The organism is Streptomyces sp. NPDC048297, assembly GCF_043201585.1.
Lineage (GTDB): Bacteria > Actinomycetota > Actinomycetes > Streptomycetales > Streptomycetaceae > Streptomyces.
Map to the genome: position 1 here is coordinate 84,212 of NZ_JBICZA010000017.1, position 56,244 is coordinate 140,455.

Consider the following 56,244-nt stretch of genomic DNA (forward strand, 5'->3'; position numbering starts at 1 on the left):
AACAATAACAACAACAACGGTGGAGGCGGGAACAACAACAACAATAACAACAACAACGGTGGAGGCGGGAACAACAACAACAATAACAACAACAACGGTGGAGGCGGGAACAACAACAACAATAACAACAACAACGGCTGACTTTCTGGTCCGGCGACCGGGTGACTCAAAGTCCCCTGGTCACCGGACTTCCACGTGCGCGCCCGGCAGGGTAGGTGCATCCTGGCCTTCGGGGTGATTGAGAATGAAGAAAGTAGCCTTGCGGGGCGTCGGTCTTGTGGCTGCGGCTACCTGCTGTGTTGCCCTTGGTGTCGGGGGCGCATCAGCCAGTGAAGCGGGCCATTTGTGGACGAAATCACAGTCCGAACCGGTGAAGTCGGCAACTCGATGCTATGCGACACGCGGTGACCCGCAGAGGACCGTGTGCTACAGGAATTCATGGAAGGCCGAGTACAGGCACGGCGACATTTTCTATGTCCCCATTCTTATTCAGGTGCCTGCGCCTTCGCATCAGCCGTCAGTGACCATCGTCGACAGCCTGGACGACATTCGCCCGTAGCGGCAGATGACGGCTCAACCCGCCGAGGTCACTGCCGAGTTCACCGCCGAGGTCACCGTGGACATCGCAACCGCCGTCCCCCCAGACCTCGTCGCAGCCACGGTTGGAGCGCTGGGAGTACGAAGGGACGGGAACCGGGGTGGCCGCCGAAGCAGTCCCCGCCGCGCCGAGCGCGGAGCCGCCGGCCATCAGAGCGCCGACCACAGATACCGCGAAGAGGCGCTTGGCGTGCTGTGCACTCATGGGCCCTACCTTTCGTTCCACCGCCACGCCCCCGAAGGGCGGGTGGTGTCCCGCGGGACCGCCACACGCTCAAGTCTCCTCCACGGCAGAGCCTTCACCAAGTGGGCGACCGGCAACTCCGAGGTGTACCGCGGGTGCTTGCCGAGGAAGCCGGAGGACTTGGCGCAGTTCCTCGACGGAGGGTGCCCCGCCGGCCCAGCCGTCCACTCCCCGGTAGAGCCGGCAGGACAGGCCGGCCGGGGTGCCCGGAGCGGCGAACGGGTCGTGCCCGTCGACCAGCAGCGTCGGCGAGCCGTGCATGCCCCTGCGCTCGGCATCGGCATGGTCGTCGACCACGTACTCGGTCAGCTCCACGTCCGCACGGCCGGCGAGGGCGAGCATCAGCCGCTCCCTGAACACCGGGCCGTTCGGGCAGTCCGGGACGGTCAGCATCTCCACGCGCATCAGCGGCACCTCCAGGTTACGAGCCCACGCTAGACCTTGCGGCGCAAGACAATTCCGCGAGGGTCCGGCACTCCTCGACGCTCAACTGCGAGGTGACGAAGGCCTCTTCCTCGTTGAACGCGGGAAGGACCCGGCTCATGAAGTCCTCGCCCTCGCTGGACGGCGTGCCCGCTGGACGGCGTACCCGCTGGACGGCGTACCCGCTGGACGGCGTACCCGCCGAGCTCGGCCGGCGCGGGCTTCTCCGCCTCGGCGATGGATCGCCGGCCGGAGCGCTTCTCGCCGCGCCGGAGCACGGGCTCTCCCTCGCCGGTGTCACCGGGATCGGCCGACCAGGTGCCGGCGCATGTCGGTCGGCCTCACATCGTGCGGGGCCGGGTGCGGTGGGCCGGCCGGTGCTCATCGCCGGCTCCTCCGCCTTCCCGGCTCCCGCCGCCTTCCCAGCCCCGCCGCCTTCCCGGCCCACGCCGCGACCCGGCGCAGCGTTCAGCTCAGTACTGCTCGTTCTCCATGAAACCCGCGCTCCCGTTGTCGTCGGCGCCGTAGGCGTCGGCAGCGGCGGTCGGGTCGAATCCGGGCGGGCTGTCCTTGAGGGCCAGGCCCAGGCCGGCCAGCTTCGCCTTGACCTCGTCGATGGACTTCGCACCGAAGTTGCGGATGTCCAGGAGGTCCGCCTCGGAGCGCGCCAGGAGTTCGCCCACCGAGTGGACACCCTCACGCTTGAGGCAGTTGTAGGAGCGGACCGTGAGTTCCAGCTCCTCGATCGGCAGCGCCAGGTCGGCGGCCAGGGCGGCGTCCGTGGGGGACGGGCCCATGTCGATGCCCTCGGCGTCGATGTTCAGCTCGCGGGCGAGACCGAACAGCTCGACCAGGGTCTTGCCGGCGGACGCCATGGCGTCGCGCGGCCGCATGGCCTGCTTCGTCTCGACGTCGACGATCAGCTTGTCGAAGTCGGTCCGCTGCTCGACACGCGTGGCCTCGACCTTGTACGTGACCTTCAGCACGGGGCTGTAGATGGAGTCGACCGGGATACGGCCGATCTCCTGGCCCACCTGCTTGTTCTGCACGGCGGAGACGTAGCCGCGACCGCGCTCGACGGTCAGCTCGATCTCCAGCTTGCCCTTGCCGTTGAGCGTGGCGAGGACCAGGTCGGGGTTGTGCACCTCGACACCGGCCGGGGGCGCGATGTCGGCGGCGGTGACCAGACCCGGGCCCTGCTTGCGCAGGTACATCACGACAGGCTCGTCGTGCTCCGAGGAGACGACCAGCTGCTTGATGTTGAGGATCAGGTCGGTGACGTCCTCCTTGACGCCCGGCACGGTGGTGAACTCGTGCAGGACACCGTCGACGCGGATGCTGGTGACAGCAGCGCCGGGGATGGACGACAGAAGGGTGCGGCGCAGGGAGTTGCCGAGGGTGTAGCCGAAGCCCGGCTCCAGCGGCTCGATCACGAACCGGGAGCGGAACTCGTCGACGACCTCTTCGGTCAACGAAGGACGCTGAGCGATCAGCACGAAGGTTTGCCTCCAGTTTTTGGCGTCCGCTATCTGACGCCGTGGTCCCCGAAGGGTACGGGGCGTAGCGGCCTTCGACGAAGTCGAACCGCCCGGCGCCGCCCGTCCGCCGGCTCAGCTCTTGCCGAAGTGGAGTCCGAAGGCCGCGCCGCAGGGGGTGCGGTGCGCGGACCGCGCGCCACTTCGCGGTCACCGCCGTGGTCACAAATCCTCGAAGAAGCCCCGGAGTTGGTTGCGGCTGCTGACACCCAGCTTCGGATACACGTTGTAGAGGTGTGAACTGACCGTACGAGGAGAGAGCATCAGTTGCTCGGCGATCTCCCGGTTGCGCAGGCCCTGTGCCGCCAGCCGGACGATCTCGCGCTGCTGGGCGGTCAGCTCCACCAGCGGGTCGGCCTGGCGGGGCGTGGTGGCCACGCCGCTGGCCCGCAGCTCCACGCGTGCCTCCTCGGCGAAGCCCGACGCGCCGAGCCGGGTGAACGACTCCAGCGCCGTGGTCAGGATCGGGCGGGCGTCCAGGGGGCGCCGTCGCCGGCGCAGCCATCGCGCGTAGTGGAGTCTTGCCTGCGCCCGCGCCAGCGGCCACTGATCGCCCGCCGGGTTCACCGTGGCGAGCCGGAAGTGGTGCTCGGCGTCCTTGGGATCACCGGTCAGCGCGGCGGCGTAGTGCAGCAGCAGGGTCATCCGGGTCGTCGGCCGCGGCCCGATGGCGGAGCGAACCGCCGCGACGACTCGCTCCGCCTCCTCCTCCCGGCCCGTCCGCTGCGCGGCCGCGGCGAGATCGCCGACCGACCGGGGTGACAGGAAGAAGTGCAGGGGCGAGCCGTCCTCACCGAACATCAGCCGAAAGTGCCGGAACGCGCTGTCGAAGTCGCCGGCCGCCGCGGCGGCGGTGCCTGCCGCCCGCAGAAGACGTGCGTGGGTGGCACGGTTCTCCTCCAGATCGACTGCCGTCCACACGCGATCGTCGGGCATGACGGCCGACTCGCCACGCAGGGCCCGCAGCGTCACGCGCATCGCCTCGACGTCGGCCGGGTGATGCCTCCATTTGTGCACCGCGGCCAGTGCCGCGGTCTCCTCAAGATGCTCGTCGGCCTCCGCCCAGCGTCCCGTGTCGATCAGCGCCGTGCCCATCGCAGCGAGCGTGCTCGAACTGGTGCCCATGGCTGCGTACGACCTGATCAAGGTGTATGCCTGCCGAAGTGACTCCACGCAGAGGTCGGACTCGTCGGCCAGCCAGGCGAGCCCGCCGAGCGCGTGGATCCCGGCCATCTGCGCCGTGGGGGGCTGTGGCTCAGGCGTACTCGGCTGGGAGCGGATCCGCCGCAGCAGGTCCGGGGCACTGGTCGGATCGGCCCCGGCCAGGGCCACCGCCTGCACCGCGGCGAAGATTCCGGTCGCGGTCAACTCGATGAAGGGCGAGTCGTGGTTCGCGGCCTCGACCCCGTTGAGCAGGGCGGCCATCGGGCGCCTGATCTCGGGCAGGCCCGACTGGGAGGCGATCACGTTGAGCGCGGCTCCCAGAACGAGCACGGTCATGACGTCCTTGGGCGGCTCCGGCTCCAGCGCGCTCATGACGACCTGGAAGGCCTGCCGCTGGTGGCCGTACAGTGACAGGGCGAGGCCGACTCCATAGGCCGCGATGCCCAGCAGCTCCCGGTCGTCGGTCAGTGCGGTGACCTTGTCGTACAGCTCACGCACCCACGAGGGGTCGCCGGCGTTCTGGGCGGCCCTGACGGCCTTGGTGTAGCGGCGCGCCCGGTCCTCTGCCGTAGGGCTGCATTCGGCGGACCGCTCCAGCGCCTGGGCCGCCGCGAAGAAGCCTCCTCGGCGCTCGACGAGTTCGGCGGTGTCCTCCAGGGCCGCCGCCACGGACTCGTCGTAGCCGACGCACGCCGCGGCCAGGTGCCAGGCCCGGCGGGCCGGATCGGCCGTGAGGACAGCCGCCAGGTCCCGGTGGGCCTGCTGCCGCAGATGGGCCGGCACTCCGTGATAGGAACCCGCCCGCGCCAGCGGATGCCGGAAAACCAGCTGCCCGTCCGCGATGGTCACCAGACCGGCCTCCTCGGCCGGGCCCCACGCCGCGAGGTTCTCTCCGGCGCCGGCGGCGGCCGTGATCGTCGCGAGGTCCTCGTATTCCGACGCCGCGGCGTACAGGATCAGCCGTCGGGTCATCTCCGGCAGGCCGCGCAGGCGGGCCGCGTAGAGGGCCTGGATGCGCTCCGTCTGCGGCAGCCCGCGGCCAGGCAGTGCTCCCGTGCCGCCCGTCGTGGCCGCGCGGCACAGTTCGATGATGGCCAGCGGATTGCCGTCGGCCTGCCGCAGCAGATCGAGCCGGGTGCGGCCCGTGGGCGCACGCGGCTGGGCGTCCACGAGTTCGGCCGCGGCGTCTTCGGTCAGCGGTGCCAGGACCAGGGTCGGCAGGTCCGCGGCGACACCGTCCGGGGGCGTCTGTCCGCGGGCCGCCAGCAGTACGGGAACGGCTTCCGCGGTGATACGACGCATGACGAAGCCCAGTACGTCGAGGGAGTCGCGGTCGAAGTGCTGGATGTCGTCGGCGGCCAGCAGGACGCCCTGCCGGCGGGAGACCTCCGTCAGGAGGGTCAGCACCGCCACGCGCAGCAGCATCGGGTCGGGCGGTCCTTCGGAGGGAGCGACACCGAACGCGATCTCCAGGGCCCCGCGCAGATGGCCGGGCAAGGAGCCGATGTCGGGCAGGAGCGGCAGAAGCAACTGGTGCAGGGACGCGAAGGACTGCCGTGACTCCGCCTCATGGCCCTGGGAGGTCAGCACGAGTGTCGCGTTGTCCCGCGCGCGGTCGGTGGCGAGCGCCATCAGCCTCGACTTGCCCGTTCCGGCCTCACCGAGCAGGAGCAGGATGCGCGGTTTGCCGCTCCCCTCCTCGATGGTGTCCAGGACCGCGGCGATCTCGGCCTTCCGGCCCACCAGTTGCGTGTCCGTCAGGGAGCGGTGCGCGGTACTGCCCCTAGTTCTCATGGCGGGCCTCGGCGTTCTCGTGGCAGGCCCCGGTCGCGGCGGAGAGTATTCGCGTGATGTCATCAAGTGGTCCGGCCATGGTGTTCCCCCGTTTTTTGCAGGTGCACCACCCTGACCGGCGGAGCGTCGGCACGAGAAACGCTTTTGCAGTTTACGGGATCGCCGAGCGGCTGATCCTGTCTCCTCGTACGCTCGGTTACCGTGATCTCGTCAGAAGATCTGTGAACGCTATGGTGAGTCATGTGGTGTCGCTTTGGCGGCGCGGCCTCATGCCCGGCGGCTGGCGCAGGAGCCCAGAGGCCGACTATTCGTTATGTTGCCGTAAGCGGCAGGGGGGCGTGTGAATTCTGATTCCGCCACGGACACCGGCGGACACGACCGTCCCGCGGTGGTCCTCGACCCCCTCGTCCAGCGGCTTGTGGAGGCCTCCGCCGCACCGCCCTATCTGCACCAGTTGGGTCCTGTCGACGGACGGCAGGCACTGCTCGAGATGCAGGACGACACGTTCGACGACTTCGACGTGGACGCCGAGTTCCGGGTGGCACCGGTGGGCCCTTCCGGGCTCGTCGGCTTCTGGATGTTCCGGCCGAGGCGGGTGGCCGGCCCCCTTCCTGCGGTCGTATACCTGCACGGCGGCCGGTGGATGCTCGGCGACGCCCGGACCCACGCGCGATTGATCAGCCAGCTGGCGGCCATCAGCGGCTCCGCGTTCGTGGTGCCCGAGTACACCCGCACTCCGGAGGCCCGCTATCCGGTGGCGCTGGAGGAGTCGTACTCGCTGCTGACCTGGGTGGTCGAGCAGGCGGCCGAACTCGCCCTGGACGACCGCAAACTCGCGGTGGCCGGGGACTGCGCGGGCGCGACCATGGCCACGGCGCTCACCATGATGGCCAAGCAGCGTGGCGGCCCCCGCATCCGCGCGCAGTTGCTCTACTACCCGATGACCGATCCGCATGTCGACACTCCGTCGCGGGACCAGTTCGAGTCCGGCTACTTCCTGACGCGTGAGGCCGTGGAGTGGTACTGGCAGCAATACGCCGACGACGAGTGCGAACTCGCCGAGCCCACGGCCGCGCCCCTGCGGGCCACGGCCGCGGATCTCGCGGGACTGCCCTCCGCCCTGATCGTGTCGGCGGAGGCCGACGTCGTACGGGACGAAGGTGAGGCCTACGCCCGTCTGCTGAGGCTGGCGGGTGTGCCGGTGACGGCCGTTCGCTATCTGGGAACGGTGCACGACTTCGTCTCCCTGACCCTGTTGCGGAACAGCCCGCCCACGCGTGCCGCGATCCGGCAGGGTGGCCGCTTTCTGGAGAAAGCCCTGGCCGACCGGCGCTGACGGCCCGGCTTCAGCGATCGACAGTCAACTTACGGGTGCCTGCGGAACAGGCTCTTGCCAGAGTGAAGGGCGTGAGGCCGCCCGGGGCGGCACGTACCGCGGAGCAGGGCCGTGCGCCGGCAGGGCATCGGCCATGCATTCGAGAACCTTTGGTCGCTGATTCACTTTCATCCCGGAGAAATTCTCATGGCCGATTCGGTGATGCCCCATGCCCTGAAAAGGGAGGAACCGGAAAGGGAGGAACCGGAAAGGGAGGAACCGAAAAGAACCTCCTCCGTCCGGCTGCCTGTCGAACACGGGTGCATACGGATCCTGCCCGCGCTGCCCAGCGACGGAGACAGGCAATTCCTGTACCTGGGACTGATCGTCCAGGGGTCAGCCGTGATCGACGGGGCCGGGGGCGAGACCGTCCTTGAGCCCGGCGACATCGTCCTGTGCGATCCGCGCCGGCACTACTCGTTCGGCGACGGCTGCCGGATGACGGTGTTTCGCACGAACCGGTGCTACTTGGGGGTTTCGGAGCCGGAACTCGACTGATCGGGCCGGGGCGTCCCGGGGGGACGGCGAACTCGCCTACGCGGTAGGTGGGTTCGATCACGCGGACCGCAAGGAAGAGCACCTTGGACGTGGCCTGTACGGACAGGACACGGACAAGGTGCTCTTCGGCGGTGGGACGCCCGGCCGAGGCGTCAACGGGGCATCCCCGCAAGGGCGTTCACGGACGCGGGATGTTCCGGAGGTTGGCGCGAGCCAGCTGGATCATCCGCCCGACCCCTCCGGTCAGGACCGTGCGACTGGCCGACAGGGCGAAGCCGCTGACCTGTTCGGAGGTGATCTTGGGCGGAAGGGCCAGCGCGTTCGGGTCGGTGACCACATCGACCAGTGCCGGCCCCTTGTGGGAGAAGGCTTCACGCAGGGCGTCGCGTACGTCCGCGGGCCTCTCGACCCGGATGCCGCGCGCACCGGCCGCGGTGGCGATGGCCGCGTAGTCGGTGTGGGAGTAGGTGGTCCCGTACGGGGGGAGCCCGTCCACCATCATCTCCAGGTCGACCATGCCGAGGGACGAGTTGTTGAAGACGACCACCTTGACGGGGAGGTCGTACTGCACGAGCGTGAGGAAGTCGCCCATCAGCATGGAGAACCCGCCGTCACCCGACAGGGACACCACCTGGCGCTCGCGGTCGAGGAACTGCGCACCGATGGCCTGGGGCAGCGCGTTGGCCATCGACCCGTGGACGAAGGAGCCGAGGATGCGGCGACGGCCGTTCGGCGTCAGGTAGCGGGCCGCCCAGACACAGCACATTCCCGTGTCCGCGGTGAAGACGGCGTCGTCGGCGGCCACCTCGTCGAGGACGGACGCGACGTACTCGGGGTGGATCGGCGTGTGCTTGTCCACCTGGCGGGTGTAGGCGCTCACGGCCCCTTCGAGCGCGTGCACGTGCCGGTCCAGCATCCGGTCGAGGAAGCGGCGGGACGACTTCGCGCGTACGGCAGGGGTCAGGCACTTCAGCGTCTCGCGGACGTCTCCCCACACCGCGAAGTCCAACTGCGTGCGCCGGCCGAGCCGTTCAGGCTGCAGGTCGATCTGCACGGTTCTGACGTCACGCGGCAGGAAGTCCGTGTAGGGGAAATCGGTGCCCAGGAGCAGCAGCAGATCGCATTCGTGCATCGCCTCGTACGCGGCGCCGTATCCGAGCAGTCCGGACATGCCGACGTCGTACGGGTTGTCGTACTGGATGTGCTCCTTGCCGCGAAGCGCGTGTCCGACGGGAGCGTTGACCTTCCCGGCGAAGGCCATCACCTCGGCGTGGGCGCCTTCGACGCCACGGCCGCAGAACACGGTCACCTTCTCGGCGGCATCCACGAGTTGTACCAGCCGGGCGAGTTCCTGGTCGCCGGGACGCACGGTAGGCCGGTCGAGAGGTATCGCGAGCTCGGCGCCGCCGTCGGGGGAGTCCTGGGCGGCGATGTCGCCGGACAGGGCCACCACCGACACCCCACGGCGACCGACCGCGTGCTGGATGGCCGTCTGAACCACTCGGGGCATCTGCCGTGGTGAGGAGATGAGTTCCGAGTAGTGGCTGCATTCCTCGAACAACCGGTCGGGATGCGTCTCCTGGAAGTATCCCGTGCCGATCTCGCTGCTGGGAATCTGCGCCGCCAGCGCGATGACCGGTGCCATGGAGCGATGGGCATCGAACAGGCCGTTGATCAGGTGCAGATTGCCCGGACCGCACGAGCCCGCGCAGGCGGCCAGCCTGCCGGTGAGTTGTGCTTCGGCGCCGGCGGCGAAGGCCGCGACCTCCTCGTGCCGGACCTGGATCCACTCCATGGCGTGGTGCCGTCTCACCGCGTCGACAACGGGGTTGAGACTGTCGCCGACCACACCGTACATCCGGCGAACACCGGCGCGCGCCAAGAGGTCGACGTACTGCTCGGCAACGGTCTGTTTCGGCATGGCACTCCTCAGGGCGATCCGTGGTGACGGCAGCCACGCTAGTCAGGCGCGAATGGCGACATTGTTCTTCAGCGCACCATTTGCTGCCCGGCAGCGCACCGGTCGGTGCTGTCTCCTCGAATGGGGAAGTGCGCGGTAACGCCAGGCATTTAGCGTGCGTAAGCGCGTCGAGGACGCTGTCGCTCAGCGCACGCCGCTCCCGCATCGAGCCGGCCTCCCGCATCGCACGCCGCTCCCGCATCGAGGCGGCCTCCCGCATCAGTACTCAAGAAGGTGCTCACGTCTGCCATGTCACGAAGTCACCGCCCTCGTCCGCCCGTTGCCGAATCCCCGGCCCCGGGCGTACCCGGGTGGCTGGTCGCCCTGCTGGCCGTCGCCTCCGGCATGACCGTGGCGAATCTGTACTACGCCCAGCCCTTGCTGTCCACGCTGAGCGGCGACTTCGACATCAGTACGGCCACGGCCGGCGTGCTGATCACGCTCGGCCAGGCCGGCTATGTGATCGGCATGCTTTTCCTGGTCCCACTCGGCGATCGCCTGGAGAAGCGCAACCTGATCACCGTCCTGCTGACGGTCACCGCCCTCGCCCTGGTGGGGGCGGGCCTGGCCAGTGACTTTCCCTTGCTGCTGGCCGCCTCTCTGGTCATCGGCGCCACCTCGGTCGTCGCCCAGATCGTGGTGCCCTTCGCCGCGAGTCTCGCCCCCGACCACGCACGCGGCCGGATCGTCGGCCGGGTGATGAGCGGTCTTCTCACCGGAATCCTGCTCTCCCGCACCCTCAGCAGCCTGGTCTCCGACCTCGCCGGCTGGCGTGTCGTCTTCCTCTGCTCGGCCGCCCTCATGGCGGCCCTCGCGGTGGCCCTGCGGCTCGCCCTGCCGCAGCGTGCCCCGACCACCATGCTCCCCTACCACCACGTGCTGCGTTCCACCTGGCGGTTGCTGCGCACGCACCCGGCGCTGGTGCGCCGAGGCCTGTACCAGGCCGCGATGTTCGGCGCGTTCAGCGCCTTTTGGACCACCGTCTCCTTCGTGCTGACCGGGCCCTCCTTCCACTACTCGCAGACCGAGGTCGGCGTCTTCGCGCTCGTCGGCGCGGCGGGTGCGGCCATCGCCCCGCTGGCCGGGCATTGGGCCGACCGGGAACTGGTCCGCCCCATGACCGGAGTGGCCTTCGCGGTCGCCGTGCTCGCCTTCGCGCTCGCGGGAATCGGCCGGCACAGCGTCATTCCGTTGGCGTTGGCGGCGGTCCTCATCGACATGGCGGTTCAGGTCACCCTCATCCTCGGCCAGCACATCGTCTACCAGCTCGACCCCGCTGCCCGCGCCCGCCTCAACAGCGTCTTCATCGCCATGTTCTTCGTCGGCGGCGCGGTCGGCTCGCAGCTCGGTTCCGTCGTGTACAACGCCGAAGGCTGGGTAGGGCTTACGGTACTGGGGGGAATCCTCCCCCAGATCGCCCTGCTCTACTGGTGCACCGAGCACCGGCAGCGCAGGTGAAGCGGGCGGGGCGCACTGGAATACCGTAATTGTTCATTCTCGGACAACTCCTCGTACCTCCTTCGGCAAGTCGCGCTGGACGGCGCGTTTTACCTTCGCTCACAGAAAAAACGTTTCTGTGGACAATATGGAGGATGGGATGAGACGGCCGCTCGCCTCGACCATGTGGCCGGTGATGGCGCTCGTCAGCGCCCCGGAGGGGCTTCCGGTGCCGCTGCCCGCGGAGTTGCACTACGACACGACCGACCCCTACGCCGTGCGCCTTTCCCTCGGCGCGCCTCCCGCGAGGCCTGTCACCTGGGTGTTCGCTCGCGCGCTGCTCGACGAGGGAACGCGTCGACCGGCCGGTGTGGGTGACGTGCTCATCTTTCCCCAGCCGCGATGCCACCCGCACTCCATGCGCATCGTCCTGAGGTCCGCCAGGGGCGTTGCGCTGGTCGACATCGCGGTCAAGGAGGTGGCCACATTCCTGCGGCAGGCCTTCATGCTCGTGCCCTCCGGCACGGAGAGTCTTCACGTCGACCTCGACCGTGCCGTGGCCGAACTCACGTGCAGGGGTGATGAGGAACGCCCTGCTCGCTGACGGGAAATGATGTGCCGTCAGTTCTCTGCCGACCGGAGCGTGCGCGGCGGCGCGGGTGGGCCGGAGCCGTCAACTCCTGGCGGAGAAGCCGGCGGACAAGTCGGCGGAGAAGCCGGCAGAGAAGTGGGCACGATTCGTGCCGTCAGCACACCGCGTCTTCGAGTGCGTGGTCGGGCCAGGGCCGGTGCGCTGGTTCGCAATTCCGCTGAGTCTGGTGAGTTTAGCTTGGTCACAGGCGCCATAGCAGGGCTATCGCACCTGCTTTGAGGATCGCCTGTCGGATCGACCAGCACAGTATGAGGAATTGAGAACACGTCATGTCTGAGGTTGTGCAGCCGGTGCTGGAGCCGGCAGCGGCCGCGTTCGCCGAGGCGACCGCGAATCCGCCCTACCTCTTCGATCTCCCGCCGGCCGAAGGCCGCAAGGCGGTCGACGAGGTACAGTCCGGCGACATCGAGAAGCCGACGGTCGACGAGGAGTGGATCACCGTCGAGGGCGGTCCCACGGGCAGCGTCCGCGCGCGCGTCGTCAAGCCCGCCGGCGCCTCGGGCACCCTGCCGGTGATCATCTACATCCATGGCGCCGGCTGGGTCTTCGGCAACGCCCACACCCACGACCGTCTGGTGCGCGAACTCGCCGTCGGCGCGAACGCGGCAGTGGTCTTCCCCGAGTACGACCTCTCCCCGGAGGCCCGCTACCCGATCGCGATCGAGCAGAACTACACGGTCGCGCGGTGGGTCGTCCGGGAAGGCGCCTCCAAGGGCCTGGACTCCTCGCGTATCGCTGTCGCCGGCGACTCCGTCGGCGGCAACATGACCGCCGCGCTGACCCTCATGGCGAAGGAGCGCGGCGACGTACCGCTGGTGCAGCAGGTGCTGTTCTACCCGGTCACCGACGCGAACTTCGACACCGGTTCCTACCACCAGTTCGCGACGGGTTACTTCCTGCGCCGTGACGGCATGCGGTGGTTCTGGGACCAGTACACCACCGACGAGGCCGAACGCGCCCGGATCACCGCCTCCCCGCTGCGCGCGACGACCGAGCAGCTCGCCGGACTGCCGCCGGCCCTGGTCATCACCGGCGAGGCCGACGTCCTGCGTGACGAGGGCGAGGCCTACGCCGGCAAGCTGCGCGAGGCGGGCGTCCCGGTCACCGCGGTGCGCTTCCAGGGCGTCATCCACGACTTCGTCATGCTGAACGCGTTGCGCGAGACGCAGGCGGCCGAGGCCGCCATCACCTTGGCCACCACCACCCTGCGCGGCGTCCTGAACACCTGCTGACTCGCCGACCCGGCAAGGCCACACGCATCAGCGGCAGGGCCACATCCGCCAGTGACAACGCCACACCCAAGTGGCAGGGCCACACCCATCAGCGGCAAGCCCACACCCCGCCAGTGGCAGGGCCACACCCATCAGTGACAAGGAGAGAACAGACATGGCCACCAAGTCCACCCCGACGGTCGTCCTCGTCCACGGCGCCTTCGCCGACGCCGCCAGTTGGTCAGGAGTCATCGCGGAACTGCAGGACAACGGCGTCGCCGTGACCGCGCCGCCCAACCCGCTGCGCGGCCTCGCGTCCGACGCCGCGTACATCGCCTCGGTGGCGTCCCAGATCGACGGTCCGGTCATCCTGGTGGGCCACTCGTACGGCGGTGCGCTCATCACGGTGGCGGGCACGGCGGAGAACGTCGTCGGACTCGTCTACGTCGCGGCGTACGTTCTCGAAGAGGGGGAGAGCCTCGGTGAACTCCAGGGCCGCTTCGCGCTCTCGCCGCTGGTGAGCAACCTCAAGGAGGCGACCTACCCGGTCGAGGGCGCCGAGCCCGCGGTCGAGGTCAGCATCAAGGCCGAGTCGTTCGCGGACATCTTCGCGGCGGACGTCCCGGCTGACGTCACCAAGGTTCTCGCGGCGGCGCAGCGCCCGCTCGCCGCCCTCGCGTTCGAGGAGACGGCCTCGGCGGCCGCGTGGAAGACCAAGCCCTCCTGGGCGCTCGTCGCCGGTGCGGACCAGGCGATCAACCCGGAGGTGGAGCGCTTCGGCGCCGAGCGGGCCGGGGCGACGGTCGTCGAGATCGAGGGTGCCTCGCACGCGGTCGCCGTTTCCCAGCCCAAGGCGGTGGCCCAGGTGATCCTCGACGCGGTGCGCGCGACGAGCTAGGGACTCGGTGCGAGTCCGGCCGAGCCGAGGTCCGCGAACAGCTACGGGGCCGCCCGATTCCTTCGGGCGGCCCCTGTGCTGCGGGCCCGCGTGCTGCGGGCCCGCGTTCCTTCGTCAGGACTTGGCGCGCAGAGCGGAGTTCAGGAAGCTGCCTGCCTGAGCGACCGCGGCCTGGGACGCGTTGGTGCCGGCGAGGGCGTTGAGCATGGCGAAGTCGTGGATGGTTCCCTCGTAGCGGACGGCCGTCACGTCGTTGCCGGCCGCACGGAGCTTGGTCGCGTAGGCCTCGCCCTCGTCGCGCAGGACGTCGGCCTCGTCCGTGATCACCAGCGCCTTGGGGAGGTCCTTGAGCTGGTTCAGGTTCGCACGCAGGGGCGAGGCCAGGATCTGCTTGCGGGAGGCGGCACTGGGCGCGTAGGCGTCCCAGAACCACTGCATGGCCTTGCGCGTCAGCCAGGGGCCGTCGGCGAACTGACGGTAGGAGCCGGTGTTGAAGTTCGCGTCCGTGACCGGGTAGAAGAGCGCCTGGCCGGCGAGGTGCGGTCCGCCGCGTTCCTTGGCCATGAGGGTGACCGCCGCCGACATGTTGCCTCCGACGCTGTCGCCGGCGATGGCGAGGTGGCTGCCGTCGACGTTGATGTCGCTGCCGTGGCGCGCGACCCACTGGGTGGCGGCGTAGATCTCTTCGATCGCGACGGGGAAGCGGGCCTCGGGCGACGGGGTGTAGTCGACGAAGATCACCGCGGCGTGGGCGCTGTTCGCGATCTGCCGGACCAGGCGGTCGTGCGTCTTCTCATTGCCCAGAACCCAGCCGCCGCCGTGGACGTACATCACCGCGGGAAGCTTTTCGGTGGCCCCCTCGGGACGCACGATCCGGACCGTCACCTTTCCGCTGGGACCGACGGGGAGCACCCGGTGGGTGACATCGGCCGGCGGCAGTGTGACGGGCCCGGACTGGGCATCGTCCAGGGCCTTGCGGGCGTCGGCGTAGGAGAGCGTGTAGATGGGAGGGTTCTTGGCCGCCGCGTCGGCGAACGCCTGGGCGTCGCTTTCGAGGACCACCGGTGTGGATCGTGCGGAGGCGTTCTGCGTGCTGGTCCGGCCGGCGGGATTCGTCAGTGCTTCAGCGGTGACGGCCGAACCGACGATGAGGGTGGACGCTGCCGCGAGAGCGGACCATCGCGCTGCTCGCTGAGTACGGCGCGTTGCCATGTGATCTCTCCTGAACCGATGAAGTGCGGGCACACCTGCGGTGGTAGCGGGGTGTTGGTCACCCGGCACGGGCAAGTGGCCTGCGGATTGGGGAGGGTAGGTGGCGAGGGCTACGGGTACTCGGACTGGCCCAGTGCCCTTGACGAGTCCGACGACGAATCCGGTGACGAGTCCGACGACGAATCCGGTGACGAGTCCGACGACGAACCCGGTGGCGCGGTGGCCACTGGTGCCGTTCGGCGTGCCGTCCGTGTGGCAGCCTCGCCGTTTGCCTGGTTCGACGATAAGAGACGTCAGATCTTGCTCGTAGCCCAGCCGTGCAGAGTGCCTGTTCTGCGAGTGCACCGCCGCGGCAGCCCCGGAGAAGTCCCGTCGCGGGGCTTCTGGAGCCCACAGGTCACCGATGCGTGCACACAGTGCACTGGGGGACAGCCGGTGATGCAGGGAACGGCAAGTGCCAAGTGCATTCGTTCCTATGGTGGTGGCGGGCTCCGGAACGGACGCGCTGGTGACACATAGAGCGGAGGCTTGCGTGAAGACCCGGATCAAACCCGTCCTCGACGTGTGGGCGTGGCAGGCCGACGCCGCGTGCCGAGGCATGGACAGTTCCCTCTTCTTCTCACCCACCGGTGAGCGGGGCCGCGCGCGCCGCAGACGCGAAGACGCGGCACGCGCGGTATGTCAGAAATGCCCGGTAGCCTCTGCCTGTGCTCTCTTCGCCGAGGCCTCTCGTCAGCCCTATGGCGTGTGGGGCGGCTACACGGAGACGGAACGCAATCGACGCACGCAGGGCGCTCGTCGCCAGTGACTCCGCCAACCCTTCGACTCGAAAGGGAGCCGATGACAGCACTGACCGGCATCACCCATCACACGGCCGAACTCAACGGAATCAAGCAGCACTGGGTCAGTGCGGGGCAGGGGCCGCCCGTCTACCTGCTGCACGGTTTTCCCGAGACCTGGTACGGCTGGCGGAAGCAGATTCCGGTACTGGCCGAGCAATTCACCGTGATCGCACCGGACCTTCGCGGCTACGGGGACACGGACAAGCCTGCCCACGGCTATGACAAGCGGACCATGGCCAACGATCTGGTGGCGCTGATGGACCATCTGGGCCATGAGCGGATCGCCCTGATCGGCTGGCCTGGTGCTTCGCCTCGTTCGCGGGTGTCAGGTACGGCCCGATCTCGTGCCCGATGCCCAGCGTGCACGACGAGGCGTCGACGATGAGCGGCAGTCGTCCGCCGTCGGTCCACTCCCAGGCCCGTTCGATCTCTTCTCCAGCGACCCGCAGGCGGTCTACGAGCGCTGGACGCAGTTCCGTGCCTGGGCCGAGCAGGCCGACCTCGGCCCCGGGGTCGCCTTCGACCCGGCGGACCTGGGCGCCCCCGCACCGGCGCCCCGGCAACTGCTCGCCATCGGCCTCAACTACCGCGAGCACGCCATCGAGGCGGGCTTCACCACACCCGAGGGCATGCCACCGGTCTTCACCAAATTCGCGACCAGCCTCACCGGGCCGGTCACTGAAGTGGCCTTGCCGAAAGACGGACACACCGACTGGGAGGTGGAGTTGGTCGTGGTCGTCGGCCGCCGGGGGTATCAGGTGCGTGAGGCCGACGCGTGGAGTCACGTCGCGGGTCTGACCGTCGGGCAGGACATCTCCGAGCGGATCATCCAGATGGAGGGCCCCGCCCCGCAGTTCAGCCTCGGCAAGTCGTTCCTCGGCTTCACGCCGACCGGTCCCTGGCTGGTGACCCCGGACGAGTTCGACGATCCCGACGACCTGGAACTCGGCTGCGCCATCAACGGTGAAGAGGTGCAGCACAGCCGCACCCGCAACCTCATCTTCTCGGTCCCGGCCCTCGTCGCGAAGCTGTCCGGGGTCCTTCCCCTGCTTCCGGGCGACGTCATCTTCACCGGTACTCCGTCGGGTGTCGGCCTCGGCCGTTCGCCGCAGCGCTGGCTGACCGACGGTGACGAACTGGTCAGCACCATCGAAGGCATCGGCGAACTGCGGCAACGCTTCGTCGGCTGACCACGCACCGTCCCGACGCCCGGACGGGACGGAGCACAAGAGCCCTTTCCTTGGAGCCCTTTCCGTGGAGCTCTTTTCCTTGATCATTCCGATGGGTTCCTCACCCGCCTGACACCGAAAGTGAAAAAGCACATGACGAGATTCACCATGCGGAAGCGAACTGCTCTTCTGGCCACCGCCGTCGCGGCGACCATCGCCGTGACCGCCGCCGGTCCGGTACCCGCCTTCGCCGCAGGGCCGGCAGCCCACGAGCGCTTCGTGTCGCACCTGGACATGGCCGCCGGACAGCGACCGGAGAACATCACCCTGGAGCCCGGCGGCGGCGCGGACGTGACCTTCGCCTTCAGCCGTCAGGTCGCCCGTATCAGCCCCGGCGGACGGGTCCATGTCCTCGCGACCCTGCCGGAGCCGCCGGCCGGCGCCAGCACCCCGGCGCTGTCCTCGCCGTTCCTCGGCGGCATCGTCCGTGCCCACGACGGGACGCTGTACTTCCTGTACGCCACCGGCAGCAGCGATCTGACCGGCCTGTGGCGGCTGCGTCCGGGCGGCACCCCGCAGCGCATCGCCGCACTGCCGGCCGACGGCCTGCCCAACGGCCTTGCCTTCGACGAGAAGAAGGGGCTGCTGTACGCGTCCGACTCGGTGCTCGGCACCGTCTGGCGCATACCGGCGAGCGGGGGCACGCCCACCGCGTGGGCCTCGGCACCCGAGCTGGCCGCCGCGGGCTTCCTGGGCGCCAACGGCATCAAGATCCACAACGGTGCGGCCTGGGTGTCCAACCTGGACAAGGGCACCGTGCTGCGCATCCCGATCACTCGCAACGGTGCGGCCGGCCGAGTCGAGACGCGCGCCACCGGTCTCGTCAACATCGACGACTTCGCGTTCACAGGTGACGGTGACACTCTGCTCGCCGCCATCAACTCGGACAACGAGATAGCCCTGGTCAGGACGGGCGGCAGCCACACCGTCGTCCTGACGGGCGACGACGGGCTGCAGAACCCGACCTCACTCGCCGTACGAGGCAGGACGGCGTACATCGCCAGCGGCGCCTACTTCACCAACGACGACCCCAACATCCTGGCCGTCAGGATCCCCCACGGCCGCTAGGACCGGTGGCGGGCGGCCGGAGACGGCCGCCCGCCGCACAGGGACAGCCGTCCGCACCCGAAGCCACCGATCGAGAGGACAGTCCTGGTGACCAAGCCGAGTGCAGAGCAGCCGCAGACCGCGGCGGCGGGCGCGTTCGACCCCGACGCGTTCCTGGTCGTCCCCGCCCGGACATTCGAAGACCTGCGTATCGGGGAGGTCTTCCGAGCGCCCAGCCGCACCCTGACCGATGCCCACGCCGCCGCCTTCCAGACGGTGTCCGCGGACAACCACCCCGTGCACTACGACGTCGAGTGGGCGCGTAAGCACGGCCACTCCGCGCCGGTGGTGCACGGTCTGCAGGTGCTCGCGTTCACCGCGCCCGGAGCGACCCTGTTCCCGCACTTCATCGGCGAGGTGTTCATCAGCTTCCTCGAGTTGTCCTGCCGCTTCCTGGCCGAGGTGCACTCCGGGGACACGCTCTACCCGGCTCTGACCATCACGGACCTGCAGCCCCAGGGCGAGAACGGCATCGTGGTCACCGGGGCCACCATCCACAACCAGCGCGGCGAACTGGTGCTCACCGGCCGGCACAAGTACTTGCTGCGACGCCAGTAGGCAGGCGGTACCGAATCGAGTGTGGTACCCGGCCTGTCCGGCCGGGTACCACGCTCCGTCACAGCGGCCGGAGCCGGCCCCTGTGCGAAACGTCCGCTGAAGGGTAGGTTCGTGCCCCAGCAGCCAGGGGGATCCCTGGTCGCGGCGTGGTCGGAACCGAAGGACACGGATGATGCCCAGCAGTCGTAGTGCTCTTGCGTTTGCGGGGGATCTGGCGCGTGCGACGTCGTTCGACGAACTCGCGCGGCGACTCTACGCCGGCGTCGACCAGCTGTTCGGCCCGGTGTGCGTCGGCTTCGACCTGCTGGACCCGGACACGCACGAGGCGCGCCGGACCAGCGCGCGCGGGGTGAGCGACTACTTCATGGCCCGCTACGACCGCTTCGCGCGGCGCAGGGATCCCGTGCTCACCTTCGCGATCGATCACCGGGCCGTCACCTACAACCTGTCGATGATGTCGTCCTCCGAGTGGCGCTCTCTGGGGATCTACCAGGAGGTCTTCGCCCTGCACCGGATGACCAGCCTGGTGTACGCGCCGGTGGTGGCGGAGGGCCGGGTCGTGGCGACGCTCAACCTCGGGCGGGAGGACGGGGCCGACGGGTTCGACGCCGCGCAGCTGGAAGAGGCCGGGGCGCTCGCGGACCTGCTGGGTGCCGTGCTGGGCTCGCAGCAGCGGGCCGACGCCCTCGCCCGGCGCGCGAACCGGTACGCCGCCGCGATCGATCTCTGCGACGAGGCCATGGTGGTGACCGACCTGGACGAGGGGGAGCGCCACATCAACCCCTCGGCCGCGGCGGTCCTGGCCGAGCGCGGCCCCGAGGAAGCCTCCCTCGACGAGGAGCTGGCGCTCCACGGGCGCGCCGGCGAGCTGGTCAGGCGCTCGGTGACCCTGGAGGACAGCGGCGCGCTCGTCACCTTCCTGAACTCCGGCAAGCACGGAGGGCGGCTGCCCGAGTGGCTCCTGCGCCGGCTGACACCCCGCGAGGCCGAGGTCGTGGCCCTGGTCGCGCGCGGCTGCCGGGACGGGGAGATCGCACGGCGGCTGACGCTCAGCCCGCACACCGTCAAGGGCTATCTGCGGGACGTCTACCAGCGGCTGGAGATCCACTCCCGCGTCGAGCTGACCCGCCTGGCCACCGACAAGGAGCGGTGACCCCCCTCGTTCGAGGGGGGTGGCAGGACCACGCGTCCGTGGTCTGATCCGGCCCGCTCCGCCGAACCTAAAGTCCCGGACAACCCGGGCAGCGCGCAGGCGACCGCCGATGAGGATCGCCCCCGTCTCCGCCTCACGCCCCGCTCCGGGAACGACCACCGAGTACGGGAGTGGAGCCATGACAGTCGCCTCCGGCCAGGCCACCGAGGAGCTGACGGCGATCGACGCCGAGTTCCTGATCCATCCGCACGGCGCGCCCGGTCACGGGGAGCGGATGATCGTCACCCGCGGCAAGGGCGCCAGGATCTGGGACTCGACCGGCCGGGAGTACATCGACGGCACCGGTGGCGGACTCTGGGCCAACCTGGTCGGTCACGGCCGTACGGAACTCGCCGACGCCGCCCACCGGGAACTGGCCGAGCTGGGGTTCTTCTGCACGTTCTGGGAGTTCTCCAACCCCGCGCAGATCAGGCTCGCGCAGCGCCTGGTGGAGCTGGCCCCGGAAGGGATCACCAAGGTCAATCTGACCGCGGGCGGCACCGAGGGGATCGAGGCCGCGCTGAAGATGGCCCGGCTGTTCCACTTCGAGTCCGGGCACCCGGAGAAGCAGTGGATCCTCTCCCGGCGCAGCAGCTATCACGGCGTCGGCTACGGGTCCACCGCCGCCACCGACTTCGACTGGCTGCGGCACGGATTCGGGCCTCAGCCGGCCGGCTTCGCGCACCTGACGCCACCGTGGCCGTACCACTCGGAGCTGTACGGCGACCAGGACCCGACCGACTTCCTCGTCGAGGAGCTGCGGCAGACGATCGACCGGATCGGACCGGAGAAGATCGCCGCCTTCGTCGGTGAGCCGATCATGGGCGTGGGAGGCATGCTCGTGCCCCCGGACGACTACTGGCCGCGGGTCGAGGCCGTCCTGCGGGAGCACGACATCCTGCTGATCCTCGACGAGGTGGTCACCGGCTACGGCCGGGCCGGCCACCACTTCGCCGCCGAACGGTTCGGTCTGCGCCCGGACATCATCGTCACCGCCAAGGGCATCACCAGCGGATACTTCCCGGTCGGCGCCGTGCTGACGACCGAACGCGTCGCCCAGGCCATCACCGGCGGCGCCCACGGATTCCCCATCGGGTACACCTACGCGGGACACCCGGCCGGAGCCGCCGTCGCCCTGGCCAACCTGGACATCATCGAACGCGAGGGGCTGGTCGACCGGGCGTCCCGGACGGGCGAGTACCTGGCCACCCAGCTGAAGAGCCTGCTGGACATACCGCTCGTCGGCGAGGTGCGCAACGTCGGCCTGATGGCGGCGGTCGAGGTCGTCGCCGACCGCGGAACCCGGCGCCCCATGGAGTCCGTCGACGCGATCGCGGCCGAGATCCGCCGCGCGCACGGAGCCATCGTCCGGCCTTCGGTCGGGTCCGCGCTGATCCTGTCGCCGCCCCTGACCATCGAGGAGGACGAGTTGGACGTCTGCGTCCAGGCCATCGGCGAGGTGCTGCGGCGGACGAACGCCGACGGCACCGTGGCGAGGAGAGCCTGACCTGCCATGGACACGAACGCGAGTAACGCGAACAACACGAACAACGGGGACGGCGCGTCGGCCGGGTCCGGAGCGCTTCGGGCCAACGCCGTGGGAGCCGCGGGCATCGTCTTCTTCGTCGTCGCGGCGGCGTCACCGCTGTCGGCCGCGCTGGGCGGGAGCCCGGCCGCGATCGGCGCCGGCAACGGAGCCGGTGCGCCGGGCGCCTATCTGGCCGTCGGCGTGGTGCTGCTGCTGTTCGCCGTCGGATACGCGGCGATGAGCCGGTACGTCACCACGGGCGGCGGGTTCGCGGCCTACGTCCACGAGGCCCTCGGCGCCCGGATGGGCCGGGGCGCCGCCTACCTGGCCACCGTGTCGTACGTGGCCATGCAGGTGGGCCTGTACGGCATCTTCGGCTTCTTCGCCGACGTGGTGTTCGGGCAGCAACTCGGGATCGACCTGCCCTGGCCGGTGTGGGCGTTCCTCGCCATGGTGCTCGTCGGAGTGCTGGCCTGGTTCGACATCGACCTGTCCGCCAAGGTGCTGGGCGTGCTGATGATCTGCGAGGTGGTCGTCCTGCTCGTGGTCGACTTCGCGATCGTCGGCAAGGGCGGCGCCCACGGGCTCAGCCTCGCCGGGTTCAGCCCGGACACGGTGACCGGCGGCGCCCTCGGCATCGCGCTGATGTTCGCGTTCGCGTCGTTCATCGGCTTCGAGGCGACCGCGATCTACAGCGAGGAGGCCCGTGACCCGAGCCGCACCATTCCCCGGGCGACCTATGCGGCGGTGCTGCTGATCACGGTGTTCCTGGTGTTCACCGTCTGGTGCTTCGTCGTCGGGCACGGCGTCGACACGGTGCGGGACGAGGCGCGGCACAGCCCGGACGCCTTCGTGTTCACCCTCTCCAGCCGCTACGTCGGGGCCGCGTGGACCGACATCATGCAGTACCTGCTGATCACCAGCTTCTTCGCGGCGCTGCTGGCCTTCCACAACACGATCGCCCGCTATCTGCTCTCCCTGAGCCGCCGGGGCTGGGGCCCGCGCCCGCTGGCCCGTACGCACCCCAGGCACCGGTCCCCGCACATCGCCGGCGCGGTCCAGAGCGTCGTCGGCGCCGTCCTCGTCGCCATCTTCGTGGCGGCCGGGCTCGACCCCTACACCGCGGTGTTCTCCTGGTCCGTCGGCCTCGGCACCCTCGGGGTGATCGTGCTCCAGGCGTGGACCTGCGTCGCGATCATCACCTACTTCCGGCGGCACCGCACCGGACTGGGCGCCTGGCGGACCCTGATCGCGCCAGGACTGGGCGGCGCGGGCCTGGTCACGGCGATCGTGCTGGCCCTGCGGAACTGGGACGTGCTCGTCGGCTCCGACACGGGCGTCTCGAACTACCTTCCGTGGATCGTCCCCGCTGTGATCCTCATCGGCGTCCTGCTCCCGGCGGGCGCCCACCGGACCTCCCCTTCCTCCGCACACTCCCTCGACCGACAGAAGGCGACATGGACACAGCCGCACTGACCCAGCAGTACATCTCCGGACAGTGGCGCGACGGCGCATCCGAGAAGACCCTGCACGACCGGAACCCGTTCGACGGCCGGGCGATCGGCGACTTCCTCATCGCCACCCGCGAGGACATCGACGAGGCCTACCGCGCCGCGCAGACCGCACAGCGCGCGTGGGAGCAGGTCAGCGCCTATGACCGGCGCACCGTGTTCGAACGGGCCGCGAGGATCGTCGAGGAACGCGCCGACGACATCACCCGGATCATCGTCGAAGAGGTCGGCGGCACCGCGCTGAAGGCGGCGTTCGAGATAGGCCTGGTCGTCGACGTGCTCAAGGAGGCGGCCACCCTGCCGCTGCGGGTGCAGGGGAGCATCCTGCCCTCGCCGGTGCCGGACACCGAGAACTACGTCCACCGCAAGCCGGTCGGCGTGGTCGGCGTCATCAGCCCGTTCAACTTCCCGCTGTTCCTCGGCATGAAGTGTGTCGCGCCGGCCCTGGCCACCGGCAACGGCGTGGTGCTCAAGCCGCACGAGGAGACCCCGATCGCCGGCGGTACCCTCATCGCCCGGATCCTTCAGGACGCGGGGCTGCCGGCCGGGCTGCTCAACGTCACGGTCACCGAGATCCCCGCGATCGGCGACTACTTCCTGGAGCACCCGGTCCCGCGGATGTTCGCGTTCACCGGCTCCACGGCCGTCGGCCGGCACGTCGGTGAGGTCGCGGCACGCCACTTCAAGAAGGCCGTTCTCGAACTGGGCGGCAACAGCGCGTTCATCGTCTGCGAGGACGCCGACATCGACTACGCGGTGGACTCCGCCGTGTTCAGCCGGTTCACCCACCAGGGCCAGATCTGCATGTCCGCCAACCGGATCCTGGTGCACTCGGCCGTCGCCGCCGAGTTCAAGGAGAAGTTCGTCGCGAAGGTGGCCGCACTGACCACCGGTGATCCGGCCGATCCGGCGACCGTCGTCGGCCCGCTCATCAACCACCGCGAGGTCGTCAACCTGGAGGAGAAGGTCGACACGGCCGTGGCCGCCGGTGCGCGGGCCCTGGTGCGCGGCGAGACCGTGGGCAACGTCGTGGCGCCCGTCGTGCTCGACAACGTCCGCGTCACCGACGAGATCGCCAGGGCGGAACTCTTCGGCCCGGTGGTGCTGGTGCTGGAGTTCGACACCGAGGACCAGGCGATCGCGATGGCCAACGACACCGACTTCGGACTCAGCGGCGCGGTCCACACCAGGGACCTGGTGCGGGGCATGCGGCTGGCCCGCCGGATCGACACCGGCATGGTGCACGTCAACGACGCCACGATCGCCGACGAACCGATCGTGCCGTTCGGCGGGGAGAAGCAGTCCGGTATCGGGCGACTGGGCGGCCAGTCCACGATCGACGAACTGACCACGCAGCAGTGGATCTCGGTCAACCACGGCCGGCGGATCTACCCGTACCAGTGAACGGACCGGTCCCGGCCACGCGGCGACGCGTGGCCGGGACCGACCCGTTTCCAGCACCCGTTCTCCCTGCCGGTTTTCCGCACCCGTATCCCGCACCGGTCTCCAACTCCCGTTTTCCGCACTCGTTTTCCGCACCCGTGTTCCAACCCCGCCGGGAGCCACCATGACAACCACCAGCCCGAGCCCCCGCCACGCGGAGCGGTTCACCCTGGCGATGCAGTCGGCACTGACACGGAGCGAAGTCGTCGACGCCTACCTCACCCACGCGCGTGCCGTGATCCCGGCCGGCGCCGTCGGCCTGTACCAGCTCGACGAAGGCACCGGACGGGTTCTGGACATGCACGCCGTGACCTCGGACGACTTCCTCGACGCCTACGAGGCGTACGGCCGCGCCGACGATCCGGTCCTCACCCGGGTCATCGGCGCGAGGACCGCGCTCGACTCGTCACGCCTGCCCAGCGGGCAGTGGGACCGCAGCGGCGCCCGGCAGGCGCTCGCCGTCGCCAGGTACGCGCACTCCCTCCTCGCCCCCGTGATGTCGGGCGGCGCGTTCTACGGCACCCTCAACTTCGCGCGCACCGCCGTCCACGCCCCCTTCTCCCAGGTGGACCTGACCGCCGCCCAGTCGATCGCCGACCACGTCGGACGGGCCCTGGAACGCGCACGGCGCTTCGAGGCGACGGCGCAGCGCGCCGCGCTGATCGAGAACACCCTCGATCACCTGGACTACGCCGTCATCATCACCGACCTCGGTGGCCGGGTGCTGTTCTTCAACCGCTTCGCACGACGTGCGTGGCCCGTTCCGCTGGGCCCCGACGGGAGCCTGGCCACGACGGACGGCCTGGCCCGGGCCATCATCGACGCCACCGCCTCGTTCGTCCGGGACGGCAGGAGGGTGCAGGCCGGTACCGCCTGCACGACCGGCGGAAAGGACGTGATCGCCAAGACGTTCCGGCTGGCGGGCGACACCCCCGCCGCGGCGACCATTCTCTTCGAACACTCCGGACGGCAGTCCGCGGACCGGCTGCCGGACTGGCAGGTCCTGACCCGCCGGGAGCGGGACATCGCGCAGCTCGTCAGCGAGGGCCTGACGACCCGGCAGATCGCCGAGCGCGCCTTCGTCTCCGAGAACACGGTCAAACAGCACCTCAAGCGCATCTACGCCAAGACGGACGTGGCCAATCGCGCCGAGCTGATCCATCTGATCTGGGCCTCCGCGCACGGCTCCGCGGGCCGGTAGAGGCGAGGACACACGAAGGGCGGGTGGCGGTCTGCGAAGACCGCCACCCGCCCTTCGCCGCCCGCTACCGAAGGGCGCGGCCACCGTCACTGTTCACGACGAGCCCGGTCACCACCCGGGCGGCCTGCGGGTCGGCGAGGTAGACGTAGGCCCCGGCGTGATCGGCCGGCGTGGGAGTCACCCCGAGCAGGGTGCCCGCCGCGATCCGCTCGTCGCGGCCTTCGACGGCGCCGACCGAGGACGTGGCCCCGCCGAGCGACGCGAGCCCCGAGAAACCGGTGCCCGTCGTGCCGCCGGGTGCCACGCCGTTGACCCGGACGGACGGGGCCAGGTCGGCCGCCAGATGCTGCACCACCCCGCGCAGGGCCCACTTGGAACTGCCGTACAGCACACCGCCCCCGACGGGGTGGAACGCCGACTCCGACAGCGTCAGGGTCACGGAACCACCCCCCTCGTGCAGAGCCGGCCAGGCGGTCCTGATCGCGACAAGTGTCCCCAGGACGTTCACCCGCCACATCTCCTCGGCCGCGTCGGTCAGTTCCTCCACCGACAGCTCGCGGAGCGAGACGTAGTGGTCGAACACGCCGACACAGCAGGTCAGATGGTCCAGCCGGCCGTCCGGGCCGACCGCCTGCGCCAGCGCCTCGTACAGCACAGGGACGGCGGTCGCGTCACCGGCGACCACGTGCAGGGACCGCCCCCGGGTCTCCTCCGCCAGCGTCTCGGCGTGCCGGGGCGAGCGTTCGACGACGGTGACGGTCGCGCCCTCGTCGAGGTAGGCCAGGGCGGCGCCCCGGCCGATGCCGGCGCCGCCCCCCACCACGAGGACCCGCATCCCCTCCATGCGCCCGCTCACGGTGCGGGCCTCCTCGCGAGCATGTCGGTGATGAAGTCGGGCTCCTGGAAGCTGAGGCAGTCCAGCGCCACGGCGTCCAGGAGGACACGGCTGCCTCGCCGCGGGGACCAGATGTCCAGGCGCACGCCGTTCCTGGTCTGCACCTTGCGGATGATCACGTCCGCGAACTCGTTCGCGATGACGATCGGCCCGTCGCCGCCCGGACGGTCGGGGTACGCGGACACGTCGCCGATGTCCGGGCGTTCGACGGTGGGTTCGTTGCTCGGCCTGTCCACCTCGGCCTCCTTCGGGGGTGCGTGTCGGTCAGACGAAGACGGACAGGTTGTGCGCGTTGATCAGCGCCTGGTCGAACGCCGCCCACCTGCGGGCGAGTCGCCAGGTGCCGCCCTCCCTGCGGACGGTGTCCTTGCGCGCCAGGGAGTACAGACTCGGGGTGGGGCTGTCTCCGCGGCTGCGGTAGAGGAAGCAGTTGGAGTGCACCAGGTAGGTGTCCGGCACGTCCGTGGCGTCGACGAGGACGTTGGTGACGTAGTGGCGTGTGCGGGAGGGCGGCTGCTCGGCCCAGGAGAAGTCCGTCTCCAGCCGCCGCACACGCACCTCCAGCGTCTGCCGGTCGTCGTCGAAGATCCTTGAGGTGGGGGCCAGTTCCCATTCGGCCCCGGCCTCACGGGTCACCCGGACGGGCACCTCGTAGACGATGTCGTCCGCGAGCATGGCCAGCCAGTCCCGAAAGCGCCGCTCGTCCAGGGCGAGCGCCTCCCGGTACAGGAACTCCTGGATCTCGGCCACGGTGTCGCGGTCCACCCGACGTCGGTCGCTCATCACGCCTCCCCGGCCAGGTAGTCGCCCCACCGGGACCACAGGTTCCGGAAGTTGGTGTCGTTGACGTAGGGAGTGACGGCGCGGCCGGGGCCGGGGAAGTCCGGGTCCGGTTCGCTCTCCATGCCCATGACGTAGGGGAAGTCGAGGTCCTTGACCATCGTCGACCCGGCGGACCGGGTGACCTTGGTCCAGTTCTCGAAGTCGTCCTGCTCGAAGGTGCCGGCCTGGCCGAAGGCCAGCGTGTACGCGCGATAGGCCTCGGCCTTGTACTCCGGTGAGGCGCTCTTGGGCACCAGGCACCAGGAGTACATCTCCATCCGTCCGGGGCCGGCCGGATGGTAGAGCCTCATGGTGACGAAGCGGACTCCCGGTTCGCCGGGGACCAGGCTGAAGGGCTGCATCAGGAACGACAGGTTCGGGAAGACGGTGCCGACCGCCGTGCGCGTCCTGGCGAAGACCTGGACCTGCTCGGGCGTCAGCGCCTGCTTCATCTCCTCGGCCAGGTCGTCGGGGAAGCCGCCGAACGCCGGGAAGCCGGGGCTGTGGCCCAGCCCGATGCCGTGTCCCTTGCCGGGGACGCTAACGGCCCAGCCCTGGCTGTGGGTGGATCCCGACGACGGGAAGTAACCGAGGTTGAAGCCCCATTGGTGGGCCACCGGGGTGTGGTAGCCGTCGCCGGCGAAGTTCTCGGCGCAGATCTTCCAGTCGGTGTCGGCGATCCAGTGGTCCGGCGGCCCGTGCACCTCGACGCCGTCGAGGCCGTGCTTGAGGTAGAGGTCGAGGTAGAAACGGAAGTCGCCCAAGTACTCGGCGAGGGTGGGGGCTTCGGGGTCCAGCGTGCCGAAGACCAGACCTTCGTAGGTGTCGATGCGGACGCGGACCAGCGCCCAGTCCTTGCGCCTCAGCCGGCTCTCGTAGCCCTCCTTCATGTAGGGCACGCCGATCAGTTCACCGGAGTTCTTGTACGTCCACCCGTGGTAGGAGCAGCGGAAGTGCGAGGCGTTGCCCATCTCGGTCTTGCACATCACATTGCCGCGGTGCCGGCACATGTTGAGACTGGCGTGGATGTCGCCGTGCTCGTCCCGGGCGACGATGAGGTTGTTGTTGCCGATGGAGCGGGTGACGTAGTCGCCGGGTGAGGGGATCTCGCTCTCGTGGGCGAGGAAGCACCACGCCCTGGAGAACAGGCGTTCCTGTTCGAGGTCGTACACGGCCTGGTCGTTGAAGGCGCGGGCGGGGAACCGGCCTGCGGTGATCCCCGCCCGGGTCTTCTCAACCCAGGCATCCAGCTGCGGCCGCGGCCGCTCTGCCTGCGTTGTCATGGGTCATCCCTGGTGCTTCGGCGTGCGCGGACCGAACCGCTTCTCGACCTCGGTCCTGATCTGCTGGTAGCGCGCGACGTGCTCCTCGGTGGTGCGGATGTGCTCGGCGGGGACGAGGTCCTCGGTGTAGGGCGGGCGGCACTTGCCGACGTCGATGTAGCCGGCGCCGTTCACCCGGATCTTCTCGAGCGGGATGTTGTACTTGGCGAACTCCATGAAGTCCTGGCCGACCAGGAACGGTTCATGGGCCCAGCGCAGCCGCTCGGTCAGCCAGCGGGCGTCGTCGGTGCGGCCCTGCTGGAGCGCGTCGCGCAGTTCCAGCACGGGGCCGGGGCCCATGGCGGTGGTGGACGACCAGGCCATGCCGACGAGTTCCTCGCCGTACATCTCCCAGGCCGGGAACCAGTCCGTCTCGATCGACATCAGCGGGAAGCTGGTGCCGGTGTGGGCCATGTCGTTGTGGTAGCGGAAGCCCACGGAGGCGCCGCCGGCGTACTTGACGGCGACGACCTGCGGCAGCTCGATGAGGGTCCTGTAGACGCGCCGGGGGATGATGCCGCGGAACGCCGCGGTGTTGTCGTAGACGACGATGGCGAGTTCGGGCACGGCCTCGGCCACGTCGCGGTAGAAGCGCTCCATCACGGGGGCGACCATCTCGCCCCACATGGGCCGGCCCAGCAGGGTGCCGGTGACGCCGAGGTCGGCGAGGTACTTCATCCGGGCCACCGTGTCACGGGTGTTGAGGGTGGTGGCGCCGATGAAGAGCGGGAAGTCGGGGTCGATGCCGCGGGCGGTCTCGGCCGCGCAGGCGGCGAACGCCTTCCACTCCTCCAGGGTCAGCGTGGCGCACTCGCCGAGGGTGCCGTTGAGGGCGATGGCGTCGACGCCGTCGTTGACGAGGGAGCGGATCATCCGCTCGGTCTCCCGCAGGTCGACGGTGTCGACCGCGTCGACCCGCTCGGCGCCCGGCAGGGCCGGGGTGGGCGGGTAGGCCATCACGCCCCGCATGTCGCGGCCGGTGACCTTGGGCAGCTTGCTCATGATGATGTCTCCTCGGGGAGCGGTGGGAAGGGTGCGGTCACAGCCGGGCGGCGGCGACCGCGGTGCCCGTGAGCCACTCGGGCACGGGCTCGTAGGCCAGGACGTCGAAGCCGGACCGGGCGGCGCCGGCGGCGACCAGCCAGGTGCGGATCTCGTGCGCGCCGTTGCCGGCCGCGTCGATGTCGTCCTGCGTGTAGTCGGTGAGCCGGGCGGGGTCCCCGGATTCGAGGCGCGCCACGAAGTCGCGGTCGAAGTCCTCGTTGACCGAACCGGATTGGGGCAGGCCCACCCAGTGGGACAGACCGCCGGTCGCGAGGATCACGACACGGCGGGCGAAACTCTGGGCCTCGACCGCGTCGCGGATCATCCGTCCCAGGTCGTAGCACCGCTTGGGGGTGGGCCAGGGCGGGTTGACGCCGTTGACGACGACCGGGACCAGCGGGTACTCGGAGTCCGGATCGAGGCGCTTGAGCGGCACACAGAAGTTCTCGTCGAACTCCAGGCCGCCTTCGACCAGGGCCGGGTCGAACTCCGCCCGCAGGGCGTGGGCGTACAGATGACGGCCCAACTCGGCGTGACCGGGGTAGAGATGCTGCTCGACGCGGAGGAACTCCGCCATCTCGGCGGTGGTGGGCCCGAGATACGAGTCCCCGGTGGCGATGGCGAAGGCCGGCAGGTTGCCGAGATGGAAGTTGGTGAAGTGCTCCACCGAGACGGCGATCACGGCGTCGGGCCGCAGCGCTGCGATCCGCCTGCGCACCTCGTCGTACGCGCCTTCCACGGTGGCGCGGACGTCGGCCGGGGCCCGCTCGGGCCAGCCGGTGATGCCCGGTGAGTGGGACGCGGCGAAGACTCCCACAATGCGTCCGTCGTGGCTCATCGTCCCGTCTCCCCTCGTATCTGTGCGTAGTAGTGGGCCCGGTCGACCTGGAGCTGGATGGCGCAGAAGTAGAGCAGGTAGGGGTTGACGCCGCTCTCGTACAGCGACTTGAAGTCGAGGTCCTTCATCCACTGCCGCAACTCGCCGCCGACGCCGTACGCGTCGAGGACGGCGTCCGGGTCGGCCAGGTAGGCGTCCCTGACATCCGGCTTGCGGCGGATGTCCCACAGGAGTCGGTGGACCGCGTACACGGGGACGCCTCAGTCCGTCGTGCGGGCGGCGTCGAGCCTGTGCAGGAACCAGTCCGACAGGCGGGCGGTGGCCACGGAGAAGTAGTCGTAGCTGCAGTGCAGCGACCCGGCACCGTCGTAGATGTCGACGGTGACGTCCTCGGTGGTGAGCGCGTCCACGAAGCGCCGGGCGCCCGCGATGTCCATGATGATGTCGTCGGTGCCGTGCATGACGTAGACGGGGACCGACAGCTTTTCGGCGACGCCGTCGAGGGTGAACGCGGCGAGCTTCTCGCGGGCCTCGGCGTCGTCCTTCGAGCCCGTCAGCCACTGCAACTGCTGCTGCAGCGGCGGGTAGAACTCGTAGAAGTCGGTGAGGATGCTCCAGGTGCCGCACCAGGCGGCGACGGCCTTCACCCGCGGCTCGAACGCGGCGGCGCGCGGGGCGTAGTAGCCACCGAAGCTGACACCGGCCAGGCCGATGCGCTCGGCGTCGACGTCGTCGCGCTGTTCGAGGAGGTCGAGGACGGCGGCGACGGGGACTTCGTAGTCGGGGCGGCTGTAGAGCTGCTTGAAGCGCAGTGAGCTGCCGCGGCCCGGGGTGTCGACCATGACGACGTTCATGTCGCGGGCGGGGAACTCGGTCCCGCCCATGAAGTACAGCTCCTCGGCCCAGGAGTCGGCGCCGCCCAGGAAGAGCACGGTGGGCCGGCGCTTGCCGGAGTTGTCCGGGCGCACGATGTAACCGTCCATCGTGGTGCCCTCGTACGGCACGCTGATGCGCTCGATGACACCGTCCGACAGCTCGACGGCGCGCTGGAAGTTCGTCGTACCGGCGATGTAGGCGGCTTCCCGGCGCGGGTCGGCGGAGGACAGGAAGAACTCGGAGTGGCGCCAGTAGCCGCACGAGCGCATGAAGGCCCGGCGGGCGGTGGTGATGTCTCCCCGTTCGAGGGCGGCCTCGGCCGCGGCGGCGACCTCCTGCGCGGTGCGGCTCCACTCCTTCTGCCACAGTTCGCCGTCGGTGCTGGTGCGGCCGATGCGGGCGGCGGTGCGGGCGCATTCGAACAGGTCGGCGCCGCCGACGGCGACCTGGGCCAGCAGGCGCATGGTCTGCAGCGACCAGTCCTCGTCCTGGGGGAAGAGTTCGATGACGGACAGGGCGTCGCGGTTGGCGGCGACAGATGACTGGGGCATCGGGCTTCCTCTGCGTCGATGGGTGGGGCGATGGGTGCGTCGATGGGTGGGAGGGGTCAGGAGGTCACCGGCGCGGTGCTGCCGGCGATGTCGCGGAAGGGGCGTGGCCGGCGATGTCGCGGAAAGGGGTGCGGTCGGCGATGGCGGACCGCAAGGTGGCCAGCTGCCGCGGGGCGTTGATGCACACCGCCCCGCGGACGATCCCGTCGCGCCCGTAGGCCGCGACGAGCGAGGACGCGTCGCGCCGCAGTACGGCGACGGTGTCCTCCGGGGAGATGCGTCCGACGCAGCGCAGCTTCGCCTCGAACTGATCGGTCCAGAAGTAGGGAACGGACTCGAAGGGGCGCGGCTCGCCGAGGAGCGTCCCGGCCGCGTGCACGCCCTGTTCGACGGCGTTGGTCCAGTGCTCGACCCGCATGGTCTCGGCGAACAGAGCGTTGTGCCAGCGGGCCGCGTCGCCCGCGGCGACGACGCCGGGGACGCCGGTGGACAGGTCCGGCTCGCACCGCACGCCGTCGGCACAGCGCACGGCGGAGCCGGTCAGCCAGGCTGTCGCCGGAATGCCGCCCACGCCCACGAGAACCGTGTCGGCGATCAGTGTCTCCCCGGTGTCCAGGATCACATGGGCCCGATCGCCGTGCGCGCGCAGGGAGTCGACGCCGGTGGAGCACACGATCCGCACGCCGTTGCGCTCGTGCAGATCCCGGAACCATGCCCCCACGTGCTCGCCGAACCGGTGCATGGGGGCCGGCATCACATCGACGACGGTCACCTCAAGCCCCATGCCGCGGGCGGTGGCGGCGGTTTCCAGGCCGATGAACCCGGCGCCGACGACCACCAGATGGCCGCCGCGGACCAGGGCCTCGCGCAGCCGGCACGCGTCGTCATGGGTCCTGAGGGTGTGCACGGCCGGCATCGACAGGGTCATGGGCATCCGGCGCGATATCGACCCGGTGGCGATGACCAGGCCGTCGTAGCCGATCGAGGTGCCGGCCCCGAGCCGCAGGACGCGGTCCCGCGTGTCGAGCGCCGTGGCCGCCTCCCCGAGCCGCAGCGTGACGCCCTGCTCCTCGAACCATGCGGGTTCCCTCAGCCGCAGCGCCGACTCGTCCACCCCGTCGGCGAGCGCCGCCTTGGACAGCGGGGGCCGGGTGTAGGGCAGCCGGTCCTCGGCTCCGACCAGGACGATGTCCCCGTCGAAGCCCCGCTCGCGCAGGGACTCGGCGGCACTGACACCGGCCAGGGAGGCACCGACCACGACGACGCGGTTCATGCCTCGACCTCCACGCGTATGGCCTGGGCCGGGCAGCAGCGCGCCGAGGCCTCGGCGCGGGTGCGCAGGGTGTCGTCGGGGTTCGCGAGCCGCAGGACCGCCTTGTTGTCGTCCTCGTCGAAGTCCCAGAGTTCGGGTGCCTCGATCAGACAGTTGGCGTATCCCTGGCACTTGGTCGGCTCGAACACGATGCGGAGGGACATCACACGCTCCCTGGTTGCTTGCCGGATTGCTTGGGGCGCACGGCCTAGTGGCCGGCTGCGGACAGGTGTGGCATCGCCGGGGCGATGTCCACGAGACGGGCCGCGCGCGGCGTGTTGCGGCTGGTCAGATTGCGCAGGACACCGCCGGTGACGACCGCGGTGATCCCGGGGATGTCACCGATGGCGAGGGCGCCCAGGGCGTCGGACGCGGTGGATCCCCACGGGGCGTCCATGACGACGAGGTCCGCCGCCGCGCCGGGCGCGACGAAGCCCGCCGGCAGGTTCCAGGTCCGGGCGTTGTTGCCGGTGGCCGCCGCCCACACCTGAGCGGGGTCGATGCCGGAGAGGGAGGACAGTTCGGCGACGGTCTTGATGACGCCCAGGGGCATCACGCCGGTACCGGTGGGCGTGTCCGAGCCGATGACGACCCGGGCGAAGTGCCCTTCCTCGTGGCACTTCTTGAGGATGCGCACCGCCGACCGGAGATTGCCGGCCTGTACGAGCTGCAGCGCCATCCCCGTCCCGTCGATGATCTTGTCGACGCCTTCGACGGACAGCGAGGTCGGACCGCCGTTGACGTGCCCGCACACATCGGGTGCCAGATGCAGCAGATGATCCGGAGTGATCGGCTTGCTGCCCGGAATGCTGGCGCCGCCCGAGTGGCACATCACGGTGATGCCGTGCGCCTGCGCGGACCGCACCTGCTCGTAGCCGTCGGCAGGGTCCTCGTACAGGCCGAACCCGAACTTCGCCAGGCGTACGCCGGCCCTCTCCAGCTCGGCGAAGTCCTGGTCGGTCAGGCAGGGTTCCAGCACGACGGATCCGGCATGGACCGTCATGCCTCCGGGGTGGAAGTTCGAGAAGCAACTCATCGCCGCGATGGCGAGCGCCTTCACGCCCGTCGCGTCGTGCGGGCGGCCCTGAGCGTGGATCTCGCCCGGGGACACCACGCTGGTGATGCCGCCGTGCACGTAACTGGCCAGGAAATCCACGGTCTTCTGGCGAGGCGTGTAGTCACCCAGCACGACATGGCAGTGCGAGTCGATGAGACCGGGGGCGAGCGTCGAGCCGTTCGCGTCGATCACCACCTCGGCGGCGTCGACGAGTTCGGCGAGGTCGCGGCGCCGGCCGACCGCGACGATCACACCGTCCTCACTCACCACGGTGTCCGCGTCGGCGACCAGCGGTTCGCGGAAGTCACCCGACAGCACCGTGCCGGCGCCGACGACAGCGAGGGTGCTCACGACGTCACCCGTGCCCGCGCCTCGTCCTTCGTCAGCCCGCCCACACGCGCGTTGATCCGGCCGCGGTTCGAGACGACCGCGATGACCACCAGTTCGTCGGGGTGCGGAGCGTCGGGGATGTGCACGGTCATGGCGTCGTAGTGACTGCGCACCCAGATCTCGTCCTTGAAGGCGAGCGGTACGTCGATCGTGGCGTCCGTGCCGGAGACCTTGGTGACGGACGTGATCCAGGCCTCGCCCCCGCCGATCGCCTTGCGCAGCGCGTTGCCGAACGCCGAGGTGACGGCCGCGTTGATGTGCTCCTGCTCGCCGTCCGTACCGACCAGGCCGCCCTTGCCGTAGCTCTCCGGAGCGGACCCCAGCAGACGGACCGCTTCCTGCCCGAGCCGGGTACCGATCTCCTCCGAAGCCTCCACGACAGGGGAGAGGTCGGCGACGTAACCCCGTCCGGCGAAGGGGTTCTTGACCACCGCGCACACCGCCACCTTGCGCAGCGGGCCGCCGTCGTCGCTCTCACCGGCAACCGACCGGATCTCCTCGATCTGGGCGAAAGTCTTTCGCACAACCAGGCCGCTCACGCTCGCTCCTTCGTCCGGTGCCCCGGGCTCCGACTCGCTGGGGCGACGCAAGGAACGCTACGAACGACGACGGGTCCTCCACCGTCCCCGAACGGGTGTATTCGGCGGTCGCGGCGGCAGAGGGGACGTGCGGGCCGAGCGCCGATCGTGCGGCGTGCCGCCGAGCCACTTCGACCCGGCGGGACGGTCCGCGAGGTGACCGGATCCGCGGGGCCTTGGCGGGCAGCCCACGGTATTCGGGCAGGATCGAGCAACGGGCAGCCGGCGGCTCGGCGCAGAGCAGGTGCGGGACTGGTCGTGACATGGCCGGACCGGACCTCGGCGCGGTCGTGAGCCGTGGCCGCCCGGGGTGCGGATGTGGGCGTGCGCGCCAACCACCACAGCGATACGGACACCGCGCAGTCCGGCGCTGCGCCTTCCGGTTGAATGCCGCTGTGGCAAAGGAATCGGACTTCGACGAGGACGACCTGCGGGAGCTGGCCGGGCCACGCTCCTTCGAGCGGGGCCGAGGGTATCTGGCCGCGGTGACCGCCGTGGAGGTCGGCGCCGGCTGGATCACGGCCACCGTCCACGGGACGGGCAGCTACCAGGCGGAGCGGTTCGTGACTGCCATCGCGGCCTGGGTACCGAGGGTGAGTTCACCGCGTCCCTCGCCGCTCTGCGTGCCGGGCAGAGGCGTAAGCGGAATCTGATGCGGCTGCTCGATCAGCGCGGTCTGTGACCGGGCCGGAGAATTCGATGGCGCTCCACATGCGGGCGCCTCGGGGCTGAGGTCCGCTTCACGCGTGTCGTCTTCACGCGTGTCGTCCGTGTCGTCCGTGTCGATCGCGGGCAGTGCGATGTCGTCACCTCGGTCGGTACCGTCCGGGCCGACACCGAGTTCGCCGTTCCTCGCGCCGCCGCCCAGGCAGCCCAGGCCGTCCAGGCAGCCCAGGCCGCGCAGGCACATGTGATCATCGAGGAGCCGGAAGCCACAGCGAGTCCGGGTCACCGTGAGTCGGGGTCACCCCGAGTCGGGGTCACCCCGAGTCACGGGTCACCGTGAGTGGGGTGCCGTGGCCACAAGCGATCAGGTGGTGTTTCGAGCCGGCTCGGCCGCGGGAGTCCCGGGGCTCGTCAGAGCTTCCCGCCGATCTCACAGGCCCGGCACGGCGGCTGGCCGCAGGTGCACTGCATGATGGCGTCGAGGACTCCGCGGTCGTGGTAGAGGCACTCGTCCTTGCAGGTGTGGCGCGGGATGAATCCTGCCGGGATCTCGCCGGGCCACGGCTCATGACCGTCCCGGCAGCGGACGAACCGCTCGGGGTCGGTGGAGTGCAGTTCGTGCATGTTCGACCGCGCCTCCTCCTCCAGCTCCCGCACTCGCTCCACCAGGGCCTTCAGTTCTGCGGCGATGCCGGAGTACCGGTCGGTGCCGGTCCTCACGTGCGCGGCCCGCAGTGCCATCGCCGCGTTGCCCAAGAACCTGCCGGCATCCTGAAGGTCGGTGACGTGGTGCATCTGAATGCCGGTCACGCCACGGACCCATACTGCGTCCATGCTCACTGATCCACCTTCCCGGCGTTCGCCTGGATTCCTTACGGGAGATTACGCACGACGCCGGTGTCTCCGCGTAATGAAAAACAATCTATTTACGGACGGTAAATGCCTTCCTCGCGCCCGTCCAGTAAATTCTGCGTGAATCGGCTCACAGCTCGGGTGATGGATCTTCTATTGAATCTCCAGCTGATTTCTCCTCCGGCGGACGTCACTCCCGCCCGTGCCGGTCAGCCGGCGACCGTGTAGGAACTCGCTCCGGTCCCGGCGAGCCCACCGCCTTCGACTATCAGGTACTCCGGGCGGATGGGGCGCCCGTCCAGCCAGCACTCCAGGATCTCCCGCGTACCGGCCGCGTAGCGTGCCTGCGCCGAGAGGGTCGACCCGGACACGTGCGGTGTCATCGCCTCGTGGGGCATCGTGCGCCAGGGATGGTCGGACGGCGGCGGCTGCGGATACCAGACGTCACCGGCGTAACCGGCCAGTTGGCCGCTGTCGAGGGCCCGCACCACGGCGTCCCGGTCGACGATGAGCGCCCGTGCGGTGTTGACGATGTACGAACCGCGCTTCATGGCCCCGATCAGCTCGTCGTCGAAGAGGTTCCTCGTCTGTGGATGCAGCGGAGCGTGGATCGAGAGCACATCCACGCAGGAGGCCAGGGAACGGGGGTCGGGATGCCAGGTGAGCTCCAGCTCCTCCTCGACCTCCTTGGGCAGCCGGCGCACGTCGCAGTAGTGCAGTGTGACGTCGAACGGCTTGAGGCGGCGTAGCACCGCCTGGCCGATTCGGCCGGAGCCGAAGACGCCGACGTCCATGCCTTCGAGGTCGTAGGCGCGCGAGACGCTGTCGGCGATGTTCCAGCCCTTCTTGGTGGTCACCCACTCGTGGGCCGACATGTAGTCGTGCACCAGGGTGAGAATCTGCATCACGGCGTGTTCCGACACACTGATGCTGTTGCTGAAGGTCACCTCGGCCACGGTCATGCCGTGGTCGATCGCGCTCGGCAGGTCGACGTGGTCCGACCCGATACCCGCGGTGATCGCCAGTTTGAGCCGGGGGGCGGCGGTGATCCGCTCGGGGGTCAGATAGGCGGGCCAGAAGGGCTGCGAGATCACCACGTCGGTGTCGGGCAGCTCGCGGTCCAGTACGGAGTCCGCGCCTTCCTTGTCGGACGTGACGACGAACGTGTGGCCCCGCTCCTCCAGGAAGCGGCGCAGTCCCAGTTCTCCCGAGACGCAGCCGAGAAGCTGTCCCGGGGTGAAGTCGGTGGCTTGCGGGGTCGGAGCGGTCTGACCGCCCGGGTAGCCGGTAATGGTGGGAATCTCGTCGCGGGCGTACTCGGGTGGATATCCGCCCACGGGATCCGGATAGAGCACCGCAAGGATCTTTGCCATGGCCGTCCTCCATCGGTCTGGCCACTGTCCGGTTATTTCGGGCAAGGCGCCGATGATCTTGTAATTTTAGTCGAGCGTGCTTTAGCGCTGCAATCCCCGTGGTTCGTGACGGAGATGGCCCACTGGATAGGCATGCGGTCTTCACTGGAACCCTCGGCAGGAATTCCGGTGACAGGGCCCGCGGCCGTGGCACCCACGGTCAGAACACGGCCTGGGAGAAGGCCAGACCGACGAAAAGTGCCCCGAGTCCGGCGACGACGGAGACGATCACATTGGCGGCCGCGAAGAACCGCGATCCGGCCTCGAACAGGCTCAGCGTCTCGTAGGAGAACGTGGAGTAGGTGGTCAGGGCGCCGCACACCCCGACGCCCAGCAGGAACTGATCGTCCGGTGATGCGACTTTGGCCATGACCGCCCCCGTCAGCACGCCCAGAATCATCGCGCCGGTGATGTTGGCGGCGAAGGTGCCCCAGGGGAAGACGGTGTTGTGGCGCGCCTGGATCGACCGGTCGATGAGATACCGCAGGGGGGCACCGACGGCGCCGCCGAGCGCGACGAGCAGATACCTCATGTCCCCGCATCCTCCCGCCCTTTGTAGTGGACCACTTCGACCTCGTGCACGGTGACCAGGCCTTCGATGGACAACTCCGCCAGCTCCGGGATGAAGGACCGGATCCGCTCCTCCTCGTCGACGATGACGATCGCCGCCGGCAGATCGTCCGCCAAGGACAGCAGCCGTGTTGTGTGCACGATCGAACCTGAACCGAAACCCTCCACTCCGCGGAACACCGTCGCCCCGGCCAGGCCGGCCTGGTGGGCGCGGTGGACGATTTCCGTGAACAGGGGCCTGTGATGCCACGTGTCGGTGTCGTCGACGAAGATCGTCAGACACAGCGTGCGTCCACTGAGCCTCATCTCGTTTTCCTCACCACCAGAACACTGCGGGCGCCGACCTCGCCGATCGTCACTGCGACCAGCGCGACGACCACGGTCGCCACCAGGTACACGAGAGCGATGCCGGCCCGATCCGCCCTGACCAGTCGCTCGATGTCGGCGCAGTACGTGGAGAAGGTCGTGAAGCCTCCCAGCACCCCGGTGCCGAAGAACGGACGCACCAGCGGGTTCACGGTCCGCACCTCGGTGATCGCCACCATGAACGCGCCGATGATCAGACAGCCCGAGGCATTCACGCACAACGTCGTCCAAGGGAAGTCCGCCTGGCCCGTCGGCCAGATCAGGGCCGCCGTGTACCGGGCGCAGGCGCCTGTCGCCCCGCCTACGGCGATCACGGCCAGCACCCGAGCGTTCCTGCGACGGGCGTCCCGGGATCGACGTGCCTCTGCCACAGCAGAACTTTCCACCGATGAGGTCCCCATGAAATACCGAGCGGGCCTGCCACTCACCTCGTCCCGTTCCACGCGCGGCCGTACTTCCACCGCACAGGGCAGTTCCTGCCCTTGTTCCGCGCGAACGACGGCCAGCCGGCACTGCGCAGGAACCCCGTCTCCGGCCGCTCTGCCGGTGAATCCAGCCTAAACCTGCGGGTCCCGTCCGGCCTGTGATGACCCCTGCTTCCGGAGCGTTCTCACGACGTTCTCCGATTGCGCCCTGAGTAGGCCCACCGACCGACCGCCACCTGACTTGACACGTGGATTACCGAGACGTCTCCTGGAAGGGAGGGGAAAGCGTCCGGAGGCTGCTGATGGCAACGTACGAATATCTATGCAGCCACTGTGGACCTTTCGATGTGCGGTTGGCGATCGGCACGGCGCCCAGGATTTACGAGTGCCCTGTTTGCGCCGGTGGTGCACTACGCGTGTACTCCGCGCCCGCCCTGACGCACACCTCGAAAGAAGCCGCTGCCCTCCATGTCCGCGAGGAGCGGTCCCGCGAGGCTCCGGCAGTGGTTTCCGAAGTGCCGCCCCGTACGAGGGCGCGGCAGCAGCCACGGCCGCACCCCGCGCTCTCGCGGTTGCCACGTCCGTAGCGGCGGTGGTCGACACGGCGGAACACGTTGTGCGTCGACGTCCGAACAGGGCGTCGCTCCATTGGCAGCGCGAGGAATGCGGCCATCGCGCCACGCCGGCCCGGCTGAGCCGGAATCGCGTCGGCGATCCGGGTGCGACGTGATTCCGCCCTCCGCGCGGATTGTAGGAGGTGCGTCCCCGTGGCATCCGTGGGACTGCTCTTCGTCGGCGCCGTGCTCTTCATGAACGGGATGATGCTCCTCGGAAAGATCGACGCCCGGTCGGCCGCGGTGTTCAACCTTTTCGTGGGCTCGCTCCAGGTGCTCACGCCGACGTACCTCATCTTCATCGCCAACAATGAACCCCGGGCAATTCTGGCGGCATCCGGAATCTATCTGTTCGGCTTTACCTACCTCTACGTGGGTATCGGACTCCTCCTCGGCCTCGACTCCACCGGGGTCGGCTATTATTCGCTCTTTGTGGCGATTGTGGCTCTGGGGTACTCGTTCATCAATTTCCACATCATCAAGGACAACCCGTTCGGAGTCATCTGGCTCTACTGGGCATTCTTGTGGTTCCTGTTCTTCTTGCTGCTCGGCCTCAAAAAGAGCAGCCTCACGGTCTACACCGGCTGGGTCACGGCGATCGAGGGCTGGGTCACCGGTGTGATTCCCGCCGCTCTGCTGCTCGGCGGTTACTGGACGCACCCCACCGAGACCGCCATCGCACTGGGGGCCTTCGCCGTGGTGGTGTTCGGGGCGCTGTGGCCACTCACCCGGGCAACGAGGCATCCGGCCCCCACCGCCCCGTCGGCGGGTCTGAGCACGTCCACGTGACCGGAACCAGAAGTATTCGAGGAGGCTGTCATGCCCGAAGTTCGCTTCAAGGTGGACCAGAGCAAGTCCATGCGCGACCAGGACGTTCCCGGACACAACAGGTGGCATCCGGACGTCCCCGTAGCCGAAATGGTGAAGCCGGGCTCGGAGTTCCGTATGGAGTGCCGCGACTGGACCGACTGCCAGGTCGGTGACAACGACTCCGCCAACGACGTACGTGACATCGATCTGACCATTCCCCACATGCTCAGTGGCCCGATAGGCGTGGAGGGAGCCGAACCCGGCGACCTGCTCGTCGTCGACATCCTCGACCTCGGCCCCGTGCCGCAGCAGACCGGGGGTGCGGCAGGCCAGGGCTGGGGCTACACCGGCATCTTCGCCAAGGCCAACGGCGGAGGCTTCCTGACCGACTACTTCCCTGACGCCTACAAGGCCATCTGGGACTTCCACGGCCAGCAGGCGACCTCCCGCCACCTTCCCGGCATCCGCTTCACCGGGATCACCCACCCGGGGCTGTTCGGAACCGCTCCGTCCACCGAGATGCTCGCCAGCTGGAACGCCCGTGAGCAGGCACTGATCGACACGGACCCGAACCGGGTCCCGCCGCTCGCGGTGCCGCCGGACGCCACGAACGCGCTCGCCGGCACGGCCACCGGAGACCTCGCGAAGCGCATCTGCGCGGAAGGCGCGCGCACGGTGCCGGCCCGTGAGAACGGAGGCAATCACGACATCAAGAACTTCACGCGAGGTTCGAGGGTCTTCTACCCCGTGTACGTCAACGACGCCAAGCTCTCCGGAGGCGACCTGCACTTCAGTCAGGGCGATGGAGAGATCACGTTCTGCGGCGCCATCGAGATGGGCGGCTTCATCGACTTCCACGTCGACCTGATCAAGGGCGGCATGGAGACGTACGGCATCTCCACCAACCCGGTGTTCATACCGGGCAACGTCGAGCCGCGGTACACGGAGTTCCTGACCTTCATCGGCATCTCCGTCGACCACGACACGGACACGAACTACTACCTGGACGCGACGCTGGCCTACCGCCGGGCCTGCCTCAACGCGGTCGAGTACTTCAAGAAGTTCGGCTACAGCGGGGAGCAGGCCTACCTGCTGCTCGGCTCCTCCCCCATCGAGGGACGCATCAGCGGCATCGTGGACATCCCCAACGCCTGCTGCTCGCTGTACGTACCCAGTGCCATATTCGATTTCGACGTCCGGCCCTCCGCCACCGGCCCGATGAAGGCCGAACGCGGCGCGTGCGCGGTGAGCTCCGCCTGACCGGACTCAGCTGCGGCCCCGCGGTCCCGGCTGCGACTCGGCCCTGCACGTCATCGCCGGTTGCCAGCCCCGGACGGCGGGCCGCAGCCAGGACCTCGACCACTCGTTCACGCCGGAGTTCCAGGCCTGGATCGCCGGCCTGTGACCCTGCCAAATAAATCGGTGGCGCCCGACTGTGTGCGCCCCTAGTGTGAGGTTCGCTTCAGGCAGTGGCTGTCGGCCGCTGCTGTCGGCCGAGTGAGGAACGGGAGGTGTGACCGGTGGCTGTCTCTGTGATGGGCGTTGCCCGCGACCAGCAGTTCGTCCACTCCACCTCCGTGGCCTCCGGCTGACCATCTCACAGCGCAGACCTGCGCGGAGCCGGGGCCGCCCTGTGAAGGGTTCCCCTTGAATCTCTCTTCTCTTTCGGCTTCTTCGTCTTCGTCGCACCCTCTGGCCCCGTACGGCTGGGACGAGGGCTGGGAAGCCGAGTTCGCTCCCTACGCCGAGCAGGGTCTCCTGCCTGGCCGCGTCGTCCGTGTCGACCGTGGGCAGTGCGACATCGTCACGCCCGGCGGTACCGTCCGCGCGGACACCGAGTTCGTCGTTCCCCGTGACCCGATGAAGGTCGTGTGCACGGGGGACTGGGTCGCCGTCGACGCCGACGGTGGTGATCCGCGGTATGTGCGGACGCTGCTGCCGCGCCGGACCGCCTTCGTGCGGTCCACCTCCTCCAAGCGGTCCGAGGGGCAGATCCTCGCCGCCAACGTCGACCATGCCGTCGTCGCCGTGTCGCTCGCGGTCGAACTCGACCTCGGCCGGGTCGAACGCTTCCTGGCCCTGGCCTGGGAGTCCGGCGCCCAGCCCGTGGTCGTGCTCACCAAGGCCGACCTCGTGCCCGATCCGGTGACGCTCGCCCATCTGGTCGAGGACGTCGAGACGAGCGCGCCCGGCGTGCCCGTGCTCACCGTCAGTGCCCTGTACGGCGACGGGCTCGACGTGCTCGTCGCCCTGGCCGGTTCCGGTACGACCGTGCTGCTCGGTCAGTCCGGGGCCGGGAAGTCGACCCTCGCCAACGCCCTCGTCGGCGAGGACGTCATGGACGTGAACGCCGCCCGGGACGTCGACGGCAAGGGCCGGCACACCACGACCACCCGCAACCTCCTCCCCCTGCCCGCCGGAGGCGTGCTCATCGACACCCCCGGGCTGCGCGGTGTCGGGCTGTACGACGCCGAGAGCGGGGTCGGACAGGTCTTCAGCGAGATCGAGGAACTGGCCGAGCGGTGCCGCTTCCAGGACTGCGCCCACGAGTCCGAGCCAGGCTGCGCGGTGCGCTCCGCCGTGGAGGACGGGGAGCTTTCCGTGCGCCGCCTGGAGAGCTACCGCAAGCTCCTCCGGGAGAACCAGTGGATCGTCGCCAAGACCGACGCGAGGGTCCGTGCGGAGCTGCGCAGGGACTGGAAGCGGAGGGGGGCGGAGGGCCGGGCGGCGATGGAGATCAAACGCGGGCGCCGGTAGCGAGTCGACAGCCCCGGGTCAGCTCCACGTCCGATTTCCGCTGGCCCGGGGCTGTCGACTCGTCCGACACTGGAACACGTGATGGACGAAGACAGCAGGTACGAAGCGGTGCGGAGCCGGGACGGGCGGTTCGACGGGGCGTTCTTCTTCGCCGTCGAGACCACCGGCATCTACTGCCGGCCCAGCTGTCCGGCGGTGACGCCCAAGCGGCGCAACGTGCGGTTCTTCCCGACGGCAGCCGCCGCGCAGGGTTCCGGATTCCGGGCCTGCCGGCGGTGCCGGCCGGACGCGGTGCCGGGGTCGGCCGAGTGGAACGTCCGGGCGGACGTCGTCGGACGGGCCGTGCGGCTGATCGCGGACGGGGTCGTGGACCGGGAGGGCGTCACCGGGCTGGCCTCCCGGCTCGGGTACAGCGCCCGGCAGGTCCAGCGGCAGCTGACCGGGGAACTCGGCGCCGGGCCCGTGGCACTCGCGCGCGCCCAGCGGGCGCACACCGCGCGGACCCTCTTGCAGACCACCGACCTGCCCGTCACGGAGATCGTCTTCGCGGCCGGGTTCGCCAGCGTGCGGCAGTTCAACGACACGGTCCGGGAGGTGTACGCCGCCACGCCCACCGAGGTGCGGGCCGCCGCACCCCGCGGCAGAGGCGCCCGCCGGTCCACGCCGGCCGCGGGCATACCGCTGCGGCTCGCCCACCGAGGCCCCTACCAAGCGGCCCCCGTCTTCGACCAGTTGGCGCGGGAGGCCGTACCGGGTGTCGAGGAGGTGAGCGGCACGCCAGGCGCCCGTGCCTACCGGCGCACGCTGCGGCTGCCGTACGGCACCGCGCTCGTCGCCGTCGACGAGCGGGCCCGGGGGCCGAAGACGGGCGGCGGCACGCACCCGGGCGGCTGGCTCGACGCGCACCTGCACCTCAGCGACCCCCGGGACCTGACCACCGCCGTGCAACGGCTGCGCCGGCTGTTCGATCTCGACGCCGACCCGTACGCGGTGGACGAGCGGCTCGCCGCCGACCCGCAGGAGGCCGCGATACGGGCCCTGGTCGGGGCCGGCGTCCACGCGCGGGAGAACCTGGAGCGGCTCGTACGCCGGTACGGCAAGGCGCTCGACGCGCCCTCCGGGAGCCTCACGCATCTGTTCCCGGAGCCGGCCGCCCTCGCCGGGGCCGAGCCCGCCGGGACACTGGGCGCGCTCGCCGCCGCCCTCGCCGACGGGACCGTACGACTCGATCCGGGCGCCGACCGGGACGAGGCGCGGGCGGCGCTGCTCGCGCTGCCCGGCATGGACCCGGCCGTCGTCGCCGCCGTACGGGTGCGGGCGCTCGGCGACCCGGACGTCGCCCCGCCCGGCATGGACGTACCCGACGCGTGGCGCCCTTGGCGGTCGTACGCCGTCCAGCACCTGCGCGTTGCCGAACAACAGGGAGAGTCAAGGGACTTGAAGGAGCTGAACACGTGATGGAGACCGTCTACTGGGAGCATGTGGCCGCGCCGGTAGGGCAGTTGCTGCTGACCGCCGACGCGGACGGCGCGCTCACCTCGCTGTCCGTACCGGGACAGAAGGGCGGACGCACCGTCCAGGACGGCTGGCTGCACGACCCCGGGCCCTTCCGGGAGGCGGCGGACCAGCTGGCCGCCTACTTCGCCGGTGAACTCAAGGAGTTCCGGCTGCCGTTGCGCGCCCGCGGGACCGAGTTCCGGGAGCGGGTGTGGGACGCCCTGGACGACGTTCCGTACGGCGCCACCACCACCTACGGCGAGATCGCCACGCGTATCGGAGCCTCCCGTGCGGCAGTTCGGGCGGTCGGCGGGGCGATCGGCGCCAACCCGCTGCTCATCCTGCGCCCTTGCCACCGGGTGATCGGCGCCGACGGCTCGATGACCGGGTACGCGGGCGGACTCGAACGGAAGGTGCGGCTGCTGACGCTGGAGGGCGCGCTCGGGCAGTAGGGGGGGCATGTGGGGGGCAATGTAGCGGCGTATGGGGGTATGTGGGGGCATGTGTCCGTCCGGCCGCCCCCGCTCGCGCCCCGCTGGGCCGAGCGGGTGGACCAGTGATCATGTTCCGGCACCGCGAGCCGCCCGTGTGGCACGGTCACCTCCGACGGGCCGGGAGCGGGAAAGGGCGGACACACGCATGGGCAAGGCCGTACGGGTTCTCGTGGCACTGCTGCTCGCCATGGTGCCGGGGGCGACGGCCTCGGCCGTCGCCGCGTCGGGCCCGGTTCGGGCCATCGCGGCCGGCGTGCAGGATGGCCCGCGGCCGTGGGCCGGCTCCTGGGAAGCCGCACCCTCCGGCACCGCGCCCGCGCTGCCCGGGGCGGCCGTGCGCAATGTCGTGCACCTCAGTGTGGGCGGGACGGTGGTGCGGGTGCGGGTCAGCAACCGGTTCGGCAAGGTGCCGCTGGTGCTCGGTGCGGTCACGGTCGCGCGGCGGCGCGCGGAAGGCGGGGGTGCGGGCGCGGGTGCGGGCACAGGTACCGGTACCGGGGGAGGTGGCGCGGACGCCGTGCGTGGCACGATGCGTATCGCCACCTTCGGCGGCCGGCCGTCCGTCAGCGTGGCGCCGGGGCAGGACCTGCTCACCGATCCCGTGTCCCTGGCCGTCCCGGACGGTGCCGATCTGCTGGTCACGGTGTTCACGCCGGTCGACAGCGGACCGGCGACCTTCCACCGCGACGCCCTGCAGACCAACTACGTGGCCCGCGCCGGTGCGGGCCGCGCCGCCGCGGAGGACGGTTTCGCGTACACGGCCATCACGTCCTCCTGGTACTACGTGACCGGTGTGGACGTCCGCGGCACCGCCCTCGGCAGCGTCGTCGCGTTCGGCGACTCCCTCACCGACGGCGCCGCGTCCACCCCCGACGCCAACCACCGCTGGCCCGACCGGCTCGCCGCACGCCTGCGCCCGCACCGCCTCGGCGTCCTGAACGCGGGCATCAGCGGCAACCGCCTGCTGCGCGACGGCACCGGACCGAGCGCCCTGGCCCGCCTCGACGTCGACGCCCTGGACCGGGCCGGTGTGCGGGCCCTTGTCGTCCTGGAGGGCGTCAACGACATCAAGGGCCGCCCGGTGGCCGACGATCCGCGCGCCTTCGCCGCCGCGTACCGCACGCTCGTCTCCCGCGCGCACGCCCGCGGCATCGCCGTCGTCGGCCTCACGCTCACCCCGTACGCCGGCTACCCCGCCCACACCCCGGCCGCCGAGGCCGTACGGCAGCAGGTGAACGCGTTCATCCGCACCGGCGGCGCCTTCGACGCGGTCGTGGACGCCGACGCCGTCGTACGCGACCCGGCCGACCCGCGGCGCATCCGGCCCGCCTACGACCCCGGCGACCATCTGCACTTCAACGACACGGGCCTGCGCGCGATCGCCGACGCCGTCGACCTCGCCCTCAGTCACCGGGCGCCGGCGCCGGGCGCCCGGCACGCAGCCGCGCGCGCCGCCGCTCAGCCCCACACCACGGTCCCCAGCCACGCCCCCGCGATCAGCAGGCAGGCGAACAGCTCGGCCAGCACGCTCCAGCCGCCCGCCCGCATCACGCTGCGCAGGGCGGCCATGGCCTCGGCGTGCCGGCCCAGCCGCAGCCTCTCGTGCAGATAGATCCCGGCCATGAAGCCGGGCAGGGCGCCCACCACCGGGACCAGGAAGAAGCCGAGGACCGCGCCCGCGCCGGCGTACACGGCCGTGCGCGGGCTCGCGCCGCTCGCGCGCAGCCGGCGCGGAGGCAGCGCCCAGCGCACCACCAGGGACAGCAGCAGGACGACGGTGGCGCCCACCAGGACGCCCCACGCGGCCGGCCGGGGATCCGCCAGCGCCCACCACAGGACCGCGGCCCACACCAGCCCCGACCCCGGCACGCCCGGCACCAGTACTCCGCACAGGCCGAGCACGATCACCAGGCCGACCGGCAGGAGTTCCCACGCTCCCATCTGCCCAGAGTGCCAAAGCCCGGAAGAAACCGCAGGTCACCGTGAGCCTCAGTGGGCCTCAGCGGGACTCAGCGAGCCTCAGCGGGACACCCAGCCCCGTTCGTAGGCGTGCCAGCCCAGCTGGAGCCGGGTCGAGACCCCGGTCAGCTCCATCAGCCGCTTCACCCGCCGCTGTACGGTCCGCAGGCCCAGGTCGAGCTGTTTGGCGACGCTCGCGTCGGTCAGTCCGGCCAGCAGCAGCGACAGGACCTCCAGGTCCATGGCGTCGGGCCTGTCGGGCTCTTCCTCCTCCAGGCCCGTCGCCCCCAGCCGCAGCGGCAGCGCCTGGTGCCACACCGACTCGAACAGCGCGGTGAGCAGCTCCAGCAGCCCGCTCGCGTGCACCACCAGCGCGGCCGGCTCGACCATCCTCGGGGTCAGCGGGACCAGGGCGAGGGTGCGGTCGACGATCACCAGCTTCGTCGGCACCCGGTCCACCACCCGCACCTCCTCGTCCCGGCCCAGCGCCGTCGTCAGCTCGGTCAGCCCGTGCGGCAGGTCCAGGACGGCCCGCTCCACCACGACGCGGTAGCGGACCCCGCGTGCGGCCGCCTGCTCCTCGGCGTCGTTCTCCATCCCGGTCACCACCACCGGATTGCCGGTGACCAGCGCGCACACCTCCTCGGTGGCGCCCAGCTGGAGCTGCAGAAAGCGCTGTGCGACCGCCGCGGCCCCGGTGACCACCTCCACCAGGTCGTGCACCTCGGGCTCGCCCGCCGTCGCCCGGTACTCCTCCGCGAGCAGCGCCGCCGCCAGCTCAGCCTGCTCCAGCTCGTGCCGCCGCTGGGTGAGCAGCGCGCCCAGCGCCACCCCGGGCGGGGCCGCCACCCAGCGGCCCGGCCGGGCCGGGGACTGGGCCGCCAGGCCGTGCCGCTCCAGCCGGCGCAGCGCCCGCTCGGTGTCCGGCTCGGCCAGTGACAGACGCCGGGCCAGTTCCGCCACCTCGGTGGCCCCCACGGACACCAGTGCCCGGTACGCCGCCTCGTGCGTCTCGTCCAGCCCTATCGCAGCCAGCATCGACCTACGTCCTCCCCACATAGCGAGCAACTCGCAGCGGCGTGCCGTGGCGGAAACCGGCCACGGCACAAACCCGCCGCCCGACATCATCGCCGTACCGGAGGCGAATCTGCCAAGGTGACGGACGTACGGGACGCATGCCGGTGCCGGGGGCACACGGTCGCATCCCGGGAATCACGCCACAATCCGGCCGTAGGGTCGGCTCGTTCGGCGAGCCGGCCGCGAGAGACGGTGGTCCGGCCGTGAGGGATGTTGGCCAGGCCACGCGAGGCGTTGGCCAGGCCACGCGAGGCGTTGGCCAGGCCACGCGAGGCGTTGGCCAGGCCACGCGAGGCGTTGGCCCGGCCGTGAGAGACGGTGGCCAGGCCGTGAGAGACGGTGGCCGGGACCGGGCGCGCGTGAGCGGGCGCAGGGAGCCGGGGCCTGGCCACACCGGGTGTCGCCGGGCGGTCCTCCCGTGGGGGGTGGGGCCGTCCGACGGCCATCAGCCTTGTGTCGTACGGCCGTTCGCGCCGTCCCCCGGCAGGTCGTGCGGGGCGGGCCGAGGGGCCGGTTTTTCCCGATGCCCCGTTTTCATACGGCCTGTGCGGTGGACAATGAAGGGCATGAGCCAGCAGGGGGGTAGGCCCGCCCGTCACGAGGACGACTGGTGGGGGCAGTTGTACGACGACGCCACCGAGGACACCGGCCCCACGGCCGCGCCCGATTCCCTGGAGGACCGCTTCGCCTCGGCGAAGAGCACGGTGACGGGCCGACCCCGCGGACCGGAACACCCGCCCGGGGAAACGGCCTTCCGGGAAACGGCTCCCCGGGACCCGGAGCCCTGGGACCTGGAGCCCCGAGACTCGGAGCCCTGGACCAAGCCCCAGGAGCCATCCCCGGACCCGGCCGCCGAACCTCCAGTGCCTCCACAGGCGTTCGCGCCCCCTGAAGCCCCGCCCGACTTCCCGTCGCCCGAGCCTCCGGCGCTCACCGATCCTCACCCGACCGCCGGCCTCCCCACCCCCACCGGACCCGACCACGTCGGACTCAACCCCACCGGACTCAACCCCACCGGACTCAACCCCACCGGACTCAACCCCACCGGACTCAACCCCACCGGACCCGATCACGTCGGCTCCGGGCCGCCCACCTACGACCCCGAGCCCACCGCGCTGCCCGGGGCGGATCCGGACGAGTTGGGGGAGCTGGTCGCGGACACCGTGCTGGACGGGGCCCGTTACGGGGTGTGCACGGTGCGGGCCGTGTCGATGCGCGGGGATTCGGCGCGGTATCGCGGAGAGCCGCGCCGGGACGCGTTGCTGACCGCGCGGTTCGGGGCGGGGGAGCAGGCGCTGCTGCTCGTCGCGATGGCGACCGGGGCGCGGGCCACGCCGGGTGCGCACCGGGCGGCGGTCGAGGCCTGCCGGTGGATCGGGCAGGCGGTCGGCCGCAGCCACCGGCGGCTGGCGGAGGACATACGGACGGCCCGGCGCGGCGAGCTGAAGTCCGGGCTGCACCGGCTGACCGACCGCAGCCTCGGCAAGCTGCGCGCCGGCGCAGTCGAACGGGACCTGGACCCCGAGGAGTACACGGCGAGCCTGCGCTGTCTGCTGCTGCCCGCCGACCCGGGCTGCCGTACCCGGGTGTTCTTCGGGGTCGGTGAGGGAGGGCTGTTCCGGCTGCGGGACGGCGCGTGGCAGGACATCGAGCCGCAGGTGTCCCCGGCCGACACCGCAGGCGAACCGGTCGTCGGCTTCGGCGGCCTGCCGCCCGCCGCGCGCACCGGCTCCCCGGGCGCGCCCGGCGCCGCACCCCTCTTCGCCGAGGACGACGACCGGCTCACCATGGACCTGGGCATCCCGACCCCGCCGAGCCCCTACGAGACCTTCGCGCAGGCCGGCCGGGCGGGCGCCGCGGAGCCGCCGCGCGACCCCTTCCTGTTCCGGGCCTCGGTAGCCCGCCCGGGTGACGTGCTGGTGATGTGCAGCGGCGGGCTCGCCGACCCGCTGCGCGGCGAGCCCGCCCTGTGCGCCTATCTGGCCCGCCGCTGGTCCCGCCCCGCCCCTCCCGGCCTCGCCGCGTTCCTCGCGGACGCCCAGGTGCGGGTGAAGGGTTACGCCGACGACCGTACGGCCGCGGCCGTGTGGGAGGCGTGACGGCGGTCGCTGTGACTTGATGGAACGGACAGCGGTCCAGTCCGCGTTCCAGGGCAGCGAAGGGGCAGAGGTCCGTCATGGCCAAACAGAACGTCGCCGAACAGTTCGTCGACATCCTCGTCCGCGCCGGCGTGCGCCGCCTCTACGGCGTCGTCGGCGACAGCCTCAACCCCGTGGTGGACGCCGTACGCCGCAACTCCGCCATCGACTGGATCCATGTCCGCCACGAGGAGACCGCCGCGTTCGCGGCCAGCGCCGAGGCCCAGGTCACCGGGAAGCTCGCCGCCTGCGCGGGCTCCTGCGGCCCCGGCAACCTGCACCTGATCAACGGCCTGTACGACGCCCACCGCTCCATGGCCCCGGTGCTCGGCCTCGCCTCGCACATCCCGTCCAGCGAGATCGGCCTCGGCTACTTCCAGGAGACCCACCCGGACCGGCTGTTCCAGGAGTGCAGCCATTACAGCGAGATGATCTCCAACCCGAAGCAGATGCCCCGGCTGCTGCAGACCGCCATCCAGCACGCGATCGGCCGGCGCGGCGTGAGCGTGGTCTCCCTGCCCGGTGACGTCGCCGCCGAACCCGCCCCGGACAAGTCCTTCGAGAGCGCCCTGGTCACCTCCCGGCCCAGCATCCGCCCCGGCGACGCCGAGATCGACGAACTGGTGCGGATGATCGACGCGGCCGACAGGATCACCCTCTTCTGCGGCAGCGGCACCGCCGGCGCGCACGCCGAGGTCATGGAGTTCGCGGAGAAGGTCAAGTCCCCCGTGGGGCACGCCCTGCGCGGCAAGGAGTTCATCCAGTACGACAACAAATTCGACGTCGGCATGAGCGGGCTGCTCGGCTACGGCGCCGCGTACGAGGCCACCCACGAGTGCGATCTGCTGATCCTGCTCGGCACCGACTTCCCGTACAACGCGTTCCTGCCGGACGACGTGAAGATCGCGCAGATCGACGTACGGCCCGAGGTCCTCGGCCGCCGCTCCCGGCTCGACCTCGCCGTGTGGGGCGACGTCCGCGAGACACTGCGCTGTCTGACCCCACGGGTACAGGAGAAGACGAACCGGCGCTTCCTCGACAAGATGCTGAAGAAGCACGCCGACGCGCTGGAGGGTGTGGTCAAGGCGTACACCCGCAAGGTCGAGAAGCACGTGCCCATCCACCCGGAGTACGTGGCCTCCGTCCTCGACGAAGTCGCCGACGACGACGCCGTGTTCACCGTCGACACCGGCATGTGCAACGTGTGGGCCGCCCGCTACATCTCGCCCAACGGCCGCCGCCGGATCATCGGCTCGTTCACCCACGGCTCGATGGCGAACGCGCTGCCGATGGCGATCGGCGCCCAGTTCACCGACCGGGGCCGGCAGGTCGTCTCGATGTCCGGTGACGGCGGATTCACCATGCTGATGGGCGACTTCCTGACGCTCGTGCAGCACGATCTGCCGGTCAAGGTCGTGCTGTTCAACAACTCCTCCCTCGGCATGGTCGAGTTGGAGATGATGGTCGCGGGCCTGCCGGCGTACGGCACCACCGACGTCAACCCCGACTTCGCGGCCGTCGCCCGCGCCTGCGGGGCCTTCGGGGTGCGGGTGGAGAAGCCGAAGCAGCTCGCGGGCGCGCTCAGGGACGCCTTCCGGCACAAGGGTCCGGCCCTGGTGGACGTCGTCACCGACCCCAACGCCCTGTCCATCCCGCCGAAGATCAGCGCGGAGATGGTCACCGGCTTCGCGCTGTCCGCCTCGAAGATCGTGCTGGACGGCGGCGTGGGCCGCATGGTCCAGCTGGCCCGCTCCAACCTGAGGAACGTCCCCCGCCTCTGAACCGCCTTCGCACAGCGGTGAATTCCGGCCACTTTCACGCGGTGTGACGGGACAGGCGCGCTTGGCGGCGGACGGGTGCGCGTCGTCACGATGGGGCGCCCGTGGCATCGTACGGCGCCACGGGCGTGTCCGGCGCGGGGGAGAGGGTGCGCGAGGGCCGGCCGGGACGCCGGAGCGGGGTGGCCGAACAGGCGGCTGTCGACCCATGGTCAGGACTGGCGCGAGGACCGTTGGGCATGGATCCCCGTGAACATGTTCGACCATGAGGGGACAGGTCCGGCAACGCGCGGGCGGGGGTCATGACGAGGCAGGCACGAGGGGGCGGTCCCGGCACGATCGGGGCCTCCTCGGCAACGACGGAGGAAGCGACCGGCACCATCGGCGAAGCGACCGGCACCATCGGGGAACCGACCGGCACCATCGGGGAGAGGGCCGGCACCATCGGGGAGCGGGCCGGCGGCAACGCGGAATCGACCGGCGGCAACGGGGAGGGGGCCGGGACCGGCGCGGAGGACGCGCACCGGCTGCGGCGGGACCTGGACCGGGCCGACCTCGGGGCCGTGCCCCGGGCGCGCCGGGAACTGCGCGAACTACTGCGGCACTGGGGCAGGCCCGGCCGCTCGGAGATAGCGGAACTGCTCACCAGCGAACTCGTCACCAACGCGCTCGTCCACACCGACGAGGACGCCGTCCTGACCGCCGTCGTCTCCTCGGACGCGCTGCGCGTGGAGGTGCGCGACTTCGTCGCCCGCTGTCCCCGCGTGCGCGCCCCGGACACGGGCGACGACACCCACGGCCGGGGTCTGGTCCTGGTCCAGTCCCTCGCGGACGCGTGGGGCGTACGGCCGCACGACATCGGCAAGTCGGTGTGGTTCGAACTGGGCGCCGAGGCGGCGTGAGAGGACGCCGAGGCGGCGTGAGAGGACATGGGGACGGGGCGTGACCTCGAAGGTCACGCCCCGTCGAACTCCCACGGCACCCGGGACGGCGGCTCAGCCGAACTGCTGCTCCAGGTCCTTCAGCTTGCGCTCCAGCGAGTCCAGCTTCGGCAGCGCCATCGTGTCGTCCTCCGCCGTCAGGTCGACCGTGAGCGGCTCAGAGCTCTTGCGGACGGGCTGAAGGGAGGGCCGCGAGCGTACGGGCAGTGCTTCCGGGGTCGATATGGCAGGCTCCGCGGTCGCCTGAGCCGGACCGCGCTCCACGGCCTGCACCTCGACCTGCCGGCCGGCGCCGCGCCCGGCGAAGCCGCGGTGGCCCCGGCTGATCGCCTTCAGCTGGGCGCGCTCCACGCGCTGCTGGTCGCGCCGGCGCTGCCGCGCCGCGTCCTTCTGCCGCTTGTCCTCGCGGACCTCGTCGACCGCCTCGTCCAGGCTGCGCACGCCCTCCAGGAGCATCAGCGACCAGGCCCTGTAGGTCTCGCGGGGCGCCCGCACCCAGCGCACGATCCGGATCTGCGGCAGCGGGCGCGGCACCAGGCCCTGCTCGCGCAGCGCGGCCCGGCGGGTCTGCTTCAGCGCGCGGTCGAACAGGACGGCCGCCGACAGCGACATGCCGGAGAAGAACTGCGGCGCACCGGCGTGATCCACGCCGCGGGGCGCGTGCACCCAGTTGAACCAGGCCGCCGCCGCCGCGAACATCCACACCAGTATCCGGGAGCCGAGCGCCGCGTCGCCGTGGCTCGCCTCACGCACCGCGAGGACGGAGCAGAACATGGCCGCGCCGTCCAGGCCGAACGGCACCAGGTACTGCCAGCCGTCCGTCAGTCCCAGGTTCTGCTCGCCGAAGCCGACCAGACCGTGGAAGGAGAGGGCTGCCGCCACCGCCGCGCAGCAGAAGAGGAGCACGTAGGAGGCCGTGCCGTAGATGGCCTCCTTGCGCCTGCGGCGCTCCTCGCTGCGCTCCCACGAGTCTTCGGCATTCGCGTTCTCCCCGGAGGAGCGCTTGCCGCGCGCGAGCACCGCCACCGCCGCCAGCATCCCCAGGAGCAGCACGGCGCCCGGAAGCAGCCAGTTCAGCGATATGTCGGTCAATCTCATCAGGGGTCCCTTGCATTGGGATAGGGCGTAACGCCCGCCATAGTGGCCCACTCCCGACGGCCCTCAAGGGGTTTCGGGGCAAGAGGCCGCCAAGGAGGTGCCAGGGGATGCCCAGGGCGGCGTTCTGCTCGAACTGCCGCGTGAGGGGCGGGAGTTGAGTTCGAATAAGACTACCCGTACGGATGGTTCCGCGGAACATTCCTGCGGTGTGTGAGGAAGTGGCGAACGACCTGTCCGGGCCGGGTGGTCCCATCGTGATGATCCTAATGGACGGGCGGGGGTGCTCGGAGCCGCCCCGGGGTGCCTGAGGGGCGCTCAGGTGAGGCTGTGCGGGCGGGGGTTGGGGTGTGGGTGTGGGCGCTGGGGTGTTCGGGTGTTCGGATGGGTGTGCGTGTGCGTGTATGTCCGCGGGGTGGGGCGGGGTGGGGCGCGGGTGCGGCGGACATGCGCGGCATACGAGACATACATCACGGGTGGCCGGGTATTGGGTGATGTATCCGGTGGTGTGTCTGGTCGTATGTTCGTGCTGTACCTCGCCCCGGGAGAGGCGGGGAAGGCTGCCCTTAGTCGACCTTGGGGGAGTTTGACCTGTCGCCTTGTGCGCCTATGGTGCATGACGAACAAGTGCCGAACCGTCGTCAATCACCCCGACCGCCGACCAGCCGGAGGAGGATCCGTGCAGAGCAGGGAGCGGGCCGCCGCCGTGCGGGTTCAGGCCCAGCCGCGGGCCGGCGGCGCGGTGGACGCGGCGGCGCCGGCGGCGCGGGGCGAGCACACGCACAGTGAGGGGCCGATCCCGGGGCCCCGTGCCGTCCGGGGGCCCCGTGCCGTGGTGCAGCGGTCCTCGGTGCGCGGCCAGATCCTCGACGCGCTGCGTACGGCGCTGGTGAAGGGGGAGCTGCGGCCCGGAGAGGTCTATTCGGCGCCCGTCCTCGGTGAACGGTTCGGGGTGTCCGCCACGCCCGTGCGGGAGGCCATGCAGCAGCTCGCGCTGGAGGGTGCCGTCGAGGTCGTCCCCAACCGCGGCTTCCGGGTCGTCGAGCGGGGGGTGCGCGAGATGGCCGAGCTGGCGGAGGTGCGGGCGCTGATCGAGGTGCCGGTCGTGCTGCGACTGGCGCGTACGGTGCCCGCCGACCGCTGGGTCGAGCTGCGGCCCCTCGCGGAGGAGACGATGCGCGCGGCGGTGTCCGGCTGCGCGGCGACGTACGCGGAGGCGGACCGCGCGTTCCACCGGGCGCTGCTGGCCCTGTCGGGCAACGAGCAGCTGGTCCAGATCGCGGAGGATCTGCACCGGCGCGCTCAGTGGCCGCTGGTCGGTGGTGCCGTCCGGCACGGCCGTGCGGACCTGGTCGCCGACGCGGCGGAACACACGGCGCTGCTGGACGCGTTGGTCGCGCGCGAGCTGGACGTGGTACGGGCGCTGGTGGGGGAACACTTCGCGGGCGCGAGCTGAACGGTCGCCCGCAACTGCATGGGCACTCATCGCAGCGGGCG

53 protein-coding genes and 1 pseudogene are annotated in these 56,244 nt (G+C 70.2%); 28 read left to right on the forward strand and 26 right to left on the reverse strand.

Translation table 11 applies throughout. The features are described 5' to 3' along the window. Positions 1-517 precede the first annotated feature (517 nt). From ACGFYV_RS20185 to ACGFYV_RS20200, 4 genes are all read right to left on the reverse strand, one after another. Positions 518-802 (reverse strand): hypothetical protein, encoded by a 285-nt coding sequence (locus ACGFYV_RS20185; protein ID WP_393879759.1) that lies wholly within the window; start codon positions 800-802, stop codon positions 518-520. Positions 803-871: 69 nt separating this feature from the next. Continuing rightward, complete coding sequence (locus tag ACGFYV_RS20190) at positions 872-1,246, reverse strand: hypothetical protein (RefSeq protein WP_393879760.1); 375 nt, start codon at positions 1,244-1,246, stop codon at positions 872-874. Positions 1,247-1,737: 491 nt separating this feature from the next. Further along, on the reverse strand, positions 1,738-2,760 hold the full coding sequence (locus ACGFYV_RS20195; protein ID WP_393879761.1) for a DNA-directed RNA polymerase subunit alpha: 1,023 nt from the start codon (positions 2,758-2,760) through the stop codon (positions 1,738-1,740). 201 nt (positions 2,761-2,961) lie between these two features. Next, entirely contained in the window at positions 2,962-5,757 is a 2,796-nt protein-coding gene (locus ACGFYV_RS20200; protein ID WP_393879762.1) for an AAA family ATPase, read from the reverse strand. A 340-nt stretch (positions 5,758-6,097) separates the two neighbouring features. Between ACGFYV_RS20200 and ACGFYV_RS20205 the strand changes: the two genes are divergently transcribed. Beyond that, positions 6,098-7,093, forward strand: a complete 996-nt coding sequence (locus ACGFYV_RS20205) for an alpha/beta hydrolase (protein ID WP_393879763.1) — start codon at positions 6,098-6,100, stop codon at positions 7,091-7,093. A gap of 111 nt (positions 7,094-7,204) precedes the next feature. Next, complete coding sequence (locus ACGFYV_RS20210; protein WP_393879764.1) at positions 7,205-7,630, forward strand: hypothetical protein; 426 nt, start codon at positions 7,205-7,207, stop codon at positions 7,628-7,630. 178 nt (positions 7,631-7,808) lie between these two features. On the opposite strand, the gene ACGFYV_RS20215 is transcribed toward ACGFYV_RS20210, so the two are convergent. Next, entirely contained in the window at positions 7,809-9,551 is a 1,743-nt protein-coding gene (locus ACGFYV_RS20215; protein ID WP_393879765.1) for a pyruvate dehydrogenase, read from the reverse strand. Between the two features lie 288 nt (positions 9,552-9,839). On the opposite strand from ACGFYV_RS20215, the gene ACGFYV_RS20220 reads away from it, so the two are divergent. The 4 genes from ACGFYV_RS20220 (at position 9,840) to ACGFYV_RS20235 (ending at position 13,788) form a co-directional block, all read left to right on the forward strand. Further along, positions 9,840-11,048 (forward strand): MFS transporter, encoded by a 1,209-nt coding sequence (locus ACGFYV_RS20220; RefSeq protein ID WP_393879766.1) that lies wholly within the window; start codon positions 9,840-9,842, stop codon positions 11,046-11,048. 139 nt (positions 11,049-11,187) lie between these two features. Continuing rightward, complete coding sequence (locus ACGFYV_RS20225; protein ID WP_393879767.1) at positions 11,188-11,631, forward strand: SsgA family sporulation/cell division regulator; 444 nt, start codon at positions 11,188-11,190, stop codon at positions 11,629-11,631. A gap of 317 nt (positions 11,632-11,948) precedes the next feature. Next, positions 11,949-12,911 carry an alpha/beta hydrolase gene (locus ACGFYV_RS20230; protein WP_393879768.1) on the forward strand — a complete coding sequence of 321 codons (963 nt, stop codon included), beginning with the start codon at positions 11,949-11,951 and terminating at the stop codon, positions 12,909-12,911. 154 nt (positions 12,912-13,065) lie between these two features. After that, positions 13,066-13,788, forward strand: a complete 723-nt coding sequence (locus tag ACGFYV_RS20235; protein ID WP_393879769.1) for an alpha/beta fold hydrolase — start codon at positions 13,066-13,068, stop codon at positions 13,786-13,788. 114 nt (positions 13,789-13,902) lie between these two features. On the opposite strand, the gene ACGFYV_RS20240 is transcribed toward ACGFYV_RS20235, so the two are convergent. Further along, positions 13,903-15,000: an alpha/beta hydrolase gene (locus ACGFYV_RS20240; RefSeq protein ID WP_393879770.1), complete on the reverse strand. Its 1,098-nt coding sequence runs from the start codon at positions 14,998-15,000 to the stop codon at positions 13,903-13,905. Positions 15,001-15,532: 532 nt separating this feature from the next. Here ACGFYV_RS20240 and ACGFYV_RS20245 point away from each other — a divergent pair. From ACGFYV_RS20245 to ACGFYV_RS20290, 10 genes are all read left to right on the forward strand, one after another. After that, complete coding sequence (locus ACGFYV_RS20245) at positions 15,533-15,808, forward strand: WhiB family transcriptional regulator (protein WP_393879771.1); 276 nt, start codon at positions 15,533-15,535, stop codon at positions 15,806-15,808. Positions 15,809-15,840: 32 nt separating this feature from the next. Then, positions 15,841-16,227 carry an alpha/beta fold hydrolase gene (locus tag ACGFYV_RS20250; protein WP_393879772.1) on the forward strand — a complete coding sequence of 129 codons (387 nt, stop codon included), beginning with the start codon at positions 15,841-15,843 and terminating at the stop codon, positions 16,225-16,227. After that, entirely contained in the window at positions 16,187-17,032 is an 846-nt protein-coding gene (locus tag ACGFYV_RS20255; protein WP_393879773.1) for a fumarylacetoacetate hydrolase family protein, read from the forward strand. Before ACGFYV_RS20250 ends, ACGFYV_RS20255 begins: the two co-directional genes overlap by 41 nt. Positions 17,033-17,179: 147 nt before the next feature. Continuing rightward, entirely contained in the window at positions 17,180-18,139 is a 960-nt protein-coding gene (locus tag ACGFYV_RS20260; RefSeq protein WP_393879774.1) for a hypothetical protein, read from the forward strand. Between the two features lie 87 nt (positions 18,140-18,226). Next, entirely contained in the window at positions 18,227-18,736 is a 510-nt protein-coding gene (locus tag ACGFYV_RS20265) for a MaoC family dehydratase (RefSeq protein WP_393879775.1), read from the forward strand. Between the two features lie 172 nt (positions 18,737-18,908). Continuing rightward, entirely contained in the window at positions 18,909-19,889 is a 981-nt protein-coding gene (locus ACGFYV_RS20270; protein WP_393879776.1) for a LuxR C-terminal-related transcriptional regulator, read from the forward strand. Between the two features lie 178 nt (positions 19,890-20,067). Next, a complete protein-coding gene (locus ACGFYV_RS20275) occupies positions 20,068-21,435 on the forward strand; it encodes an aspartate aminotransferase family protein (protein WP_393879777.1) in 1,368 nt (455 codons plus the stop codon). 6 nt (positions 21,436-21,441) lie between these two features. After that, positions 21,442-22,932: an APC family permease gene (locus ACGFYV_RS20280; RefSeq protein ID WP_393879778.1), complete on the forward strand. Its 1,491-nt coding sequence runs from the start codon at positions 21,442-21,444 to the stop codon at positions 22,930-22,932. Further along, positions 22,914-24,371 carry an aldehyde dehydrogenase family protein gene (locus tag ACGFYV_RS20285; RefSeq protein ID WP_393879779.1) on the forward strand — a complete coding sequence of 486 codons (1,458 nt, stop codon included), beginning with the start codon at positions 22,914-22,916 and terminating at the stop codon, positions 24,369-24,371. Before ACGFYV_RS20280 ends, ACGFYV_RS20285 begins: the two co-directional genes overlap by 19 nt. Positions 24,372-24,534: 163 nt before the next feature. Continuing rightward, the gene (locus ACGFYV_RS20290; RefSeq protein ID WP_393879780.1) at positions 24,535-25,611 is read left to right on the forward strand and encodes a LuxR C-terminal-related transcriptional regulator; all 1,077 of its coding nucleotides are present in this window, start codon (positions 24,535-24,537) and stop codon (positions 25,609-25,611) included. Positions 25,612-25,675: 64 nt separating this feature from the next. Here the strand turns inward: ACGFYV_RS20290 and ACGFYV_RS20295 are convergent, their stop codons facing one another. From ACGFYV_RS20295 to ACGFYV_RS20350, 12 genes are all read right to left on the reverse strand, one after another. Continuing rightward, complete coding sequence (locus ACGFYV_RS20295; RefSeq protein ID WP_393879781.1) at positions 25,676-26,467, reverse strand: SDR family NAD(P)-dependent oxidoreductase; 792 nt, start codon at positions 26,465-26,467, stop codon at positions 25,676-25,678. Continuing rightward, complete coding sequence (locus ACGFYV_RS20300; RefSeq protein WP_393879782.1) at positions 26,464-26,742, reverse strand: dihydrodiol dehydrogenase; 279 nt, start codon at positions 26,740-26,742, stop codon at positions 26,464-26,466. Before ACGFYV_RS20300 ends, ACGFYV_RS20295 begins: the two co-directional genes overlap by 4 nt. A 28-nt stretch (positions 26,743-26,770) precedes the next feature. Then, positions 26,771-27,289: a 3-phenylpropionate/cinnamic acid dioxygenase subunit beta gene (locus ACGFYV_RS20305; protein ID WP_393879783.1), complete on the reverse strand. Its 519-nt coding sequence runs from the start codon at positions 27,287-27,289 to the stop codon at positions 26,771-26,773. Then, positions 27,289-28,611 carry an aromatic ring-hydroxylating dioxygenase subunit alpha gene (locus ACGFYV_RS20310; RefSeq protein WP_393879784.1) on the reverse strand — a complete coding sequence of 441 codons (1,323 nt, stop codon included), beginning with the start codon at positions 28,609-28,611 and terminating at the stop codon, positions 27,289-27,291. Before ACGFYV_RS20310 ends, ACGFYV_RS20305 begins: the two co-directional genes overlap by 1 nt. 3 nt (positions 28,612-28,614) lie before the next feature. Then, complete coding sequence (locus tag ACGFYV_RS20315; RefSeq protein WP_393879785.1) at positions 28,615-29,652, reverse strand: dihydrodipicolinate synthase family protein; 1,038 nt, start codon at positions 29,650-29,652, stop codon at positions 28,615-28,617. Positions 29,653-29,689: 37 nt separating this feature from the next. Continuing rightward, on the reverse strand, positions 29,690-30,532 hold the full coding sequence (locus tag ACGFYV_RS20320; protein ID WP_393879786.1) for a hypothetical protein: 843 nt from the start codon (positions 30,530-30,532) through the stop codon (positions 29,690-29,692). Next, positions 30,529-30,783, reverse strand: a complete 255-nt coding sequence (locus ACGFYV_RS20325) for a hypothetical protein (RefSeq protein WP_393879787.1) — start codon at positions 30,781-30,783, stop codon at positions 30,529-30,531. The genes ACGFYV_RS20320 and ACGFYV_RS20325 overlap by 4 nt, the downstream gene beginning before the upstream one ends. A 9-nt stretch (positions 30,784-30,792) precedes the next feature. Beyond that, positions 30,793-31,959 (reverse strand): alpha/beta hydrolase family protein, encoded by a 1,167-nt coding sequence (locus ACGFYV_RS20330; protein WP_393879788.1) that lies wholly within the window; start codon positions 31,957-31,959, stop codon positions 30,793-30,795. 64 nt (positions 31,960-32,023) lie between these two features. Beyond that, complete coding sequence (locus ACGFYV_RS20335; RefSeq protein WP_393879789.1) at positions 32,024-33,232, reverse strand: NAD(P)/FAD-dependent oxidoreductase; 1,209 nt, start codon at positions 33,230-33,232, stop codon at positions 32,024-32,026. Then, positions 33,229-33,435: a ferredoxin gene (locus tag ACGFYV_RS20340; protein ID WP_393879790.1), complete on the reverse strand. Its 207-nt coding sequence runs from the start codon at positions 33,433-33,435 to the stop codon at positions 33,229-33,231. Before ACGFYV_RS20340 ends, ACGFYV_RS20335 begins: the two co-directional genes overlap by 4 nt. 44 nt (positions 33,436-33,479) lie before the next feature. Continuing rightward, positions 33,480-34,679 carry an amidohydrolase family protein gene (locus tag ACGFYV_RS20345; RefSeq protein ID WP_393879791.1) on the reverse strand — a complete coding sequence of 400 codons (1,200 nt, stop codon included), beginning with the start codon at positions 34,677-34,679 and terminating at the stop codon, positions 33,480-33,482. Continuing rightward, positions 34,676-35,257, reverse strand: coding sequence for an amino acid synthesis family protein (locus ACGFYV_RS20350; RefSeq protein WP_393879792.1), 582 nt, complete (start codon positions 35,255-35,257; stop codon positions 34,676-34,678). The genes ACGFYV_RS20345 and ACGFYV_RS20350 overlap by 4 nt, the downstream gene beginning before the upstream one ends. Before the next feature lie 434 nt (positions 35,258-35,691). On the opposite strand from ACGFYV_RS20350, the gene ACGFYV_RS20355 reads away from it, so the two are divergent. Beyond that, positions 35,692-35,949, forward strand: a complete 258-nt coding sequence (locus ACGFYV_RS20355; protein WP_393879793.1) for a hypothetical protein — start codon at positions 35,692-35,694, stop codon at positions 35,947-35,949. A 424-nt stretch (positions 35,950-36,373) separates the two neighbouring features. Here ACGFYV_RS20355 and ACGFYV_RS20360 read toward each other — a convergent pair whose 3' ends face one another. From ACGFYV_RS20360 to crcB (ACGFYV_RS20380), 5 genes are all read right to left on the reverse strand, one after another. Continuing rightward, positions 36,374-36,796, reverse strand: a complete 423-nt coding sequence (locus ACGFYV_RS20360; RefSeq protein ID WP_393879794.1) for a hypothetical protein — start codon at positions 36,794-36,796, stop codon at positions 36,374-36,376. Between the two features lie 227 nt (positions 36,797-37,023). Further along, the gene (locus tag ACGFYV_RS20365) at positions 37,024-38,187 is read right to left on the reverse strand and encodes an NAD-dependent formate dehydrogenase (protein ID WP_393879795.1); all 1,164 of its coding nucleotides are present in this window, start codon (positions 38,185-38,187) and stop codon (positions 37,024-37,026) included. Positions 38,188-38,386: 199 nt separating this feature from the next. Continuing rightward, positions 38,387-38,758 carry a fluoride efflux transporter CrcB gene (crcB, locus tag ACGFYV_RS20370; protein ID WP_393879796.1) on the reverse strand — a complete coding sequence of 124 codons (372 nt, stop codon included), beginning with the start codon at positions 38,756-38,758 and terminating at the stop codon, positions 38,387-38,389. Beyond that, entirely contained in the window at positions 38,755-39,102 is a 348-nt protein-coding gene (locus ACGFYV_RS20375; RefSeq protein ID WP_393879797.1) for a DUF190 domain-containing protein, read from the reverse strand. Before ACGFYV_RS20375 ends, crcB (ACGFYV_RS20370) begins: the two co-directional genes overlap by 4 nt. Next, positions 39,099-39,533, reverse strand: coding sequence for a fluoride efflux transporter CrcB (gene crcB / locus ACGFYV_RS20380; RefSeq protein WP_393879798.1), 435 nt, complete (start codon positions 39,531-39,533; stop codon positions 39,099-39,101). Before crcB (ACGFYV_RS20380) ends, ACGFYV_RS20375 begins: the two co-directional genes overlap by 4 nt. A 356-nt stretch (positions 39,534-39,889) precedes the next feature. Here crcB (ACGFYV_RS20380) and ACGFYV_RS20385 point away from each other — a divergent pair, with 356 nt between their 5' ends. From ACGFYV_RS20385 to ACGFYV_RS20415, 7 genes and pseudogenes are all read left to right on the forward strand, one after another. Further along, positions 39,890-40,174 (forward strand): FmdB family zinc ribbon protein, encoded by a 285-nt coding sequence (locus ACGFYV_RS20385; RefSeq protein WP_393879799.1) that lies wholly within the window; start codon positions 39,890-39,892, stop codon positions 40,172-40,174. A 180-nt stretch (positions 40,175-40,354) separates the two neighbouring features. After that, entirely contained in the window at positions 40,355-40,990 is a 636-nt protein-coding gene (locus tag ACGFYV_RS20390; RefSeq protein ID WP_393879800.1) for an AmiS/UreI family transporter, read from the forward strand. Positions 40,991-41,020: 30 nt separating this feature from the next. After that, positions 41,021-42,271, forward strand: a complete 1,251-nt coding sequence (fmdA, locus tag ACGFYV_RS20395) for a formamidase (RefSeq protein WP_393879801.1) — start codon at positions 41,021-41,023, stop codon at positions 42,269-42,271. 387 nt (positions 42,272-42,658) lie between these two features. Beyond that, on the forward strand, positions 42,659-43,768 hold the full coding sequence (rsgA, locus tag ACGFYV_RS20400) for a ribosome small subunit-dependent GTPase A (protein WP_393879802.1): 1,110 nt from the start codon (positions 42,659-42,661) through the stop codon (positions 43,766-43,768). Between the two features lie 81 nt (positions 43,769-43,849). Continuing rightward, positions 43,850-45,226: an Ada metal-binding domain-containing protein gene (locus ACGFYV_RS20405; RefSeq protein WP_393879854.1), complete on the forward strand. Its 1,377-nt coding sequence runs from the start codon at positions 43,850-43,852 to the stop codon at positions 45,224-45,226. Further along, positions 45,226-45,717 (forward strand): methylated-DNA--[protein]-cysteine S-methyltransferase, encoded by a 492-nt coding sequence (locus ACGFYV_RS20410; RefSeq protein WP_393879855.1) that lies wholly within the window; start codon positions 45,226-45,228, stop codon positions 45,715-45,717. Before ACGFYV_RS20405 ends, ACGFYV_RS20410 begins: the two co-directional genes overlap by 1 nt. Before the next feature lie 187 nt (positions 45,718-45,904). Next, positions 45,905-47,158, forward strand: a pseudogene (locus ACGFYV_RS20415) (SGNH/GDSL hydrolase family protein); the annotation flags it as partial. A gap of 59 nt (positions 47,159-47,217) precedes the next feature. Here the strand turns inward: ACGFYV_RS20415 and ACGFYV_RS20420 are convergent. Together ACGFYV_RS20420 and ACGFYV_RS20425 are read right to left on the reverse strand one after the other, a co-directional pair. Beyond that, positions 47,218-47,700, reverse strand: coding sequence for a DUF456 domain-containing protein (locus tag ACGFYV_RS20420; protein WP_393879803.1), 483 nt, complete (start codon positions 47,698-47,700; stop codon positions 47,218-47,220). A 78-nt stretch (positions 47,701-47,778) separates the two neighbouring features. Further along, positions 47,779-48,756: a helix-turn-helix domain-containing protein gene (locus tag ACGFYV_RS20425; RefSeq protein WP_393879804.1), complete on the reverse strand. Its 978-nt coding sequence runs from the start codon at positions 48,754-48,756 to the stop codon at positions 47,779-47,781. A gap of 605 nt (positions 48,757-49,361) precedes the next feature. Here ACGFYV_RS20425 and ACGFYV_RS20430 point away from each other — a divergent pair. The 3 genes from ACGFYV_RS20430 to ACGFYV_RS20440 all read left to right on the forward strand — a co-directional run bounded on the left by ACGFYV_RS20430 (position 49,362) and on the right by ACGFYV_RS20440 (position 53,613). Beyond that, on the forward strand, positions 49,362-50,894 hold the full coding sequence (locus ACGFYV_RS20430; RefSeq protein WP_393879805.1) for a protein phosphatase 2C domain-containing protein: 1,533 nt from the start codon (positions 49,362-49,364) through the stop codon (positions 50,892-50,894). Positions 50,895-50,971: 77 nt separating this feature from the next. Next, positions 50,972-52,714 carry a pyruvate dehydrogenase gene (locus ACGFYV_RS20435; protein ID WP_393879806.1) on the forward strand — a complete coding sequence of 581 codons (1,743 nt, stop codon included), beginning with the start codon at positions 50,972-50,974 and terminating at the stop codon, positions 52,712-52,714. A gap of 524 nt (positions 52,715-53,238) precedes the next feature. Next, positions 53,239-53,613: an ATP-binding protein gene (locus ACGFYV_RS20440; protein WP_393879856.1), complete on the forward strand. Its 375-nt coding sequence runs from the start codon at positions 53,239-53,241 to the stop codon at positions 53,611-53,613. 93 nt (positions 53,614-53,706) lie between these two features. On the opposite strand, the gene ACGFYV_RS20445 is transcribed toward ACGFYV_RS20440, so the two are convergent. Next, positions 53,707-54,750 carry a DUF2637 domain-containing protein gene (locus ACGFYV_RS20445; protein WP_393879807.1) on the reverse strand — a complete coding sequence of 348 codons (1,044 nt, stop codon included), beginning with the start codon at positions 54,748-54,750 and terminating at the stop codon, positions 53,707-53,709. Between the two features lie 613 nt (positions 54,751-55,363). Here ACGFYV_RS20445 and ACGFYV_RS20450 point away from each other — a divergent pair. After that, positions 55,364-56,203 carry a GntR family transcriptional regulator gene (locus ACGFYV_RS20450; protein WP_393879808.1) on the forward strand — a complete coding sequence of 280 codons (840 nt, stop codon included), beginning with the start codon at positions 55,364-55,366 and terminating at the stop codon, positions 56,201-56,203. Positions 56,204-56,244 lie beyond the last annotated feature (41 nt).

What these genes read in the sequence shown, in the direction of transcription:
- ACGFYV_RS20185 (WP_393879759.1), bottom strand. Translation starts at nt 802, where the DNA reads ATGAGTGCACAGCACGCCAAGCGCCTCTTCGCGGTATCTGTGGTCGGC.
- ACGFYV_RS20190 (WP_393879760.1), bottom strand. Translation starts at nt 1,246, where the DNA reads ATGCGCGTGGAGATGCTGACCGTCCCGGACTGCCCGAACGGCCCGGTG.
- ACGFYV_RS20200 (WP_393879762.1), bottom strand. Translation starts at nt 5,757, where the DNA reads ATGAGAACTAGGGGCAGTACCGCGCACCGCTCCCTGACGGACACGCAA.
- ACGFYV_RS20215 (WP_393879765.1), bottom strand. Translation starts at nt 9,551, where the DNA reads ATGCCGAAACAGACCGTTGCCGAGCAGTACGTCGACCTCTTGGCGCGC.
- ACGFYV_RS20220 (WP_393879766.1), top strand. Translation starts at nt 9,840, where the DNA reads ATGTCACGAAGTCACCGCCCTCGTCCGCCCGTTGCCGAATCCCCGGCC.
- ACGFYV_RS20225 (WP_393879767.1), top strand. Translation starts at nt 11,188, where the DNA reads ATGAGACGGCCGCTCGCCTCGACCATGTGGCCGGTGATGGCGCTCGTC.
- ACGFYV_RS20230 (WP_393879768.1), top strand. Translation starts at nt 11,949, where the DNA reads ATGTCTGAGGTTGTGCAGCCGGTGCTGGAGCCGGCAGCGGCCGCGTTC.
- ACGFYV_RS20235 (WP_393879769.1), top strand. Translation starts at nt 13,066, where the DNA reads ATGGCCACCAAGTCCACCCCGACGGTCGTCCTCGTCCACGGCGCCTTC.
- ACGFYV_RS20240 (WP_393879770.1), bottom strand. Translation starts at nt 15,000, where the DNA reads ATGGCAACGCGCCGTACTCAGCGAGCAGCGCGATGGTCCGCTCTCGCG.
- ACGFYV_RS20250 (WP_393879772.1), top strand. Translation starts at nt 15,841, where the DNA reads ATGACAGCACTGACCGGCATCACCCATCACACGGCCGAACTCAACGGA.
- ACGFYV_RS20260 (WP_393879774.1), top strand. Translation starts at nt 17,180, where the DNA reads ATGCGGAAGCGAACTGCTCTTCTGGCCACCGCCGTCGCGGCGACCATC.
- ACGFYV_RS20270 (WP_393879776.1), top strand. Translation starts at nt 18,909, where the DNA reads ATGCCCAGCAGTCGTAGTGCTCTTGCGTTTGCGGGGGATCTGGCGCGT.
- ACGFYV_RS20275 (WP_393879777.1), top strand. Translation starts at nt 20,068, where the DNA reads ATGACAGTCGCCTCCGGCCAGGCCACCGAGGAGCTGACGGCGATCGAC.
- ACGFYV_RS20280 (WP_393879778.1), top strand. Translation starts at nt 21,442, where the DNA reads ATGGACACGAACGCGAGTAACGCGAACAACACGAACAACGGGGACGGC.
- ACGFYV_RS20285 (WP_393879779.1), top strand. Translation starts at nt 22,914, where the DNA reads ATGGACACAGCCGCACTGACCCAGCAGTACATCTCCGGACAGTGGCGC.
- ACGFYV_RS20290 (WP_393879780.1), top strand. Translation starts at nt 24,535, where the DNA reads ATGACAACCACCAGCCCGAGCCCCCGCCACGCGGAGCGGTTCACCCTG.
- ACGFYV_RS20305 (WP_393879783.1), bottom strand. Translation starts at nt 27,289, where the DNA reads ATGAGCGACCGACGTCGGGTGGACCGCGACACCGTGGCCGAGATCCAG.
- ACGFYV_RS20310 (WP_393879784.1), bottom strand. Translation starts at nt 28,611, where the DNA reads ATGACAACGCAGGCAGAGCGGCCGCGGCCGCAGCTGGATGCCTGGGTT.
- ACGFYV_RS20315 (WP_393879785.1), bottom strand. Translation starts at nt 29,652, where the DNA reads ATGAGCAAGCTGCCCAAGGTCACCGGCCGCGACATGCGGGGCGTGATG.
- ACGFYV_RS20320 (WP_393879786.1), bottom strand. Translation starts at nt 30,532, where the DNA reads ATGAGCCACGACGGACGCATTGTGGGAGTCTTCGCCGCGTCCCACTCA.
- ACGFYV_RS20330 (WP_393879788.1), bottom strand. Translation starts at nt 31,959, where the DNA reads ATGCCCCAGTCATCTGTCGCCGCCAACCGCGACGCCCTGTCCGTCATC.
- ACGFYV_RS20335 (WP_393879789.1), bottom strand. Translation starts at nt 33,232, where the DNA reads ATGAACCGCGTCGTCGTGGTCGGTGCCTCCCTGGCCGGTGTCAGTGCC.
- ACGFYV_RS20340 (WP_393879790.1), bottom strand. Translation starts at nt 33,435, where the DNA reads ATGTCCCTCCGCATCGTGTTCGAGCCGACCAAGTGCCAGGGATACGCC.
- ACGFYV_RS20360 (WP_393879794.1), bottom strand. Translation starts at nt 36,796, where the DNA reads ATGGACGCAGTATGGGTCCGTGGCGTGACCGGCATTCAGATGCACCAC.
- ACGFYV_RS20365 (WP_393879795.1), bottom strand. Translation starts at nt 38,187, where the DNA reads ATGGCAAAGATCCTTGCGGTGCTCTATCCGGATCCCGTGGGCGGATAT.
- crcB (WP_393879796.1), bottom strand. Translation starts at nt 38,758, where the DNA reads ATGAGGTATCTGCTCGTCGCGCTCGGCGGCGCCGTCGGTGCCCCCCTG.
- ACGFYV_RS20375 (WP_393879797.1), bottom strand. Translation starts at nt 39,102, where the DNA reads ATGAGGCTCAGTGGACGCACGCTGTGTCTGACGATCTTCGTCGACGAC.
- ACGFYV_RS20385 (WP_393879799.1), top strand. Translation starts at nt 39,890, where the DNA reads ATGGCAACGTACGAATATCTATGCAGCCACTGTGGACCTTTCGATGTG.
- fmdA (WP_393879801.1), top strand. Translation starts at nt 41,021, where the DNA reads ATGCCCGAAGTTCGCTTCAAGGTGGACCAGAGCAAGTCCATGCGCGAC.
- ACGFYV_RS20405 (WP_393879854.1), top strand. Translation starts at nt 43,850, where the DNA reads ATGGACGAAGACAGCAGGTACGAAGCGGTGCGGAGCCGGGACGGGCGG.
- ACGFYV_RS20410 (WP_393879855.1), top strand. Translation starts at nt 45,226, where the DNA reads ATGGAGACCGTCTACTGGGAGCATGTGGCCGCGCCGGTAGGGCAGTTG.
- ACGFYV_RS20420 (WP_393879803.1), bottom strand. Translation starts at nt 47,700, where the DNA reads ATGGGAGCGTGGGAACTCCTGCCGGTCGGCCTGGTGATCGTGCTCGGC.
- ACGFYV_RS20425 (WP_393879804.1), bottom strand. Translation starts at nt 48,756, where the DNA reads ATGCTGGCTGCGATAGGGCTGGACGAGACGCACGAGGCGGCGTACCGG.
- ACGFYV_RS20430 (WP_393879805.1), top strand. Translation starts at nt 49,362, where the DNA reads ATGAGCCAGCAGGGGGGTAGGCCCGCCCGTCACGAGGACGACTGGTGG.
- ACGFYV_RS20435 (WP_393879806.1), top strand. Translation starts at nt 50,972, where the DNA reads ATGGCCAAACAGAACGTCGCCGAACAGTTCGTCGACATCCTCGTCCGC.
- ACGFYV_RS20445 (WP_393879807.1), bottom strand. Translation starts at nt 54,750, where the DNA reads ATGAGATTGACCGACATATCGCTGAACTGGCTGCTTCCGGGCGCCGTG.
- ACGFYV_RS20450 (WP_393879808.1), top strand. Translation starts at nt 55,364, where the DNA reads ATGACGAACAAGTGCCGAACCGTCGTCAATCACCCCGACCGCCGACCA.